Annotated in this window: 52 protein-coding genes and 3 pseudogenes (1 of these 55 running past the window's edge); 26 read left to right on the top strand and 29 right to left on the bottom strand. The window is 61.4% G+C overall.

Features of this window, described 5'->3' with window-relative positions:
* From QZ564_RS07630 to QZ564_RS07620, 3 genes are all read right to left on the bottom strand, one after another.
* On the bottom strand, positions 1–363 hold the start of the coding sequence (locus tag QZ564_RS07630; RefSeq protein WP_297107242.1) for a hypothetical protein. It extends 648 nt beyond the left edge of the window; the window shows 363 of its 1,011 coding nt (coding positions 1–363); the start codon lies at positions 361–363; its stop codon lies beyond the left edge, outside the window.
* A gap of 94 nt (positions 364–457) precedes the next feature.
* Positions 458–1,732, bottom strand: coding sequence for a Vi polysaccharide biosynthesis UDP-N-acetylglucosamine C-6 dehydrogenase TviB (gene tviB / locus QZ564_RS07625; RefSeq protein WP_297107239.1), 1,275 nt, complete (start codon positions 1,730–1,732; stop codon positions 458–460).
* Between the two features lie 81 nt (positions 1,733–1,813).
* Positions 1,814–3,292 carry a hypothetical protein gene (locus tag QZ564_RS07620; RefSeq protein ID WP_297107236.1) on the bottom strand — a complete coding sequence of 493 codons (1,479 nt, stop codon included), beginning with the start codon at positions 3,290–3,292 and terminating at the stop codon, positions 1,814–1,816.
* A gap of 78 nt (positions 3,293–3,370) precedes the next feature.
* Between QZ564_RS07620 and QZ564_RS07615 the strand changes: the two genes are divergently transcribed.
* The 7 genes from QZ564_RS07615 to QZ564_RS07585 are packed head-to-tail and all read left to right on the top strand — an operon-like array spanning position 3,371 to position 10,462.
* Positions 3,371–4,120, top strand: coding sequence for an acylneuraminate cytidylyltransferase family protein (locus tag QZ564_RS07615; protein WP_297107233.1), 750 nt, complete (start codon positions 3,371–3,373; stop codon positions 4,118–4,120).
* A gap of 7 nt (positions 4,121–4,127) precedes the next feature.
* Complete coding sequence (locus QZ564_RS07610; RefSeq protein WP_297107230.1) at positions 4,128–4,952, top strand: NAD(P)-dependent oxidoreductase; 825 nt, start codon at positions 4,128–4,130, stop codon at positions 4,950–4,952.
* The gene (gene neuC, locus QZ564_RS07605; RefSeq protein WP_297107227.1) at positions 4,945–6,165 is read left to right on the top strand and encodes a UDP-N-acetylglucosamine 2-epimerase; all 1,221 of its coding nucleotides are present in this window, start codon (positions 4,945–4,947) and stop codon (positions 6,163–6,165) included. The genes QZ564_RS07610 and neuC overlap by 8 nt, the downstream gene beginning before the upstream one ends.
* Positions 6,162–7,217 (top strand): nucleotidyltransferase family protein, encoded by a 1,056-nt coding sequence (locus QZ564_RS07600; RefSeq protein ID WP_297107224.1) that lies wholly within the window; start codon positions 6,162–6,164, stop codon positions 7,215–7,217. Before neuC ends, QZ564_RS07600 begins: the two co-directional genes overlap by 4 nt.
* Before the next feature lies 1 nt (position 7,218).
* Positions 7,219–8,220: a GDP-mannose 4,6-dehydratase gene (locus QZ564_RS07595; protein WP_297107221.1), complete on the top strand. Its 1,002-nt coding sequence runs from the start codon at positions 7,219–7,221 to the stop codon at positions 8,218–8,220.
* The gene (locus QZ564_RS07590) at positions 8,217–9,782 is read left to right on the top strand and encodes a hypothetical protein (RefSeq protein ID WP_297107218.1); all 1,566 of its coding nucleotides are present in this window, start codon (positions 8,217–8,219) and stop codon (positions 9,780–9,782) included. The genes QZ564_RS07595 and QZ564_RS07590 overlap by 4 nt, the downstream gene beginning before the upstream one ends.
* The gene (locus QZ564_RS07585; protein WP_297107217.1) at positions 9,782–10,462 is read left to right on the top strand and encodes a hypothetical protein; all 681 of its coding nucleotides are present in this window, start codon (positions 9,782–9,784) and stop codon (positions 10,460–10,462) included. The genes QZ564_RS07590 and QZ564_RS07585 overlap by 1 nt, the downstream gene beginning before the upstream one ends.
* A gap of 38 nt (positions 10,463–10,500) precedes the next feature.
* Here QZ564_RS07585 and QZ564_RS07580 read toward each other — a convergent pair.
* From QZ564_RS07580 to QZ564_RS07515, 14 genes and pseudogenes are all read right to left on the bottom strand, one after another.
* Positions 10,501–11,441: pseudogene (locus QZ564_RS07580) on the bottom strand (IS630 family transposase).
* Positions 11,442–11,527: 86 nt separating this feature from the next.
* On the bottom strand, positions 11,528–12,196 hold the full coding sequence (locus QZ564_RS07575) for a methyltransferase domain-containing protein (protein WP_297107214.1): 669 nt from the start codon (positions 12,194–12,196) through the stop codon (positions 11,528–11,530).
* Entirely contained in the window at positions 12,193–13,719 is a 1,527-nt protein-coding gene (locus QZ564_RS07570; protein WP_297107211.1) for a hypothetical protein, read from the bottom strand. Before QZ564_RS07570 ends, QZ564_RS07575 begins: the two co-directional genes overlap by 4 nt.
* 59 nt (positions 13,720–13,778) lie before the next feature.
* A complete protein-coding gene (locus QZ564_RS07565; RefSeq protein ID WP_297107207.1) occupies positions 13,779–14,699 on the bottom strand; it encodes a class I SAM-dependent methyltransferase in 921 nt (306 codons plus the stop codon).
* Positions 14,696–15,370, bottom strand: coding sequence for a class I SAM-dependent methyltransferase (locus QZ564_RS07560; protein WP_297107205.1), 675 nt, complete (start codon positions 15,368–15,370; stop codon positions 14,696–14,698). The genes QZ564_RS07565 and QZ564_RS07560 overlap by 4 nt, the downstream gene beginning before the upstream one ends.
* Before the next feature lies 1 nt (position 15,371).
* A complete protein-coding gene (locus QZ564_RS07555; protein ID WP_297107203.1) occupies positions 15,372–16,352 on the bottom strand; it encodes a glycosyltransferase in 981 nt (326 codons plus the stop codon).
* Positions 16,349–17,548: a hypothetical protein gene (locus QZ564_RS07550; protein ID WP_297107201.1), complete on the bottom strand. Its 1,200-nt coding sequence runs from the start codon at positions 17,546–17,548 to the stop codon at positions 16,349–16,351. Before QZ564_RS07550 ends, QZ564_RS07555 begins: the two co-directional genes overlap by 4 nt.
* A gap of 23 nt (positions 17,549–17,571) precedes the next feature.
* On the bottom strand, positions 17,572–18,558 hold the full coding sequence (locus QZ564_RS07545; protein ID WP_297107198.1) for an N-acetylneuraminate synthase family protein: 987 nt from the start codon (positions 18,556–18,558) through the stop codon (positions 17,572–17,574).
* Positions 18,559–18,639: 81 nt separating this feature from the next.
* Positions 18,640–19,212, bottom strand: coding sequence for a class I SAM-dependent methyltransferase (locus QZ564_RS07540; protein ID WP_297107194.1), 573 nt, complete (start codon positions 19,210–19,212; stop codon positions 18,640–18,642).
* A 75-nt stretch (positions 19,213–19,287) separates the two neighbouring features.
* Positions 19,288–20,205 carry a glycosyltransferase gene (locus QZ564_RS07535; protein WP_297107190.1) on the bottom strand — a complete coding sequence of 306 codons (918 nt, stop codon included), beginning with the start codon at positions 20,203–20,205 and terminating at the stop codon, positions 19,288–19,290.
* A gap of 197 nt (positions 20,206–20,402) precedes the next feature.
* Positions 20,403–21,563: a glycosyltransferase family 4 protein gene (locus tag QZ564_RS07530; RefSeq protein ID WP_297107187.1), complete on the bottom strand. Its 1,161-nt coding sequence runs from the start codon at positions 21,561–21,563 to the stop codon at positions 20,403–20,405.
* Between the two features lie 41 nt (positions 21,564–21,604).
* Positions 21,605–22,561 carry an NAD-dependent epimerase/dehydratase family protein gene (locus QZ564_RS07525; protein WP_297107184.1) on the bottom strand — a complete coding sequence of 319 codons (957 nt, stop codon included), beginning with the start codon at positions 22,559–22,561 and terminating at the stop codon, positions 21,605–21,607.
* Between the two features lie 15 nt (positions 22,562–22,576).
* A complete protein-coding gene (locus tag QZ564_RS07520) occupies positions 22,577–23,641 on the bottom strand; it encodes a hypothetical protein (RefSeq protein ID WP_297107181.1) in 1,065 nt (354 codons plus the stop codon).
* Positions 23,619–24,653 (bottom strand): NAD-dependent epimerase, encoded by a 1,035-nt coding sequence (locus tag QZ564_RS07515; RefSeq protein WP_297107178.1) that lies wholly within the window; start codon positions 24,651–24,653, stop codon positions 23,619–23,621. Before QZ564_RS07515 ends, QZ564_RS07520 begins: the two co-directional genes overlap by 23 nt.
* Before the next feature lie 815 nt (positions 24,654–25,468).
* On the opposite strand from QZ564_RS07515, the gene QZ564_RS07510 reads away from it, so the two are divergent.
* The 5 genes from QZ564_RS07510 to rfbA all read left to right on the top strand — a co-directional run bounded on the left by QZ564_RS07510 (position 25,469) and on the right by rfbA (position 30,384).
* The gene (locus QZ564_RS07510) at positions 25,469–26,812 is read left to right on the top strand and encodes a UDP-glucose/GDP-mannose dehydrogenase family protein (protein ID WP_297107175.1); all 1,344 of its coding nucleotides are present in this window, start codon (positions 25,469–25,471) and stop codon (positions 26,810–26,812) included.
* 147 nt (positions 26,813–26,959) lie between these two features.
* Positions 26,960–27,526, top strand: a complete 567-nt coding sequence (rfbC, locus tag QZ564_RS07505) for a dTDP-4-dehydrorhamnose 3,5-epimerase (RefSeq protein WP_297107172.1) — start codon at positions 26,960–26,962, stop codon at positions 27,524–27,526.
* Position 27,527: 1 nt separating this feature from the next.
* Positions 27,528–28,595 (top strand): dTDP-glucose 4,6-dehydratase, encoded by a 1,068-nt coding sequence (gene rfbB / locus QZ564_RS07500; RefSeq protein WP_297107169.1) that lies wholly within the window; start codon positions 27,528–27,530, stop codon positions 28,593–28,595.
* Complete coding sequence (gene rfbD, locus QZ564_RS07495; RefSeq protein ID WP_297107166.1) at positions 28,595–29,521, top strand: dTDP-4-dehydrorhamnose reductase; 927 nt, start codon at positions 28,595–28,597, stop codon at positions 29,519–29,521. The genes rfbB and rfbD overlap by 1 nt, the downstream gene beginning before the upstream one ends.
* Positions 29,518–30,384 carry a glucose-1-phosphate thymidylyltransferase RfbA gene (gene rfbA / locus QZ564_RS07490; RefSeq protein WP_297107163.1) on the top strand — a complete coding sequence of 289 codons (867 nt, stop codon included), beginning with the start codon at positions 29,518–29,520 and terminating at the stop codon, positions 30,382–30,384. The genes rfbD and rfbA overlap by 4 nt, the downstream gene beginning before the upstream one ends.
* Positions 30,385–30,649: 265 nt before the next feature.
* On the opposite strand, the pseudogene QZ564_RS07485 reads toward rfbA, so the two are convergent.
* Together QZ564_RS07485 and QZ564_RS07480 are read right to left on the bottom strand one after the other, a co-directional pair.
* Positions 30,650–30,934: pseudogene (locus QZ564_RS07485) on the bottom strand (ectoine/hydroxyectoine ABC transporter ATP-binding protein EhuA); the annotation flags it as partial.
* 60 nt (positions 30,935–30,994) lie between these two features.
* The gene (locus QZ564_RS07480) at positions 30,995–31,642 is read right to left on the bottom strand and encodes a DUF1028 domain-containing protein (RefSeq protein WP_297107160.1); all 648 of its coding nucleotides are present in this window, start codon (positions 31,640–31,642) and stop codon (positions 30,995–30,997) included.
* Between the two features lie 163 nt (positions 31,643–31,805).
* Here QZ564_RS07480 and QZ564_RS07475 point away from each other — a divergent pair, with 163 nt between their 5' ends.
* The 12 genes from QZ564_RS07475 to QZ564_RS07420 all read left to right on the top strand — a co-directional run bounded on the left by QZ564_RS07475 (position 31,806) and on the right by QZ564_RS07420 (position 44,904).
* Positions 31,806–33,338, top strand: a complete 1,533-nt coding sequence (locus QZ564_RS07475; RefSeq protein ID WP_297107270.1) for an ABC transporter substrate-binding protein — start codon at positions 31,806–31,808, stop codon at positions 33,336–33,338.
* A gap of 120 nt (positions 33,339–33,458) precedes the next feature.
* Positions 33,459–34,406: an ABC transporter permease gene (locus tag QZ564_RS07470; protein WP_297107157.1), complete on the top strand. Its 948-nt coding sequence runs from the start codon at positions 33,459–33,461 to the stop codon at positions 34,404–34,406.
* Positions 34,403–36,187, top strand: a complete 1,785-nt coding sequence (locus tag QZ564_RS07465) for a dipeptide/oligopeptide/nickel ABC transporter permease/ATP-binding protein (RefSeq protein ID WP_297107154.1) — start codon at positions 34,403–34,405, stop codon at positions 36,185–36,187. The genes QZ564_RS07470 and QZ564_RS07465 overlap by 4 nt, the downstream gene beginning before the upstream one ends.
* Positions 36,184–36,990 carry an ATP-binding cassette domain-containing protein gene (locus QZ564_RS07460; protein ID WP_297107151.1) on the top strand — a complete coding sequence of 269 codons (807 nt, stop codon included), beginning with the start codon at positions 36,184–36,186 and terminating at the stop codon, positions 36,988–36,990. The genes QZ564_RS07465 and QZ564_RS07460 overlap by 4 nt, the downstream gene beginning before the upstream one ends.
* Positions 36,987–37,805 carry a GntR family transcriptional regulator gene (locus QZ564_RS07455; protein WP_297107148.1) on the top strand — a complete coding sequence of 273 codons (819 nt, stop codon included), beginning with the start codon at positions 36,987–36,989 and terminating at the stop codon, positions 37,803–37,805. The genes QZ564_RS07460 and QZ564_RS07455 overlap by 4 nt, the downstream gene beginning before the upstream one ends.
* Before the next feature lie 63 nt (positions 37,806–37,868).
* Positions 37,869–38,882, top strand: coding sequence for a substrate-binding domain-containing protein (locus QZ564_RS07450; RefSeq protein WP_297107145.1), 1,014 nt, complete (start codon positions 37,869–37,871; stop codon positions 38,880–38,882).
* Positions 38,883–39,320: 438 nt separating this feature from the next.
* Positions 39,321–40,472, top strand: coding sequence for an extracellular solute-binding protein (locus QZ564_RS07445; protein ID WP_297107142.1), 1,152 nt, complete (start codon positions 39,321–39,323; stop codon positions 40,470–40,472).
* Positions 40,473–40,504: 32 nt separating this feature from the next.
* On the top strand, positions 40,505–41,353 hold the full coding sequence (locus QZ564_RS07440; RefSeq protein WP_297107267.1) for an ABC transporter permease subunit: 849 nt from the start codon (positions 40,505–40,507) through the stop codon (positions 41,351–41,353).
* A 1-nt stretch (position 41,354) separates the two neighbouring features.
* Positions 41,355–42,209, top strand: coding sequence for an ABC transporter permease subunit (locus tag QZ564_RS07435; protein WP_297107139.1), 855 nt, complete (start codon positions 41,355–41,357; stop codon positions 42,207–42,209).
* A gap of 10 nt (positions 42,210–42,219) precedes the next feature.
* A complete protein-coding gene (locus QZ564_RS07430; protein ID WP_297107136.1) occupies positions 42,220–43,254 on the top strand; it encodes an ABC transporter ATP-binding protein in 1,035 nt (344 codons plus the stop codon).
* Position 43,255: 1 nt separating this feature from the next.
* The gene (locus QZ564_RS07425; RefSeq protein WP_297107134.1) at positions 43,256–44,092 is read left to right on the top strand and encodes a glycerophosphodiester phosphodiesterase family protein; all 837 of its coding nucleotides are present in this window, start codon (positions 43,256–43,258) and stop codon (positions 44,090–44,092) included.
* Positions 44,089–44,904, top strand: coding sequence for an inositol monophosphatase family protein (locus QZ564_RS07420; protein ID WP_297107131.1), 816 nt, complete (start codon positions 44,089–44,091; stop codon positions 44,902–44,904). Before QZ564_RS07425 ends, QZ564_RS07420 begins: the two co-directional genes overlap by 4 nt.
* A 12-nt stretch (positions 44,905–44,916) precedes the next feature.
* Here the strand turns inward: QZ564_RS07420 and QZ564_RS07415 are convergent, their stop codons facing one another.
* The 9 genes from QZ564_RS07415 to QZ564_RS07375 form a co-directional block, all read right to left on the bottom strand.
* Positions 44,917–45,708, bottom strand: a complete 792-nt coding sequence (locus tag QZ564_RS07415; protein ID WP_297107264.1) for an SDR family oxidoreductase — start codon at positions 45,706–45,708, stop codon at positions 44,917–44,919.
* Positions 45,705–46,466: a precorrin-4 C(11)-methyltransferase gene (cobM, locus tag QZ564_RS07410; protein ID WP_297107126.1), complete on the bottom strand. Its 762-nt coding sequence runs from the start codon at positions 46,464–46,466 to the stop codon at positions 45,705–45,707. Before cobM ends, QZ564_RS07415 begins: the two co-directional genes overlap by 4 nt.
* A complete protein-coding gene (cbiE, locus tag QZ564_RS07405) occupies positions 46,463–47,674 on the bottom strand; it encodes a precorrin-6y C5,15-methyltransferase (decarboxylating) subunit CbiE (protein ID WP_297107123.1) in 1,212 nt (403 codons plus the stop codon). Before cbiE ends, cobM begins: the two co-directional genes overlap by 4 nt.
* Positions 47,671–48,426: a precorrin-3B C(17)-methyltransferase gene (locus QZ564_RS07400; RefSeq protein ID WP_297107120.1), complete on the bottom strand. Its 756-nt coding sequence runs from the start codon at positions 48,424–48,426 to the stop codon at positions 47,671–47,673. The genes cbiE and QZ564_RS07400 overlap by 4 nt, the downstream gene beginning before the upstream one ends.
* Positions 48,423–49,148: a precorrin-2 C(20)-methyltransferase gene (locus QZ564_RS07395; RefSeq protein ID WP_297107117.1), complete on the bottom strand. Its 726-nt coding sequence runs from the start codon at positions 49,146–49,148 to the stop codon at positions 48,423–48,425. The genes QZ564_RS07400 and QZ564_RS07395 overlap by 4 nt, the downstream gene beginning before the upstream one ends.
* Positions 49,145–49,777 carry a precorrin-8X methylmutase gene (locus QZ564_RS07390; RefSeq protein ID WP_297107114.1) on the bottom strand — a complete coding sequence of 211 codons (633 nt, stop codon included), beginning with the start codon at positions 49,775–49,777 and terminating at the stop codon, positions 49,145–49,147. The genes QZ564_RS07395 and QZ564_RS07390 overlap by 4 nt, the downstream gene beginning before the upstream one ends.
* Entirely contained in the window at positions 49,774–50,943 is a 1,170-nt protein-coding gene (gene cobG, locus QZ564_RS07385) for a precorrin-3B synthase (RefSeq protein ID WP_297107111.1), read from the bottom strand. The genes QZ564_RS07390 and cobG overlap by 4 nt, the downstream gene beginning before the upstream one ends.
* A 33-nt stretch (positions 50,944–50,976) precedes the next feature.
* Entirely contained in the window at positions 50,977–51,705 is a 729-nt protein-coding gene (gene cobF, locus QZ564_RS07380) for a precorrin-6A synthase (deacetylating) (RefSeq protein ID WP_297107108.1), read from the bottom strand.
* A gap of 65 nt (positions 51,706–51,770) precedes the next feature.
* Positions 51,771–52,238, bottom strand: a complete 468-nt coding sequence (locus QZ564_RS07375; RefSeq protein WP_297107105.1) for an Lrp/AsnC ligand binding domain-containing protein — start codon at positions 52,236–52,238, stop codon at positions 51,771–51,773.
* 122 nt (positions 52,239–52,360) lie between these two features.
* Here QZ564_RS07375 and putA point away from each other — a divergent pair, with 122 nt between their 5' ends.
* Complete coding sequence (putA, locus tag QZ564_RS07370; RefSeq protein WP_297107102.1) at positions 52,361–55,732, top strand: bifunctional proline dehydrogenase/L-glutamate gamma-semialdehyde dehydrogenase PutA; 3,372 nt, start codon at positions 52,361–52,363, stop codon at positions 55,730–55,732.
* A 55-nt stretch (positions 55,733–55,787) separates the two neighbouring features.
* Here the strand turns inward: putA and QZ564_RS07365 are convergent, their stop codons facing one another.
* A complete protein-coding gene (locus QZ564_RS07365) occupies positions 55,788–56,654 on the bottom strand; it encodes an AraC family transcriptional regulator (protein ID WP_297107099.1) in 867 nt (288 codons plus the stop codon).
* A 103-nt stretch (positions 56,655–56,757) separates the two neighbouring features.
* Here QZ564_RS07365 and QZ564_RS07360 point away from each other — a divergent pair.
* Positions 56,758–57,671, top strand: a pseudogene (locus QZ564_RS07360) (alpha-glucosidase/alpha-galactosidase); the annotation flags it as partial.

The following is a 57,671-nucleotide window of genomic DNA, read 5'->3' as shown; positions in this document are numbered from 1 at the left end:
CGGCAGCCCAAGCATCTCAATCGGCTGCTGCCAAACCAGAATGGCGAGGGCAAGACCCTGTATCGCAAACCTCGTGCCGGCCTTGAGCTCCAGGATATCGTCTGCGAGGCCAAGGGCGGCGATCGCCAATGCCAAGACGGTCAGCACCAGCATCGGCTGTCCGAGCGCCGTCACGGCGAAGCCGCTGGCCAATGCGCTTGCCGTCACGAAGCCTACGCCGCCTCCCGTGGGCGTGGGCCTGACATGCGAGGATCGATCGTTGACCGCTTGAACCAGTTTCAGGTTCCCGGCAAACCTCAAGATGAGCGCAGTAATGGCAATGGTCCAGAGAGCCGATACCACGCAGATGACAACAATAATCACCAACACACCTGTATGGATGAATTCGGCAGGTTTCTCGGGGTCGAACGCGTGGACAGAGTCTTGTGCCAAACCGAAGGGAGACTATCTGCCGGATTCAAAGTCGCAGATCGCTAGCCGAAGCGGCCAGCACATATTTGAGGTCATACAGCAGATGCTGCGGCTTTCCCAGCGAACGAATCTGGTCTGGCCCCATGCGCGAAAATTCCTGGTGGGCGACCGCGATGATGATGGCATCATACTGTCCGGGCTGCGGCGCCGTTATCGGCGCGATGCCCAGTTCGGCCTCCGCCTCTATCGGGTCGACCCAGGGATCGAAGATGTCGACCTCCAGCTGATACTGGCGAAGCTCATCGGCCACGTCCACAACGCGGGTGTTGCGAATGTCGGGACAGTTCTCCTTGAAGGCAAGACCCAGTACCAGTACTCGAGCGCCACTGACTTCGATCCCGCGTTGCAGCATGGCCTTAACCAGTCGTGCGGCTACATAGGCCCCCATTCCGTCATTGAGCCGACGTCCCGCAAGGATAATCTCGGGATGATAGCCGATGGCCTGCGCCTTGTGTGTGAGGTAATAGGGATCTACCCCGATGCAATGGCCCCCCACCAGGCCGGGACGGAAGGACACGAAGTTCCATTTGGTCTCTGCGGCCCGCAGCACGGCTTCCGTATCGATGTCGAGGCGATTGAAGATGAGCGCCAGTTCATTGATCAGGGCGATGTTGACGTCGCGCTGGGTATTCTCAATGACCTTGGCGGCTTCCGCTATCTTGATACTGCCGGCCTTGTGCGTCCCAGCGGTAACGATCTGGCGGTAGAGCGCATCCACGATCTCCGTCACCTCCGGCGTCGAGCCGGACGTCACCTTGATGACTTCCGTCAGGCGGTGCTTCTTGTCGCCGGGATTGATGCGCTCGGGGCTGTAGCCGGCAAAGAAATCCACATTGAAGCGCAGGCCAGAGGTGCGTTCGAGGATCGGGATGCACTCTTCCTCGGTAGCGCCTGGGTAGACCGTCGATTCGTAAATCACCAGATCGCCGGGCTTGAGCGCCCGCCCCACCGTTTCGCTGGCCTTCTGCAGGGCCGTCAGATCCGGGCGCTTGTGATCATCGATAGGGGTGGGGACGGTGATGATGAAACACGTGCAATCAGCCAGATCGGCGGAATCACTAGAGAACTGCAGGTAGCTGCTTTGAGCCAGCTGGGCGGGAGTGCATTCAAGGGTCACGTCCCGGCCCGTGCGCAACTGCGATATGCGGTGGCCATTGATGTCAAAACCGATGGTCGGGCGGTGCTTTCCAAACTCCACCGCAAGCGGTAGGCCTACATAGCCGAGACCGACAATGGCCAGTTTGAGCGTCTCGAGGTTCATGTTGTCCGCGTCTCTTGATCTCTTGCGTGCGCTGGGTGGCCTAGACTGGCCGTGCAGTCAATGGGTCGGGTTAGTCCGCTTCTAGCGCGGGGTCAGTTTTGGCCCGACTGCGCCGAGCAACACGCGCGCCATCGAGCGATTTTCCTCGATGTGTCGAAGGTAGCCTGGAACTGGAGACCGGCAGAAGGCTGCCAGGCAGGCCAAACTCACGAGGGCGCAAAAGAACGGATAGTTGAAGAAGCTGTTGAAGGGCCAGGACAGGAAGGCCGTTGTGGTTATGAACAGGCCCAGTAGTGCGAGCGGAATTGCGCCGCCGTGTTTGGCCAACCAGATCGAGGCAATCGTTGCGGCTAAAAGCAAGCCGACAAGGACCGTAAGGAAAACGAGCCCATAGTTCACCAGCATGTCGAGATAGCCGATGTGAGATGAGCGCCCCAACGATTCAATGCACGTGTAGCCGCAGCCAAGAAACTTCTCGTGTATCGGAAGCGAGCGGAAGGTCGAAATGCCAAAATCCAACAGGCCCAGCCGTGCTTCGGAGCCTCCCTCTTCGATACGGAAGGCCCCCTGTGCCAGTTGGGCCATGACGGCCTCGTTTTCAGCGACCGTTGGCGAACCTGTCGAGGTCACCTCGATCGACGGAGCGTCGCCGCTGGGGATGTCGGTTCCCAGATAGTTGAGTTCGCGCGCTTTCAGATAGAGCAGGGCGGGGTAGAGCAAGACGCCGGTGGGAGCCGCTACTAAAACGGCCTTCCAGCGCAACTGCCTGAACACAAGGAGCAAGGCAAAGCCGGTGGCACCACCCAGCATCGCCATGCGACTGCCACTGGCAATGACCCCCAGCATCATGATCGCCATGACCACCTGGTTCAGTGGGTCGCCGCTCCAGCTCGGTTGGTCCGGGAGGGCAGACGAACGCGCCGCGACAAAAAGCAGGGCCGCGGCGCAGAAGCAGCCAAAATTTGTGGGATCCCCAAGCAGGCCGTGGGCGCGGGCCAGGTAGGACGGACTGGGCTCGATAATGCCCAGTCCTGCCGCGGGCCAAACCCAAATGATGAGCGTGGGTAACGCGACAACAACGCCCAACAGCCTTGCCACCAGGGTCGCCTCGCTAAGGAAGCGGTCCATAGTCAGCGCCTCGACCACGGCCGCAAGCAGCCAATAGACCGCTACCGAGTTGGCAATCAGGTAGACGCCATCCTTGAAACCCCGCTCGCCGGCCAGCGCGTCCGCAAAAAACAGGTAGCCCGCGCCCAGATAAAGCAGGATGGATATTGGATGGAAATGAAAGCGAATGGGAAGCCGGGCCACGCCACAATAAAGTCCGGCCAGGCCAAGCAAAGCAATGGTCACGTTGTGAAAGGGCCGGGTGGCCTCAAGTCCTACCTCCTTGTATTTGACGGATAGTGCCAGCAGCAACACGACAGCCAATAACCGCAACACGTAATGGCTATTGATGAACCTCGGTCTAGAACGCTGTTTTGACGTCTGCTCCGTCATGACTTGAAGAGGCTCCTTTCGGGGATTCTTGCGCTGCACCTTAATCGAGCTGGCGGCCAAAGGAAGGCCTTGCGAGCAACAGTCCGGTATGATTTTACAGTTTTGACCGACGGATTCACCGTCGCCAGAAAGATCGAGATGACAGTGTTATCTGCACAGGGAGTCGAGGGCGCGCGGCTCTGCGTTGTCGGCGCACGTGGCGGCAGCCAGGGCGTACCCGGAAAGAACATCAGAAATCTGCGGGGCAAGCCGGTCATTGCGTGGACCATAGAGCGCGCGCTGGCTTCGGGCCTGTTTGATGCCGTGGTTGTCAGCACCGATTCCGACGATATCGCCGCCGCAGCGCTGCAGGCAGGGGCGCTGGTGCCATTCAGGCGTCCGGCCGATCTGGCGACATCGTCGGCGGGAAAATTTCAGGTCTGGCAGCACGCGTTATCTGCTTCCGAGGAAGCCCTCGGGCGAACCTTTGGCACATTCGTCGATATCGATTGCACCAATCCCCTGCTTGAGATCTCCGATTATGTCGGAGCCGTTAGCCTGTTTGACGCAAACCGCACTGCGGTCGATGCCGTGATGACAGTGGGTCCGGCGCGCCGGAATCCCTATTTCAACCTGGTTGAGCCGGACGCATCGGGCGCGTTGAGGATGTCGAAGTCAAGAGGCCCTACGGTGCTGGCGCGCCAGGCGGCTCCGCCCGTCTATGAGCATGTTGCAGGGGTCTATGTGCTGAAGCCGGATTATCTGCGCACCAGCAACCACCTGCTTGAAGGCGTCGTCATCGGCTACGAGGTGTCGGCCGAGAAGACCTTTGACATCGACAACGAGCTGGATTTTCAGATCATAGAGTTTCTGCTCGAACGGCGCCTGCGGGCCGATGGCGGGGACTGACGCACCGATGCGTGTCATCGTGACCGGCGCCTCGGGGATCGTCGGCGGCAGTGTCCTGGCGACCGGGCGACGCGCTGGCCATGTGATGGTGGGCGCCAGCCGCAGTCGCGCTGGCGCCGATATGATCAAGGTTGGTGACTATCGGGACGTGCCGGACGGCGACGTCCTGGTCCATCTTGCGCAGCCAGCCGACCGCAACAGCGTCGACAGCGCGACGCCCGAGGCGGCGCTGGCCCTATTCGAGGCGCTGTGCGCGCGACCCTGGCGCCGCATCGTCTACGCCTCCAGTACGGCAGTCTACGGCCAGTTGGCGGGGAAGATTAGTGAGGACCGGTCTCCCGGCGGCGCCGACGCGTACAGCCAGGTCAAGCTGGCCAGCGAAAACGTCTGCCTGCGCCGCGGCGGCGTCGTGCTCCGTCTCTCCAACGTCCTGTCCGACCCGCCCGCCGCCAACACCGTGTGCAGCGATATCCTGGGTCAGATCACCCGTCACGGGCCTTTGTTGGTTCGCAGTGCAGGCGCCCAGCTTGATCTCTTATGTGCATCTGACGCGGGTCGCGGGTTCGTTTCGGCCGTGGTGGGAGAAGCTGTCGGCGTCTTTAATCTGGCCTATGGTCAATCTGTTAGTGTAAGGCAGGTCGCGCAAGCAGCTCTCGCGGGAGCGGGGCGACCGGATCGTCAAATTCTCAGCCGGATTGACGCTTCTCCGAGCCCCGAATTCAGCCTCGATATCTCCAGGTCGAGACACGAACTGGGTTGGACTCCCCAAATAGATCCGCTGACGATGATAGCTGCAATGGCAAGGCAAAGGATTGCGCCCTCCGATGACTAAACGAAAAATCGCCGTCTTCACCGGAAATCGCGCCGAATACGGTCTGCAATACCCCATTCTGCGTGCAATAGAGGCACATCCTGATCTCAGTTATTTGCTGATCGTTTCCGGAGCGCATCTCGATCCGGAATTTGGCTCGACCCGACAGGAAATCGAGCGGGATGGCTTCCGCATCGACGAGGAAATTATCATCGAGATGGGTGAGACCTCCAAGGTCGCAACGGCCGTAGCCATCGGCAGCGGCGTGCTTTCGATCAGCCGCGCGCTGAAACGTATCAATCCCGACATAATGGTAGTCTATGCTGACCGCTTCGAGGGGTTTGCCGCAGTGATCGCGGCCACGCAGATGAACATTCCAACCGCCCACATCGAGGGTGGTGACATCACCGAGGGCGGCGCGCTGGATGATTCTGTCCGCCACGCCATGACCAAGCTGGCCCATCTCCACTTTACCACCAACGATCAAGCAGCGACCCGCGTCATGGCCATGGGCGAAGAGCCCTGGCGCGTACACAATGTTGGTTTCCCGGCCATTGACTTGATCGAGGAGGGACGCTTCGCCAGCGAGCGGGACGTGCAGCAGCGTCTCGATCTGGACCTGTCGCGGCCGGTCGTGCTGTTCACCCAGCACTCCATAACTACTGAATTCGAAGCTTCAGCCGGCCAGATTGCGCCGGTGCTCGAAGCTATGGGCCGCCTGGCCTCGAATGGCGTCCAGGTCGTGCTGACCTATCCCAATAATGATGTGGGCGGACGCACCATCGTGGACGCACTTGAAGCTTTCATGCTGCAGCGCCCTGCCAATGTGCAGTTGCACCGGTCGCTAGGTCGCAGTCTCTATCACGGCGTGCTCGCCCTGGCGCGCAACCCCCAGATTCGTGTCGCATGCGTGGGCAATTCGTCGTCCGGCATCAAGGAAACGCCGGCCTTTGGTTGTCCGACTGTCAACATTGGCTCGCGCCAGCAGGGCAGGCTGCGCGGCGACAATGTGATCGATGCCGACTATGACGCCGATCAGGTGTTCGAGGCGGTCAACAAGTGCCTGTTCGACGATCAGTTCAGGCAGCGGAGCCGCGACGGCGACAATCCCTACTTCAAGGGTGGTGCAGGCAAGTGCGTCGCAAAGGTGCTCGCCGAAGTCTCGCTCGACCAGAGCCTTATTCGCAAGCGGATGATGTTGGAAGGGCGCAGCCAGGATGGCTGGTTTCGATGAGTGAGCGGGCGCTTGGACCGGAAGCCTCCCTGCTCGACGCGGTAACGGCGATAGAGCAGAGCCGGCGCCGGTTGGCTGTTATCGTCGACGGTCAGCAGCATGTGCTAGGCACGATCACCGATGGGGATGTGCGTCGGGCCTTATTGCGGGGCGCAACTATGAACGTCGCGGCCAAAATGCTCATGAACGCCACTCCTGTCGTGGTCAGGCCTGGTTGGCGGGAGCAAGACATTGTCCGCGCCCTCAAGGAGCGCAACGTCTTGGCAGCACCGGTGGTGGATGGCGAAGGGCGCTTTTTGCGCATCGTGCACCTGACAGATCTGGGTTACCAGGACGATATGGCGTTTCACGAAACGCCGATCAAAACCGCAGTGATCATGGCTGGTGGCGAGGGCCGGAGGCTCCGCCCGCTGACCGAGACCATCCCGAAGCCCATGGTGGAGGTGGGGGAGATGCCCGTGTTGGAGCGGCAGGTGCGCCGCCTCAAGAGCTCGGGCATCGAGCGCATCCTGATGTCGGTCAACTACCTCAGCGAACAGATCGAACGCCATTTCGGCGATGGCGCCGCCTTCGGTGTTTCCATCGAATATCTGCGCGAGACCACGCCGCTTGGCACTGCGGGGCCGCTCTCGCTTGTCGAAGTTGGGGGAAGCATGATTGTCATGAACGGCGATCTCGTCACCAGTTGCGATTTCGGGTCACTGGCGCAGTTTCACGCCCAAGAAGGCGCCGCGCTCACCGTTGCCACGGTCGATCATATCGTGAAGATTCCTTTCGGCGTGCTGTCGACGCGCCTGGATGGCCAGGTGACCGCAATCGAGGAGAAACCCTCGCAGCGCTTTTTGTGCAACGCCGGCATCTACGTCCTGTCGGAAGAGGCAGTCAGCAGGGTGCCAACGAGGAACTTCTACAATATGACCGACTTGATGGAAGAATGTATTGCAGCGAATCTGAAAGTGATCGCGTATCCATTACACGAATTCTGGAGCGATATAGGCACTCTCGACGATCTTGAGCGGGTGCGGGCGCTTTTTGGACAGAAAGAAAACTGACATGCCCAAAGACTTTTCCGGCTCGACTGTTCTAATTACAGGCGCGGATGGCTTCATCGGAAGCCATCTCACCGAGTTGCTGGTAAGCCGCGGCGCCAAGGTAACGGCCTTGGTGCTCTATAATTCTTGGAATGAGATTGGCTGGCTGAAGGACATACCTTCGCAGATTTTACGGGAGGTCGATCTGCAGGTGGGCGATATTCGCGACGCCGAGCGGATCCGGGCGCTGGCGGCAGGGAAACAGTACGTATTCCATCTGTCGAGCCTGATCGCCATTCCCTATAGCTACCTGGCTCCGCGCTCCTATGTCGATACAAACATCATTGGCGCCACCAACGTACTTGAGGCCTGCCGCGCCAGTGACTCCCTCGATCGTCTTGTTCACGTTTCGACTTCGGAAGTCTACGGCACAGCGCAATTCGTGCCGATTAGCGAAGAGCATCCTCTGGTCGGTCAGTCGCCCTACTCGGCCTCCAAGATTGCGGCTGACAAGATGGCGGAATCCTATCACCTGAGCTTTGAACTGCCGCTGGTGATCGCTCGCCCGTTCAACACCTATGGCCCGCGCCAAAGCGCACGCGCCGTTATCCCCACGATCGCCAGCCAGATCGCTGCAGGCAAGACACGGCTCTCAATGGGGTCGGTTACGCCCAGCCGCGATTTCAACTATGCTTCGGACACCGCCCTTGGCATGTGCGCCCTGGCCCTGTCCGATGCGGCCATGGGTGAGACGATCAATATCGGTTCAGGCGAAGAGCATACGATCGCCAAAGTCGTTGAGATCTTGTCCGGCATTGCAGGTGTGCAAGTGCACATTGAGCAGGATCCCGAGCGAATCCGGCCGGCAAAAAGCGAGGTGGACCGGCTCCTGTGCGACAACAGCAAGATTACCGGCATGACCGATTGGAGGCCGCAAGTATCCTTCGCCGACGGACTTGCGCGAACCTATGAGTGGATCTGCCGCAACCTGCAACACTTCGATGTTGATCGCTACAGCCGATGAGAATTCTGTTCTGCGCTCAGAGTGAGAGCCTCAAGGTCTTCGAAAGCGTTCGGAACGAACTGCAGCAGCTCGGCCAGTGCGACGCCGCAGGCTTTATTGTTTCGGACCGCTGGGCATTCGCCAAGTACACCCGTGACAACCCCGGCTTCGCCTCGCAAGGACACAGCCTGCTCAAGGAATGGGAAGTCACCGCCAAGACCGCGGCGCCACCCGACGCGGACTGGCTAGCGAGCAAGGAAGCCCAGTTGGGCGGTGATGCGGGCCTGTTCGGCGCGCTCGTTGCGGACCGCCGGCTCTGGATGGGCCCGGACTGCACATTCACCCAGGATTACCGCCGCCGGTTTGGCGACGACGCCATGCTCTCGATACTGGCCGAGGGCGTTCGGCGCGTGGAGGCGCTGTTCGATGAGCTGCGCCCCGAAGCCCTTGTGGGGTTTATCTGCGTGACTTTCCTCGACTACCTGGCCTACCTGGTGGCTCGCTCGCGCAAGCTCGCCGTGCTCAACCTTCGCCCCACAAGGATCAGCGACCGCGTCAGCTTTGCCACGCGTCTCAATGATCCTGCGCCGGAATTTCTTGAGGCCATGCAAGATGAAATTGCCATGGCACCGCATCGCGAGGCGGCCAGGGCGCATATTCAGCGGGTGCGCGAGGTCCATGGCCGCTACGAGGGCGTGGTCAGGGCCTCGGACAAGCCCGCGCTCAAGCTCAACCGGGCGCGACGGTCTCCGCTCGCGGCGCTGCGGGCCACCATCGCCAACCATCGGGATTACCGGCGAACCCTGAGTCATTCCGACAACCATGTGGTGAATCCCACTACGATGCTGCTACATTCGGCCGTGATCAACCCGATGCGGGCGCGTCTATCGCGGCGATCGCTGGCGGCGGCCTACTTCCCGGAGACCAAGCTCGCTTCTACCCGCTACACTTTCTTCCCGCTCCATACCGAGCCAGAAGTGTCGCTGCTGGTCTACGGCAGGCCCTATGTCAACCAGATCGAAGTGATCCGCGCTTTGGCTATGTGCCTACCGGCCGACCAAATTCTGCTGGTCAAGGAACATCCCTGGATGGTGGGGAAGCGTTCCATGGACTACTACCGGTCGTTGCTCAATATTCCGCGCGTGCGGCTCGTCAAGCCGTCGCTGGACGCCCGGCTGCTTATCCAGAATGCCGCGATGGTGGCGGTGATTACCGGTTCGATTGCGTTGGAGGCAGCCATTATTGGCCGGCCAGTGCTCACCTTCGGCGACTGTCCTTATAATGCATTGCCGCCCACTATGGTGCGGCGGGTGACAGATCCGCGCAATCTGGTTGCCGACGCCAAGGATCTTCTCCGCAGCTATGGCCGGGACGACGCAGCGCTCGAGCGCTATGTCGCCGCTTCCTTTGCCAACTCGGAGAGCATCCAGCTCTATTCGACTCTGCTGGCCAAGGCGAACGTTCATACCGAACGATCGTCGGATTTCGAAGGCGAAGCGAAGACGCTGGCACATTACCTGTTGCGGTTCTATTCCCAAATTGCTGCGCCTGCCGCGACGCGATCCATCGACGGAGTGTGGTGATGGCCGACCTACCCCGGTTTCTGCAAGACCACCGCTTTCGCCTGCCGCGGCTATGGTCCAACGATGTCCTGCGCAAGCTCGGTCCGCTATTTGAGGGCGACATGATCAATGTCAGCGGCTGGCTCGATGAGGACAAGCAGGGCGGGCACTACCGCGACTATTTCCCCAATGTGCGCCGGTATGACGTATCCAACTACGGTGGTGAGCGCGGCGAAGGTGTGCCAGGTGAAGTCCGCCTAGACCTGGAGGCGGACCTCCCGCAGACGCTGCACCAAGCCTACGACGTGGTACTCAACCATACCACGCTCGAGCACGTATTTGACGTTTTTGCCGCGACCAGAAATCTGTGCGCCATGTCGCGCGATACGGTCGTGGTGGTCGTGCCGTTTCTGCAGGAACAGCACACCACCGAGAGCTTCTCCGACTTCTGGCGGTTCACACCGCTCGGGCTCGAACGACTCTTTCGCCACCATGGCCTCGAGCCGGTTCTGACTACGTCCAACCACGGCCGCGGCGAAGCGATCTATCACCTGTGCGTCGCCACCCGCAGCCCGGAACGCTGGCGCCAGCGGCTGGCGGGAACGCCATGGGATCCCGCGAATGGCGGCCGCAACAGCTTCGACCTGACCCTGCGCGAAGGCATGGGAAAACTGGCGCGGCGCTTCATCAAGTCAAAATAGGCTTCTGCAGCCCCCCGCTTTGCTAGAGCGTTTCACGTTTAGGTGGCTCCATATCCTGCGTTTGCGATGTAGTTTTGGCATTTTGCGGGAGCGATTGTCTGGACGAGTTTGCCGATCTGTTGCCAGGTATCGTCAACGGATCGGCGCTGGGCTATGCGCATCCAGTGCTTGATCTTGGCGAAGGCCTGCTCGATTGGATTGAGGTCGGGGGAGTAGGCAGGCAGATACCAAAGTCTTGCGCCACGAGCACGTATGGCGCGGCCGATCTCGATGGATTTGTGGCTGCCCCAATTGTCCATCACAACAATGTCGCCGGGGCCGATCGTGTCGAGCAGTTGCTGGGCGACCCTGGCGCGGAAGCTGACCCCGTTGATCGGACCATCGAAGACACAGGGAGCGACGACCCCATCGCAGCGCAGGGCCGCCACGAAGGTCATGGTTCGCCATTGGCCCTGGGGGGCGTAGCCGCGCAACCACCGCCCTTTGCGCTCCAGCCGCGGAGCGGGGCCATGTTGGTCTTGATCCACGTCTCGTCGATGAACACCAGTCGCTGGGGATCGAGATGGGGCTGGATGGACTTCCAGCGTTTGCGCCGCCGGGCGACGGCTGCATGGCCTTGCTCAAACGCGAACGGGACTTTTTTTAAGGCTCAGCCCCTCGCGCTTCATGAACATCCACACCGCATTATGGGACACCTTCACCCCACGCGCCGCCAGCTCATCCTTCAGACAATGCAGCGTCAGGTGTGGGGTTTGCGCGATCCGCTCCAGAATGAAAGCGCGGGATCCGCCAGAACCGGTCGGCGATGTCCGCCCATTTGGCCGAGCGCTACCGAGCCCGTCAGCCGATAGCGCCGACTCCACTTGATGGCCGACGACACCGAAACATCAAATCGGCTCGCTGCCGTTCGACAGCTATCCCCGGCCAACACCGCCGCCACAACACGCTCTCGAAGATCACGCGAAAGAGGTCCCGTCATCGATGCTGGCCTCCAATCCAGCATCAACTTGAATTACAGATCAACCAAAACGGGAATCCCCCGAGTGAGCTTCACAATGAAACGCTCTAGGCGACGGGTTTGGTGAAACGAATGAAATAGCCCATGGCGAAATTGGCGTCGCGCGGCGCAGGACGCCGCTGCACGAGGCCGGTATAGAGCACGATGGCGCGCGCCAGCCATTTCGCCCATCGCGCATGGCCCAGCGTCGCCAGAGCACTGACGGACGGGCTCCAAACCATAGGCTCGATTACCACCTCCTCAGCGCCGATGGAATGCAGCAGGTCGTCCCAATAGAGACCGGTATGGCGATGGAAGTCCTGTGGCGATCCATGCACTGGAAAGAGGAAAGGCACGAATATGTGTGCCCTTCCGTGTGGACGCAGGATGCGGAACGTCTCGTGGACCACGTGCACGTCGTTGATCAGGTGCTCCAGTGTGTTGAACGAGACGATGGTGTCGTAGCTGTTGTCGGCGATCGGGAACGTCTCGTTTGCATTGGCAAGGATCGTGGGCTCAAGCGCCGGATCGATGTTGAGCGAAGCGACCGTGTCATAGCCAGTGATCAATTCGCGATACTGCGCTTTTCTGCCACCGCCTATGTCAAGGCTGTCGCCAGCCAGCTTTATGTCGGTCAGGATTTCGATTTCGAACGCCCGAATAAAGGATTTGGTGCGCACCGAGGCTACCAGTGCCTTGGCCCTGCTCCAGGTTCTGGGGCGTGGTTCAACGATCATCGTGGGTCTCTCCGGGCGCGCAGCAGTCGCGCGGCTCGTTGTAGCATCTCTTGGCGATGGTGGGGTTCGACAGCGGTGAACGTCCCCACGATAATAAAGGCGGTACCGGCCAGCACACCGACCGCAAGCGCGGACACCAGGCCGCCTTCGCCCCAGTATGCATAGGCCACGACCACGGACAGGCCGGCCAGCACAGCCGGTGCGATCGACAATAGATTGGCTTGGTAGAATGGGGCGCCGGACTCGACCGACCGACTGAACAACGTCGCGAGCAAAATACCTCGTGCGAGGTTGGAAAGGCAGAAGCAGACCGCCACGCTGAGCGGCGGGGGAGCGTCAAGACTGAGCGCCAGTAGAATGCCCGCGACCAGGCCCACCATGCCTGTGATCAACTCGATATAGGCCACACGCCAATGGTGGCCCATCGCCACCAAGGCGCCACGCGCTGTTGTGCCTGGAATGGACAGCAGTCCGCTGAGCGAGGCGATCAGGAGGACGTGGTACATGGCTTCCAGGGTTTGCGGAGTGGTCTCGGGGCCGAGCCACAACTCCAGGATGACTTTGCCTAGCGCGGCAGCGGCTACGAGGATCGCTCCCGCGGTCAGGGCGGAGTAGCGCGAGGTCAGCATCACCGTTTGGGACAGACGCCGGTCATCATGACCCACCAGTTGGCTAGCAATCGGCGACAGAAAGGCGGATGCCGAAGCCGCGAAGGCCATCAGGCTAAAGGCCAGAACCGTTGGCAGGGTATATTCGGCAACCAGGCGTGGGGCAAAGAACACGGCCAACACCAGCCCGCCGCCATTCAGGACGACGGCACTGGCCAGGGTCCCCAGCATAACCGCCGAAGACAACGAGACGAGCTCCAGTATGGACGATCGGGACACCTGCGACAGCGAGAATCTCCAGCCTGGCAGCACGCTTCGGCCCAGGCGATATTCGATTAGCGCAGCGCCAAGGATAGGCAGGATCGTCAGCAGTACATAGACCCAGACTGGCGGATCGAAAAAGTAGAGGCAGCCCACGACAGCGACCATCTTGACCACCAGCGCCCCGAGTTCGATCGCGAAGTAGCTGGCGAACCGGTGCGCGCTGGACAGCATGCCATAGCCGATGCGCAGCGGCATCTGCAGCGCAATGGCCCCGATCGTTAGGGCAAACAGCACCCCGGCCGTGTCCTTTTGTTCCGTGGGAATGGCAAAGGCGGAGGGAAGCATCAGCAGCGCCACCGGTACCAACAGCAAGCCAACCGCTGCCGAGCAAAGTAACACCAGCAGGCACGAGGCACATAGACGATAGGCGAGGCTCAAGTTGTTGGCCGCCAGCAGGCCGGGCAGTCGGCGCGACAAGCTCGACGGAATGCCCAGTTCCGCCAGACCGGCATAGGTTGCTACTTGGCTGGCCAGTAGGATCAACCCCATGCCATCCAAGCCGTATTCGCGAACGGCAATGGCTGTCGTCCCCAGCGAGACCACCATCGAGGCAAGCTTGAAGGTCCAGGCCGACCCGGCATTGACCAACATCTGGCGTTTGCCCGGCAAGCGGGGCGCGGAGGCAATACGTTTCTCACTCATTGCGTCAGTCAGCCTCGAACCGGCGTGCCTGCGCCGGCGGGCGGGGTCTGTGGCTGCACGAACAGGTGGGTGCTGTCACCCTTCGCATAGACCGAACGCAGCATGCGTCGCAACCCCAGGATCGGATCGACAGCCAATACCCGGACGAGGGGCACCTCTCGGAAACCAGCACGCCGGGCCAGCAGTTGCAGTGACTTCGGTACAAAACCCTGCAAGTGCTCGAATGGCGCCAGCGTATGGGCCCGCGTGCCGTCATATGGCCATGTCGACCACAGGGTCGAGCCTTCAAAGCTGCGTTCGAGATTGGGCACGGTGATGCGTAAGACGGTGTCTGCGTGGCAGTATTGGTGCAGGTTGCTCAGCGCTGTGAAAGGGTCGTCCACATGTTCGAGAACCTGTTCGATGTTGATGGCATCGAAATGTCGTCCCTCAAGATCAGCCAACGTGTTGACCAGTTCGAAATCAGCATTGCCCTCCTTCAAGCGCGTTGTACTGGGCTCAAATCCGGTAACCGCAAATCCGGCATCCTTGGCCGCTCGTGCCCACCGGCCAAAGCCTGAGCCATAGTCGAGCAAGGTCGGGTGGTCGACTCCGTCCTTCTTCCCGACCAGTCGGAACAGCCGGGCTAACTGAATACGAGAGCGTGGCGTGGGCTCCAGAGACACACCCTTGGCCGCATGCCTTCGTGCGGTAGCGTCGTACATTTCCGACAATTGCTCCCAACCGGGCTGGTCCCGGTACCAGAAATGGCCACAGTTGGTGCAATGCATAACGACGAGCTCAATAGTGTCCAGCCAGTCGTCCATTGCTCCCGCATAGGTGTTGCGGCTGAAGTCGAGAAAGCTCTGGCGCTGGGATGCGTTAGCCTCCCGGTAAATGCGCGAGCCGCCAGCCTCGGCGCAGGCTGGGCATTGTTCAACGCGTTTCATGATCTGACGTCCGAACAGGCGAAGAACAACTTGTGCCGAAAAAAGGGTCGTGGCCAGCGCTTATAGAGAAAGCCGTCCTTGAAGGACAGTTCTTCCAGTGTGCCGAAGTGCTTGCCTAGCCGACTGCGCAGCCTGTTGTGATTGTAGAGGGTGATATGGGTCGGATCGTCCCTCAGCCGCTTCCACTTGCCGTGCACGAAGGCATTGAAGAAGTCATAGAAGCGCTTGATCGGATAGTTGGGCGTGGAGATCAGCACGACGCCCGTCGGCGCGAGGACTCTCGTCACCTCGGCAAGAAGGGAATCGATGGTTCCGGCGGGCACATGCTCGACGACTTCCATGAGGTTGATGACATCAAAGCTCTGGTCCGGGTAGGGGAGCGCGCTGCCGGGGGCCATATAGCGGACGCTGGTCCAGCCTATGGCATGACAGCGTTCGACGCGCTTGTGCGATACCTCGACGCCGTCGATGTGGTCGAGCGCCAGTCCCTTGGACTTGAGATACTCGAAGAACTTTCCGTCCCCGCATCCCACGTCGAGAAAGCGGATATCGGCGGCCTTCCAGCCGCGATCGGCGACGAGCCGGTCATACGCGGCTCGCCAGGTGGGCGGGATGGAGGTGTTGAAGGTCTTCTGGTCCGCGTAGCGCTCGAAGTCGGGTTCGGCTGTCATGTTAAGCCTCCGCTACGGCACGAAACGTGTCGGCATAGGCGCGGGTCGCCCGTCCGATGTGATAATACTCTCGGTTCTGGCGCACCCGCTCCTGGAGGTCTGCCAGCATGGTCCGTGCCGTGGCCACGCTGCCCACAAGATCGGCTAGGTCGAGAGCGACGCCGTTTTCCCCCACAATCTCCGCGCTCGACCCGATATCGGGATTGTAGAGCACTGGCAGGCCGGAACACACAGCCTCGAAGATGGCGTTTGGACAGGGGTCCTTGATGGCGGGGTGCAGCATCATGTGTGCCTGCGCATAGTGCCGGGCCATAGTCGCTCCGTCGCAAGTACCCATGAGGCGTACGTTTCCCGAATTCAACCCCTTCGGCCAGGCGCCGAAGTGCATCACCTCAACATCGGGCAGCAACGAAATCGCCAGTATCACGTCGTGACGTTTCGTCTGCCGGGGGGATGCTGTGGCAGAAACGATCCGCAGCGGGCCGGTGGGTGCGACAGGTGGTGCCTGGTTCCAGAACAGTTCGCTCGCGCCGTTGTGGATCACGACGTGATTCACCCCCCGATAGCCGGCCTTCTGAAAGACACTGCGCTGATACTCGCTCTGGAAAATGACCTGGTCGGCCAGGCCGAGCAACCTCAGGGTGGCTATGTCTTCCAGCGCCCCGTAGATCAGGTTGCGCGGGCCGAGACGGAAGGCATGACGGTAGAGGTTGACCGCGCGAACCACGACCTTCCGCTGGTCGAGCACTTTCATTTTCGTGACTTCGGAAATCCGAAGACGGCGCTTATCCGAACCCGGCCCGAGCCCCAATTGATTCATGAACATGATATCGACAGTATCGGTGGGTGAACCGGTCAATACCCACTCACCTTTTTCGGAGAGATGTGCCGCCAGCGCGCGAGTGAAGTTGTTCGCGCCACCCCAGGGTCTGTCGACATGTCGATAGGTAAAATGGATCCGCTTTGCGTCGGTGCTGGTCACAAATGGGCTCCTGATCCAGCTGCGGCAGGTGCCGCAATGTTCGTGGCGAGTTGGCCGGCGGTCTTGCGCAAGGACGGATGCCAGCCGATGCCGGGAAAATCGATGAAACCCCATTGGGTGGTGAGCATGGGATCAAAGGCGCATTCTATTCGCGCCAGCAACAACATACGGAAATAGCTGTCCCAGAGGTTTGCCTGTCCCCAACCGCGATGCGTCCGGCTCCAGTGGGTAATTACGCGATCATTCTTGGGACGACACACGCTGATGCCAGCGCGCAGGCGCTCATTGAACAAGGCCCAATTGCGGGCAGACGCCAGGCGGCCGGCAAAGCGGTGCAGGTTGGTTAGGCGCGGCCGCACATGGAGACTCTCGCAGAAACCGCCGTTGACCTGCTGTTCCGACCGGATCGTCGCCTCCGTACCGCGGAGCAGGGCACCTGTCGCGGCGTCCGGCACCCTTCCATCCGCCGTGAGGATGAACACGGCGTCGTAGTCGAAGCATCCGCCGCCACCCGGATAGGGTGCATAGTGACCTTGATAGTCCGCTACCGCCCGCACGGCCGACCGGGCTTCCGATTGCCGTGGATTGGCCACGTCGAGATATTCCATGATCTCGTACTGGTGGTAGCCGTTCTGGAAGTGCAGGTGCGTCGGTCCCGTATCTGGCCCCCAGAACCCAAACCGATTCATGTTCTGTTCGTGCAACTGCCACCACTGTGCCAAGTCGGACTTGTTGTCTGCGCCGAGGAATTGCTCGGCGTACAGCATGAAAATCGCCAGAAACATGGCCTGATTCCCCGACTGCGGCTTGCCCGCGAGGCACCCCAACTGCTCCAATTCGGCAGCAAGGTTCGTAGGGACCTGTTCGGCCACCAATGCCGCGATACGCCTGTCGTTCGCGGCACCCAGTATGGCCAGGGCGCTGAGGGTCAGCGTTAGCAACTGACGGTAGCCCTTGTCGGATGGCGGCGCATTGTCCTCTCCGCGCCTGGCCACCACGGCCCCGACCAGCGCTTCGACGAAAGCGTCCCTGCTCTGCAGCAGTACAGGGCGCCGGCGTGTTAGCCATAGCGCAAACACCCCGAAGCAGCGCGCATAGGCCGTAGGCTCAGCGTCCTCGAACAGCCGGAAGTCCGCTTCTCCCACGCGACAGCCGTCGACGAATGCATCAAATCGGGAAGTCGCTGCGCCGTTCATACCAACCCTTTCCTCGGCTCCGCCTAGAAATCCGCCACGTGTTCGGGGTTGACATGTACGTCGGCCGGCAACGCCTGCGCGGCACGTTTGCCGATTACGCTTTCATATTGCTCCGCGAGGATCTTGCCCGTTCCCGGACGCTTGACCCAGATATTATCGCGGGTGAAGGCCTCGCCTGCGGCGATCGGAGCGGTGGTCACCACCGTGGCATAGGCAAACTCGATCACCGGCTTTTCTTCGGGCAATATGGATTTGCTCCCGCCCATGGCCTCCCAAACCGCGCGCGAACCTTGCACGAGGTCGGCCAGTTCGTCGGGTTCAATGGAAATACCGGTATCCGGGCCCGGCCACGATCGCGAGATAGTGAAATGCTTCTCGAGGATGCAGGCGCCCAGCGCGACTGCACCCAAGGCAGTCCAGATGCCCATTGAATGGTCCGACGAGCCGATCGGAATACCCGGAAACGCCTGCTGCAGGTCGGTGATTGCGTTCAGCCGGACCTGATCGTAGGGGGTGGGGTACATGCTGGTGCAATGCAGCAGGGCGTAAGGGACGCGATGGTTCTCCAGGATCGCGACCGTCTTGCGGACCGATTGGATGTCATTCATGCCGGTCGAGACAATCATCGGCTTGCCCATGGCGGCCACATGGTTGAGCAACGGGTGATTGTTGCACTCTCCCGAGCCAATCTTGAATGCGCCCACGCCGAACTCGTTGAGCCGGTCGGCCGCTTCCCGCGAAAACGGCGTAGACAGGTAAATGATGCCCTTTTCAGCGCAGTAGTCCTTGACCTGTGCTTCTTCGGACGCCGTCAGCTCACAGCGCTTGATGATATCCCACAACCGTTCTGTGGATATGGCGCCCGGCGTCATATCGGTCGGGATCATCTCTTTCTCGGTAATGTGGCACTGAAACTTCACCACCTCGGCGCCGACGGCAACGGCTGCGTCCACCAACTGGATCGCCTTGTCGATCTTGCCTTCATGATTGATGCCCACTTCGGCCAGCACCAGCGGCGGATGCTCCGGCCCGACCGGGCGGTCGTTGATGTAGAATGTGCTCATTTCATCGTCCTGGAGGTAGGTTTCGGACTAAATTCGGGTAAAGACGCCATAGAGGCAGTACTGGCGCATGAACCTGCTGAGGTTGGGTAGGTTCACCGGCGCATGCAGCACGACACGACTGGTAAAGCCGGCCTGGGCGAGGCGCTCAACGAGTGCTGCCTCGCTGTAGAAGACCTTGTGGTCGCTATCGCTAGCATAGCCCTTCTCACCGGGCACGCCACAGATAAGTGTACCTCCGGGCGCCAGTATTCGATGAGCCTCGGCCAGCAGGGCCGTCGGATTGGTGATGTGCTCGAGGACGTTGTCCAGGATGGCGCCCTGGAAGGTGCCATCGGCAAAGGGCAGGCTGTCGGGCTGCATGGGCCGTGCATCGAGGCCGCGCGCGAGGCAGTCTTGCACGTTGAGCGGGTTGATATCCACGCCGACCGTGTCTGGCCTAAAGCTGAGCATGTCCCCGATGCCGCAGCCGATATCAAGAACGGTACCACTGAGGTGGTGGCTGAGCATAGGATAGAGCCAATACCGACGATACATGTATCCCAAGCTGCTCCGGCCTTTGAGATAGTTGTGGTAAGTCTCAAAGTCGGCGTGTTCGGTCAATGGCTCGATTCCCTCAATGCGACGGCTGCCGACCTATGCCACAAGCGCTACCCGACATTCAACCGACAAGAAACTTTACGCCGACGAGGGGGGGCTGAGGCGTGACGAGCTGCTTTGTCGGAGTATGCTGAGAAAGGCAGCCGCATTGGGATGCTGTCGGTGGTGAGCAGGTAGCAGGGTCTGGCGCCCGCCGCTCGACGGCGCCAATTTCCGGGACAACCTGATCGCTTGCCCTATCGCGTCGGGCAGGTCATCATCGGTGCTGAATAGTATACCGTTAACGCCTGGTTCTATCAGCTCCCGGTTGCCGTCGACATCGCGCGCGACCACGGGAATGCCGAGATGAAGCGCCTCAAGGGCGGCACGAGCGGTGCCTTCCGAAAGCGATGGCATGACCAGGCAGTCGACACCGGCCAGCACCTTGAAGGGGTTGGCGAGGGCGCCATGCATGACGACGCGTTCGCCTAGCCCAAGCCGTTCGATCTCGGCCCGACATTGCTGGCGCAGGGGGCCATCGCCGATGATATGCAACAGGCAGTCACCGTCCAGCTCGGGGGCGGTCAGGGCACGAATGAGCTCGAGCGGCTGTTTGCGCTCGGTAAGGCTCCCCAGGAAAGCGAGCGAAGCGGGCGCATGAAGATCGGGGGGCTGCCGGAACGGCTCGACCGGACCCTCATCGATGAAATTCCCTATGATTGGGACATCCCTTCCCGTCATCTGCCGGATCTGCCTTGCCATCGGAGTATTCATGGCAACCACAGCGTGCATCCACCGCAGGCCGATCAAGTGGGCATAGCCAAGTGGTCCTCCGACCGGCCCATAGTCCAGCCGGTAGTTCATGGGCAGGTTTCCGCGTACACTGGACAGGGTCGCGGCGCAGTCCCCGCAAAGAGCGTTGAACACGTCGGCGGAGAGGCAAAACGAAATCGAACCCACCGCGCCTTGGGAGGCCGCCCGCTTCAGCATTTTCCGGTAGGCGAGGAACTGCTGCATGCGGGAGCCTGACCGCTCAGCCAAAACGACGGTTCTCACCTTGGGGTCGATCGGGGCCTCGGCACCGGGCCCTCGCTTGATGGCACACAGCGTGACAGCTTGATCCGCGGCAAGTGCATTGGCGAGGGCAACGGCGCCCTTGACCGGACCGGCCGGAGAAAAGGACGGCACCAGGATGAAGACATTCACAAAATGCGTCACGGTCGGGATGCCTCAAGAATGGCGGCCGCCCGGCGCTCCCAAGTGTGATGCTGACGATAGTCGTTGTGGGCCTGTAGCCCAATAGCGTCGCGAAGGCCCACATCTGCCCTAACCCTGCCAAGCGCTTCAATCCACGCCCCGGTATCGTCCGGGGCAACAAGCAGCGCGTTTTGCCCGTGGCGAAGCACCTCGGAAAGTACCGGGAGATCGGACGAAAGAATAGCGTTTCCGCTCGCCATGTACTCGAACATCTTCATTGGCGACATCCACCGGGCCGTATCCTGCCCCTCGACGCCTATTGAGACTGAACGTTGATACGGCATCAGCAGCGCATCGCAGGCCAGCATGGCCTTCTGAGCTCGGCGATGCGGCACATAACCCACATAATGCAAATTCTGGGGGTGGGCGCGCGCCCGGTGACTGGCAAGGTCGGCTTCGTTCCCCCCGAACACCAGGAAGGGAACGTCCCCGTGGGCAGCGGCCATCGCCTCGATGACTTCAAGCCCGCGTCCGGCATAGAGGTGTCCAAAATACCCGGCTACGAACGGCGCCGGTGGTAACCCGGCCTGTTGCAGCAGTTCGGCGCGGGCGAGTTGCCGCTTGTCTTGTGATAGGCGGACGATCCCCGAAGGCGCAGCGTCATGCAGGATCAGCGCATCCTTGAGCCGAAGCTGGTGATGCTGTTCAAGAATAGTTTTGAGCATCGCCGAGATCAGGATGGTACGAACAAACGGCCGTGTCAGGATGAAATGCTCCAAACGCCTCAGGCGACCGAGACCCAATTGGTGAGTCTCGTAGAAGTGGGGGATGCCCGCCAGCGCCAAGCCATAGGATGCATAGAGGTTCCGCGACAGAATGGTCGGTCTAGCTGCGCGCGACGCAATGGCGCGCATCAACCCTATCGCTGCCAGCGCTCCGATAGCACCGCGCACCGGAAGGGCAACGGTGCTCAGGCGGACGTTGGTGAACGCCACATTGTAGGTTTCGAGGACTTGGGCGCGCGCGGCGGCGGGCGATCCGGAGCCGCGTCGGGCCAGCAATTCGACCCGGGCGCCATTCTGGGAAAATCCCTCACATTGCTGGACGACATGCACTGCGTTGGCTGTGCGTGAGGGCAGCGTCGACGGAGAGATATAAAGAACGTGGAGGTCAGTCACCGGTGGGCCTGGCTATATGAGCGTTGATGGTGGAATGGCCGTCATGTTCTGTCCTTCAGGCCCAGATAATCCCTGCCGGCCGCCGCCAGCGCCTCGGCGGCGTTTTGCGGGGCGGACCACCCTAGCAGTCTGGAGGATTTTTCGGTGTCGATCCACAGCGAGTCCGTCAACTGGCGCACCATCGTTCGCTTGCCAAACAGGGCAGCCGCCAGGTGCAACAATTGCGGCGGCAAAGGGACCAGCCTGGGCCGTAGGCTCATACCGCACCAAATATGCTGTAGAATTTCTGGCGTTGAAACATCCTGCTGATCCGAAACGACAAAGGTTTGGCCGGCGGCTGCCGGATGGACGGAACAAAGTTCGAGAAAGTGGACAAGATTCGTGAGTGCAATCAGGCTTCGCCGATTGCGCACCGACGCCAGGGGAAGGGGTATGCCTGTCGCGGCCAATTTCAGGAGCAATCTGAAATTTCCGGGGGCATCCGGTCCATAAACTAGCGGTGGACGAACAATGCACAATTCCATACCCGAAGTGCTCAGCAACGCGCGCAGTCCGTGTTCAGCCTCGCATTTTGACTGCCCGTAATATGTATTGGGTGCTTCCGGACTGGCTTCCGTGATCGCCGCTCTTCTGCCAAGGCTTCCATGCACTCCGATTGTGCTGACGAAGACAAAGCGTCTGGCGCCCGCAGCCTGGGCAGCCGCCGCAAGATCGAGCGTTGCGCGGGTGTTGACGCGGCGGAACGCCTCCAGGTCGGCCGAGCGGCCGAGCTTGCCGTGGGCTGCGCCGGCAAGATGAATGACCACCTCGCAGCCGTCTACCGCGCGGGGGAGCTTCTCGGCGTCCAACAAATCCAAACGCAAGGCGTCAATACCCGGCCCCGGCTCGGCACCGATGCGCACGACGCCACGCGCCTGGGCACCATGGTCCTGCAGGGCCCTGCAGACCGCCCTGCCAACAAAGCCGTTGGCACCGGTTACCAGATAACGTGCGCTCACGAACCACGCCCCCTGTCAGTAGCTCTCAAATGCAATTGGGTGGGGCAGCCCCAGCACGTGGCGCGCCCAGCTCAGGGCTGAATAGGCATATCGTGTTTCGATGTCCAAGGACAAAAAGGGTTCGGCAAAGAACGACTCCGGGACAGCAGGAGCGGTGCGGTCCACCACGCACACCCTCGATGAGTGGTAGAGGCGGCTGTCGAGCAGTAGCCGGTTGGTCGAGATCAGCTTCCGCCCGGCGAACAGGGCATCAAAACACCGAGTGGTTAGGCCAGTTTGCCGCACATGTTCGATATCAACGGAAGCGCGTGACGAGCGCACGATCCTTTCGACGTCCTCAATCGGTAGTGGCACCAGGGAGAAACGGCCGCTTGGCGAACGCCGGACATAGTCGCTGAACATGAACTTGAGTGCGTAGAGCAACGGGCTCGGGAAATAGCCGAAGACGTAGCCGGGATGTGCCGGCCCCACGGCGCGTTCCAGGCGAGACAGCACTGCGGCGCGGTCCGAATGGATCGTGCCTACAAAGCTCCAGTCATACTGATAGTCACCGGCCGGCTCCGCATGCGTTTCTGAAATGGAAGGAAAAAGCGGTCGGTATTCCCATCCTCCGCGGCTGCTATCCCGCGGGTCGAATGTTGATACGGCATCGAACAGCGGCGCAATCCGGCCGCCGCTTCGCGCGTTCTTCACCGCGTCCCACAGATAAAGCGAGAAGCGGGCCCTTGGGAAACGTGCACGCATGGCCAGCACGGCGGCTCGCGACAAGGCTTCACCCTTCACCACAACGACGTGCTCGAAGCTGTTGACAGGCTCGGCCGTGATTTTGGAGAGGAAGTGAGGTGTCGACAGCTGGCTGGTGAGGCGGGAGAAATAGCGAAGTGCGGCCTTGAATGCGGTGTTATGGCTGGGTCGGTCGTCCCACCAAACGGTCGCATATCCAAGTTGCCCGAAGGCAGCCATCATTCGGGCGGGGTAAGAGAAGAACTTAGGGCAAATCAGCAGGATACGCGGCGCGTCTACCTTTGCCGTGCCTGCCGCGGTGCTTACGGACGCTTCAGTAATTTGTGTCGGCCCCATAATAGGATTTGTACCACTCCACAAAGCGCCGCACACCCTCGATCACTGGCGTTACTGGCTTATAGCCCAGCTGACCCTCGAGTTCGCTCGTATCGGAATAGGTCGACGGGACATCGCCGGGTTGCAGCGGCAGATACTCACGCTTGGCGACCTTGCCTAGTGCGGCCTCGATCGCATCCACGTAGGCGGTAAGCGCGACTGGGTTGTTGTTGCCGATATTGTAGATTCGGTAGGGCGCGTCGCTCGTGGCCGGATCGGGCCGGACGCTGTCCCAGGTCGGATTAGGCTGCGCGATCGCATCCGATGCCCGGATCACGCCTTCGACGATATCATCGACATAGGTGAAGTCCCTGACGTGATTGCCGTTATTGAACAACTGGATCGGGCGGTCTTCAAGGATGTTCTTAGTGAATTTGAACAACGCCATGTCAGGCCGGCCCCATGGGCCATAGACGGTAAAGAAGCGCAGCGCCGTGGTCGGCAGGCGGAACAGATGGCTGTAGCTGTGTGCCATCAGTTCATTGGCGCGCTTGGTCGCAGCGTAGAACTGCAGGGGATGGTCTACGCCGTGGTGCTCGGAAAAAGGCATATTGGTGTTGGCACCATATACGCTTGATGTCGAAGCATAGGTCAGGTGAGCAACATTGTTGTGCCGACACGCTTCGAGTAGGTTGACGAAAGCGATCAGGTTAGATTCCACGTAGGCATGGGGATTTTCCAGACTGTAGCGAACGCCGGCCTGGGCCGCCAGATGGATGACCCGATCGAACCGGTTGTGCTCGAAAACCCTATCCAGCACCGGTCTGTCTGCCATGTTGCCGCGCACGAATGCATAGCGCTTGTCGGACTGGGTCGCGAGATCAGCCAGTGTCGCCAGCCGCCGCTCCTTGAGCGCTGGGTCGTAGTAGTCGTTAACCACATCGAGCCCGACGACCTCATCGCCTCTCTGAAGCAACCTCCGTGCTAGATGGAAGCCGATGAACCCCGCAGAGCCCGTAACCAAGACTTTCATGAGCGAGCCTTTGCGAAATGGAATCGGCACAGTGAGGAGGTCTTACGCTGGAATAGATTGGTTCGCCACCCCAATGCAGTCACCGGCATCGTGCCAAACGGCAAGCATGTTCGCCTTCGCCTTAGCAATCGCGTCGGTCGCGGCTGGGCGGCCGTCGTGCACTTGATCGATTCCATCGGGCGGAAGAGATCCATTCCAAGATGCCCCTGGGCGGCGGCAGATATCCGGCGGCAACACTGCTTTCATCGGCAAGGTCGCCGGCGATCCGCTGGGCGACGTGTTCGAAGCTAATCTCGATGCCATCGACGTCCAGTATAATACCAGCCGCCTCCAGAATGGTGCTCTAGCCATCCGCTCGATAACCTTTCTTTCCCTCGATGATCTTTCTTACCGAAGAAGGCGAGCACTCCATGAGAGTCTATTTGGGTGCCTGCCATCAGCTGACCGAGCAGGATAGAAGACCCGATGAGATCGGCGGAACCGTCATCATCTATCTGGCGAGCATGCTTTGGGTGCCGGTGGACGCGAGAACGATGCGACGCCCCCGCCCCATAGACCCAGCGCACCTGAGGGCATGTTAGGGCGCGGCCGCCCTGGCCTCGGGCAAGCGAGGGCTGGAGAGGCAGGGTATTGGATTTGCAGACTAATCGGTCCGAGTCCGTCCCGTTCAAACCCGCGCACCGGTGTTTACTGTGAATGCAGGCGAGGGTTACATATCCTTACCTAGTCTAGTCCTGACTTTGATGGTTCTCTGGGCTGGCCAGAGAGTGGCCGTCCGGTCAAGGGCCATGCCAGGCATATAGGAGAATGACCAGTTGAAAATTGCCATTGTTGGATCAGGCTATGTCGGCCTCGTCACCGGCGTCTGCCTCGCCGATTTCGGTCACGAGGTCATTTGCATCGACAAGGAGCAGACCAAGATTGCGGCTTTGGAGCAAGGCATTGTACCGATCTACGAGCCGGGTCTCTCCGAGCTGGTCAACTCCAACGTCGCGGCCGGGCGGCTTTCGTTCACGACGATCCTGCCCTCAGCTGTGGCCAAGGCCGATGTCGTTTTCATCGCTGTGGGTACGCCCAGCAGGCGCGGAGATGGCCATGCCGACCTGAGCTACGTTTATGCGGTGACCCGCGAAGTCGCGGAGGCTGTATCTGGCTTCACCGTTGTCGTCACCAAATCCACGGTACCCGTCGGCACGGGCGACGAGGTTTCGCGCATTATCAAGACAGTCAATCCTGATGCCGATGTTGCGGTGGTCTCAAATCCGGAATTCCTGCGTGAGGGTGCGGCCATCGATGATTTTAAACGTCCGGACCGAATTGTTATTGGCATGGACGATGAGCGGGCCCGTGAGGTTATGACCGAGGTCTATCGACCGCTTTCTCTCAACCAGGCGCCACTCCTGTTCACCGATCGTCGGACATCCGAGCTGATCAAGTACGCGGCAAACGCCTTCCTTGCGATGAAGATAACCTTCATCAACGAGGTGGCGGATCTGTGCGAGGCCGCCGGGGCCAATGTGCAAGAAGTGGCGCGGGGCATCGGTCTCGATGGCCGGATCGGCTCGAAATTCCTTCACGCAGGGCCGGGCTATGGCGGTTCATGCTTCCCCAAGGACACGACGGCATTGGTCAAAATCGGGCAGGATTTCGGCAGTCCCATGCGGCTCGTTGAAACGACTGTTTCGGTCAACGACCAGCGCAAACGGGCCATGTCCCGCAAGGTGATTGCTGCCTGTGGTGGGGATGTGCGCGGCAAGACCATCGGCATTCTGGGCCTGACCTTCAAACCCAATACCGATGACATGCGGGAGGCGCCCTCGCTCGACATTATCCGCGGTTTGCAGGACCGGGGAGCGCAGGTAGTCGCATTCGACCCGCAGGGCATGAAGGCGGCCCGCGAAATGGTGGAAAACGTTCGTTTTGCCGACAGTGCCTATGGCGTTGCCGAAGGTGCAGACGCCGTGGTGCTAGTCACCGAGTGGAACGAGTTCCGTTCGCTGGATCTGGGACGCCTACGTGCGGCGATGAAGACGCCGGCCGTTGTCGATTTGCGCAATGTCTACCGCCCGCATGAGATGCGTCGCCACGGCTTCACCTACGCCAGCATAGGCCGCACAGATTTCGGGGTAGACGATCGCATTTCCGACGCTGCGGAATGACGGACAGGAGACGTGACCCCTCGGTCATGATCCTCGCCAATCTTGGCGTGCGGCGACTACGGTTCGCAAGAACAGTCAAATGGACGAAGGGGACCCCAATGGGGCGATCTCATCGTCTGGAACCACGGTTTGATGTAGGTTTTGACTATGATACTTAAGAAGACCGACCTAGAGGGAGTCTTTGAGGTATTACCGTTCCGGCACGGTGATGACCGCGGGTATTTTTCCGAAACATTCAGGGACGATTGGTTCAGGGCCCATATCGGCTCGCACCGTTTCGTACAGGAGAACCAGTCCCTCAGCCGGGCCGCCGGCGTGGTGCGCGGGCTGCATTTCCAGTCCGAACCGTCGGCTCAGGGAAAGCTGGTGCGATGCGTGGCCGGGGCCATATTTGACGTGGGTGTCGACATCAGGGTCGGATCACCGAATTTTGGCAGATGGGTCGGGGTGGTTCTAAGCGCCGAGGCCGGCAACCAGCTCTGGGTGCCGCCGGGCTTCCTGCACGGCTTCTGCACGCTCGTGCCTGATTGCCTGGTGTCGTACAAGGTCACGGCCTACTACGATCGCGCGTGCGACAAGGGTGTGCGTTGGGACGACCAGGACATCGCCATCACCTGGCCAGATCTCGCGGATCCAGCGCATCTTTCACCCAAGGACAGGCATCAGCCAGCCCTGCGCGACCTGCCGCCCTATTTTAACTATGAGGGAAGCTGATATGCGCGTTCTGGTGACCGGTGGCGCAGGTTTCATCGGCTCGGCACTCGTCCGCTACCTGGTTGCGGAACAGGGGTACGAAGTCCTCAATGTCGACAAGCTGACCTATGCAGGCAACCTCGCTTCGCTCAAGGCCATAGATAACCATGCCGGCTACCGCTTTCTGAAGGCGGACATCTGCGACCGGAAAACGATGGCCGAGGCCTTTGCCAGCTTTCGGCCAGACAGGGTGATGCACCTGGCCGCTGAAAGTCACGTTGATCGCTCGATCACCGGCGCACAGGATTTTGTTGAGACCAACGTCATGGGCACGTTCAGCCTGCTCGAGACGGCGCGCCACTATTTTGCCGGTCTTGACGCTGCGTCCCGAGAGCGGTTCCGGTTCCTGCATGTGTCGACCGACGAAGTCTATGGCTCGCTGGGTGATGATGGGCTCTTCCGGGAAGACACGCCCTACGATCCGAGTTCGCCCTATTCGGCCTCCAAGGCGGCATCGGACCACTTGGCCAAGGCCTGGCAAAGAACATACCAGCTGCCTGTTGTGGTCTCGAATTGCTCGAACAATTACGGCCCATATCACTTCCCCGAAAAGCTCATTCCCCTAACCATTCTCAACGCCCTGGCCGGCCGGGAACTTCCGGTCTATGGCCGGGGCGAGAACATCCGAGACTGGCTCTATGTCGAAGATCACGCTCGTGCACTTGATGCGATTATCGCGCGTGGACGGATCGGCGAGACCTATAATGTAGGTGGCCGAAACGAGCGGCGGAACATCGACGTGGTGCGCCGCATCTGCGAGGTGCTGGATCAACGGGTACCGGTTTCTGGCTCCCGGCAGGAGCTGATCCGCTTCGTCACCGATCGACCGGGGCATGATGCGCGCTACGCCATCGACGCGACCAAGCTCGAAGACGAGCTGGGCTGGCGGGCGCTCGAGACCTTTGATACTGGCATCGAGAAGACCGTCGACTGGTACCTGCAGAACGCCTGGTGGTGGGAGCCGCTGCGCCAAAGCTATGATGGCCAGCGCCTGGGCATCTTGCCGACAGCAGAAGCGAAGGCCGGCTGATGCGTCTGGTCGTTACTGGCAAAACGGGACAGGTAGCCACAGCGCTCGTTGAACGCGGGGCGGATCAGGGCGTTGAGGTCGCGCTGGTGGGGCGGCCGGAACTCGACCTCTTGGTTCCCGAAGCCGGGCTGGAGGCGATAGCCGACCTGCGTCCCGACGTTATCGTCTCGGCGGCTGCCTATACTGCAGTGGACAAGGCCGAAGCGGACGAAGCTTCGGCCGTTGCCGTCAATGCCACGGCCCCTGGCGCGATTGCCCGCCTGGCCGATCGGCTGGGTGTTCCGCTCATCCACTTGTCGACCGACTATGTCTTTGATGGGCGCAAGGACGCGCCCTATGTGGAAACGGACCAGACCAATCCACTGGGTGTTTACGGGCAGACCAAGCTTGCGGGCGAAAAGGCAGTGGCCGCGGCGACGGCCAATCACGCCATCCTGCGCACCGCGTGGGTCTATTCGCCGTTCGGAAACAATTTCCTCAAGACCATGCTGCGGCTGGCCGAGCAGCGACCGGCACTGGGGGTTGTGGACGATCAGATCGGCAATCCGACCTCGGCCCTCGACATAGCTGATGCGGTGATACGTGTGGCAGGAAACCTTGTGTCGCGGCCGGACGACGCCCAACTGCGGGGGATTTTCCACATGGCAGGTCATGGTGACGCCAGCTGGGCGGATTTGGCGAGCGAGATCTTCGCCGTTTCGGCGACGCTGGGCGGTCCTTCGACGCTGGTCAACCGCATCGGTACGCCTGACTACCCGACCCCTGCGCCGCGCCCGGCCAATACCCGGCTTTCATCGGCAAAGCTGCAGGCGGTCCACGGCGTGGCCATGCCGGACTGGCGGTCGTCCACTCGTTCAACGCTTGCCCGCCTGCTGGGTAAAAGCGTCCGGGCCACTAATTCCATTCATCCGGAGCAGACGTCATGAAGGGCATTATTCTGGCAGGCGGCAGCGGTACGCGGCTGTATCCGATCACTATGGCCGTCTCAAAGCAGCTCATGCCTGTCTATGACAAGCCGATGATCTATTATCCGCTCACCACCCTCATGCTGGCGGGCATGACCGAGATACTAATCATCACCACGCCCCATGACAGTGAGGGTTTCCGTCGCCTGCTGGGCGATGGGTCGCAGTGGGGTATTTCCCTTTCCTTCGCCACGCAAGCCCATCCCAATGGACTGGCGGAGGCCTTTGTCATCGGCGCCGATTTTGTTTCCGGCGGGCCATCCGCGCTGATCCTGGGGGACAACATCTTCCACGGCCATGGCCTTCCCGAACTGATGCGCCGGAGCGCCTCACGGGCCACGGGGGCCAGCGTCTTTGCCTACCATGTCACCGATCCGGAGCGCTACGGCGTGGTCGAATTCGACCAGAGCAATCACGCCATCAGCATCGAGGAAAAGCCGGCCAAGCCGCGTTCCAACTGGGCGGTGACTGGGCTCTATTTCTACGACGAGCAGGTTGTAGACATCGCTGCAAATCTGAAGCCATCGGCGCGGGGCGAACTGGAGATCACCGACGTCAACCGCATCTATCTCGAAAAGAGTCAACTTTCCGTGGAATTGATGGGTCGGGGCTATGCCTGGCTAGATACAGGGACACCCGATAGCCTACTCGACGCGGCGCAATTTGTTGCCACCCTGGAAAAGCGCCAGGGATTCAAGATTGCCTCGCCCGAAGAGGTGGCGTACCGCATGGGCTTTATCGGGGAGCGGCAACTGGAGAGCCTCGCCGAAGCACTTAAGAAAAACGCCTATGGCCATTACCTTTCGAGTGTGCTGAAGGGCTGACGAGTGTAGCCATAAGCTGCGCGCGCGCGCTTTCTTGGCGGGGGTGCAAGCGAAGTCTCATCCTCGATGGTCATTGCGGCGATAGCATTCTCCAGCCGCAGGCTAGACTGGAGCAACTTCGCTGGTAAGTCGTGCAATGACTCGGCGACTGAAATAAACTCCTATCTGTCGATGCCGATCAGGGGCGCCTCGTCTTGTAGCGGCTTAAAGAACGCCGATGAATGTCACGCATGGATAGTAGAAAAACTGGGTCTCGCTCGTCTGAAACGATCGACCGTACTGACTCCCTTGTCCGCTCTTCATTGGGATCGGTGAAGAGTTCGTACGGTGCCCCTTCCTCGCGCATGCGACCCTGATCGAAGAAGCAGACGCGGTCCGAGATTTCGCGGGCAATGCGCATTTCGTGGGTCACCAGCAGCATGGTCAAATCATGTTCATGCGCCAGCTTGCCGATGACATTGAGCACCTCGCCGACAAGCTCCGGGTCCAGCGCCGATGTCGATTCGTCAAACAGCAGGATATTGGGGCGCATGGCCAGCGCCCGGGCAATACCACAGCGGCTCGCCGTTGACCCTCACCGCCCCGCCATTGGTGCCTTCGAGGCACCGATTCAGGATCGGCCGGGAACCTGGCGGAAGAAATCTGCATAGCCGCCGGAGGTCGTTTCGGCATGAAGGGCGCGCAGATCGAGCATAACATTGTCGGACCGGTCGATGCGGAGGTCGACGAGCGGATAGCGTTCGTCCTGAAAAACCTTGAGCGCGGCCGAGCCCACACCGCGGCTGTCGCCGCCCGCATCGGCGCCGGCTTCCAGCGTCGCCAGCAGGCGATCCGAAAGCCTTCCCAGCTTGCGCGCGTCTTCGAAAGCCTTAGCCATGCGGTCGAGCACCTGTTCATTGGCAATCAGATTTCCAGCCACGGCAAAGTCCTGGCCCTGCCTGTGGCCCGCTACTCCCTGGCAAGCTTCACCGGTCCAGGCAGTCGTGGCCCCAGACCGATCTACAATGATGAACTGGCGCTTCTCGGGCGTCGGGTCGCGCGCCAGAGCCTCCGCAAGCGCCACATCCAACGTCGTGCCAGACTGCAGCAGGTCCAGGGCGTCATAGGCCAGATAAGGGTTTGTCATGGCCTGTGTGGCAACGGCGCCGACCCCCGCCAACCCATGTGGCACCAGTGCGCCAACTGCGGCGCCGGCGGTCGCCGTGGCCACGCCAAGGGCGCCCGTAGTCGGGTCCCGCGCCACAATGGAAAACGTCATGGGCTCTACCTCTCTGCAAATTTATTAGCATAAATTGACCTAGAGGCAAATTTATGATGATAAATAGTGCAAGTCCTTGTCTCATGGCGTGGAGCTTGCGGCAAGGGTAGGGAACGCAAGGAGAAACCACATGAACCGCAAATGGATGGGATTGGCCCCCTTAATGGTCGCCACGGCCCTGGCGCTTTCTGGCCCGACAGCGGCGCAGACACCGCCCAATGTGCTGGTCGTCGGCCAGATCGCCGAACCGGCATCGCTCGACCCCCACGTCTCCACCGCAGCCAATGATTTCCGCATCGCGGTCAATCTTTATGACGGGCTGGTGCGCAACAAATCCGGCACGCTGGAGATCGAGCCTGCGCTCGCCACGGATTGGACGATTTCAGATGACGGTCTGGAGTACACCTTCAATCTGCGCGAGGGCGTCACCTTCCACGATGGGACCCCCTTCAACGCCGAGGCGGTCAAGTTCAACTTCGACCGCATGCTGGACGAGACCCATCCCTTCGCGGACACTGGTCCGTTTCCGCTCTCTTTCTTCTTCTCCTCTGTGGAAAATGTGGAGGTCGTGGACGACCTGACGGTCAAATTTACGCTCAACGAACCTTTCGCCCCCTTCATGTCCAACCTCGCCTCTCCGACCGGCCTCATCGTCTCGCCGGCAGCTGTTGAGCAATATGGCTCGGATTACGGTCGCAACCCGGTCGGCACGGGCCCCTTCAAGTTCGAAGAGTGGCAGTCCAACACGCGCGTCGTTGCCTCGCGCAACCAGGACTATTGGGATGGCGAACCGCCGCTTGAGGCTGTCATTTTCCGTCCCATTACCGACGCCAATACCCGTGTTGCCGAAATGCTCTCTGGTGGCATCGACGTGCTTCTGGAAACACCGCCGGACAATGTCGCCCAGTTCCGCGACGACGCCAATTACCAGGTGGTTGAGGCCGTTGGTCCGCATGTCTGGTATGTCATGCTCAATGCCAAAGAAGGCCCCTTCACCGACGTCCGCGTCCGCCAGGCAGTGAACTATGCGGTCAACAAGGAAAGCCTCGTCAACGATGTGCTGCAGGGTACGGCTGAGGTCTCCGCCGGCCCGATTCCGCCGGCCTTCAACTGGGCATACAACGAAGAAGTCGATCCCTATCCCTATGATCCCGAAATGGCGCGGCAGCTTCTTGCCGAGGCCGGGGCAGACGGGGCGTCCCTGACCTTCCTCGTCACCGAAGGCGGCTCGGGCATGCTCGATCCCGTCCCCATGGGCACGGCAATTCAGGCTGATCTCGCAGCTGTGGGGCTGGATGTCGAAATCCAGACTTATGAATGGAACACTTTCCTTTCCGAAGTGAACCCCGGCCTTGAAGGCAAGGCCGACATGGCCGAAATGGCCTGGATGACTTCCGATCCGGACACTCTGCCCTTCCTGACTTTGCGCACGGCGGCCTGGCCGGAGGAAGGTGGCTTCAACTCGTCCTATTATTCTAATCCCGAGGTTGACGAATTGCTCGACCAGGCGCGGATCGCCACTGATCAGGCGGAACGTGCCGATCTCTACAAGCAGGTGCAGGAGGTGGTGAATGAGGATGCCCCCTGGCTCTTCGTAGCCAATTGGAAGCAGAACGCGGTCGTCACCAGCGCCGTCGAAGCGTTCCAATTGCAACCGGATTTCGGCCTGGTTCTGCGCGAGGTAAGCAAGCCATAGGTTTGCTGCGAGGGACTCCTCACCCTTCCCGGCCCGAGGCCGATCTACCCTCTCCCCTTGTGGGAGAGGGTGCCCGGGAGGGCGGATGAGGGCTATCTTTCACTGGAGGGAGGACCAGATATGACCGCCTATATCGGCAAGCGCCTCCTGGCCGCCGTTCCGGTTATCCTCGGACTTTCAATCATCGTCTTCCTGGTGATGAAGCTCATCCCCGGGGACCCGGCCCAGGCGCTGCTGGGCTCCTATGCCACCCCGGAAAACGTCGAGCGCATCAATCGGGCCTTGGGTCTCGATCGCTCCTGGCCCGAGCAATATGTCATCTGGATCGGCAATCTTCTCCAAGGCGACTTCGGCCGCTCCTACATTCTCAACCGCCCGGTGATCGATGAGGTGCTGGAGCGCTTCGGCGCCACCCTCATTCTGGCAGGCGCGTCTCTGATCATCTGTTCGGTGCTCGGCATTCTTGCTGGCATCGTCTCGGCGGTCCGCCAGTTCGGCTGGACCGACCGCATCGTCACCTTCTTTGTGCTGATCGGCATTTCGATGCCGGCTTTCTTTCTGGGGCTGGTGCTCATCCTGCTCTTTGCAGTGCAGTGGCGCCTGCTCCCAGCCTCAGGCATGTATGCTGTTTATGGGGGCGGAGATCTGCCTGACCTGTTGCGGCATCTGATCCTGCCCGCCGGCACATTGGCTATTGTGGCTACAGGCGTGGTCGCTCGCCTGACCCGCGCCGCCATGCTCGAAGTGCTGCGACAGGATTTCATACGCACTGCCCGCGCCAAGGGATTGAGCGAGAACGCGGTAATCTACCGTCATGCGTTCCGGGCCGCGCTGGTTTCCATCATTCCGGTCATCGGCATCCAGGCAGGCTTCGTGCTGGGCGGTGCCGTCTATATCGAAACGGTGTTCCAGTGGCCGGGTCTGGGGCAGATGCTGGTCAAGGCGGTCTCTACCCGCGACCTGCTGCTGGTGCAGGGCGGGGTGCTGGTTGCCGCCACGCTCTATGTGTTGGTCAATCTCTTGGCCGACGTTGCCCAGGCCCTGCTCGATCCGAGGCTCAAGGCATGACAGACATGGCCCTTTCCGCACCCGCACCCCGCAAACGGCGCAGCAACTGGCAATTGCTGATGGCCAATCGCCTTGCGGCGGCGGGTCTGTTCATCTTCGGCTTTATCGTGGTTCTGGCCGTGCTGGCACCGGCCCTGCCGCTGCCCAACCCCGACATCACCGACCAACCCAACCGCCTGCTGCCGCCCTTCGCCGACGGACACCTGCTCGGCACCGATCATCTGGGGCGCGATATCCTTTCCCGATTGATCTGGGGTACTCAGGTCTCGTTGATCGTGGGTGTCAGTGCCACGGCGCTGGCAGCCATTTTCGGCTCGCTGATCGGCCTCGTCGCCGGCTATGCCCGCGGCGCCACCGACAGTGTGCTGATGCGCTTTGTCGATATGCTCATGGCTTTCCCCTATATCCTTCTCGCTATCGCCATCGTGGCGGCGCTGGGGCCGGGCCTGCTCAACGCGCTCTACGCCATCGCCATCGTCAACATCCCCTTCTTTGCCCGCAATATCCGCGGTGTCACGGTGTCAATCCGCAACCGGGAATTCGTCGATGCGGCGCGACTTTCTGGCAAGAGCCATCCAGCGATCCTGTTTACTGAAGTCCTGCCCAATGTGCTGCCGGTCATCGTGATTACGATGTCGACCACAGTGGGCTGGATGATCCTGGAAACCGCCGGACTTTCTTTTCTGGGATTGGGCGCGCAGCCGCCAACCTCGGATTTGGGGTCCATGCTCGGCCAGGCGCGGGCCCAGCTCTTTACCGCGCCGCACGCCTCGATCATTCCAGGTATCATGATCTTTGTCCTGGTGATGAGCATCAACCTGTTGGGTGACGGCATCAGGGACGTACTCGATCCGCGCCTGCGCTCTGGGGCGCTGGACCGGCCCATGCCGGTGACCAAGATTGACCGCAAGACCAAGCCCGCCAATGAGATCGAGGACGCGCCGGCGCTGGTCGTCGAGAACCTCTCGACCGGATTCGACGACGGCAGGAGCATTGCGCCGGCGGTGCGCGACATCAGTTTCCGCCTGCGCAAGGGTGAGTGCCTTGGCCTGATCGGCGAGAGCGGTTCAGGCAAATCCGTCACCGCGCTGTCGCTCATGGGGCTGGTCGCCTCACCGCCGGGCGTGATCACCGCCGGCGGCGTCTATATCGAGGGCAGGGAAGTCCTGGGATTGCCCGAGCACGCTTTGATCGCCCTACGGGGCGCTCGTGTGGCCTATGTTTTCCAGGACCCTTTGACCACGCTCCATCCCCTGTTCCGGGTCGGTGAGCAGATTGCCGAAGCCATTCTGGTGCACGAAAGTGTCGGCAGAACCCATGCCAATCGTCGCGCCGTCGAATTGATGGAAACCGTCGGCATTCGCGATGCCGGCAGTCGCGCCAATGCCTATCCGCATGAACTCTCGGGAGGACAGCGCCAGCGCATCGGCATTGCCATGGCTTTGGCAAATGACCCCGATATCATCATCGCCGACGAACCAACCACCGCCCTCGACGTCACTGTCCAGGCCAAAATCCTTGAACTGCTTCACGATCTGCGCCGCCAACGCGGCCTGGCGCTGCTGCTCATCACCCACGATTTCGGGGTGGTGGCCCAAGTCTGCGACCGTGTGGCGGTGATGAAGGACGGCGAGATCGTCGAGCAGGGCGAAACCAGCAAGGTGCTGCGCAATCCGCAGCACGACTATACGAAGCGTCTCATCGCCTGTGTGCCCGAACTGGGCGAAGGCCAGGCCTTCCTAGACCGCGTCCGGCCACTTTTCGAGGGAGCAGGCGCATGACCGACAACGCTGTCGAAATCCGCGATCTGGTAAAGACCTATGGCGGTGGTCGCAGCCTGTTCGGGCGCAAGGCCGGGGAGATTCATGCCGCCAAGGGCATCTCGCTCGATGTCAAGCGCGGCGAAACCCTCGGCATTGTCGGGGAGAGTGGCTCGGGCAAGTCCACCCTGGCGCGCATTCTGGTGGGCCTCGAGGCCCCGACATCTGGCACCATGCAGATCGATGGCAAGCCCTGGGAAGAGTTGGCCGCGGCTGGTTCCCGCGCCTTCGGGCGGACCATCCAATATGTGTTTCAGGATCCTGTGGCCTCGCTCAACCCGCGCAAGACCATCGGCGACATTCTGGATGTCCCACTGCGCCTGCTCTGCGGTTATGATGCCGGCAAGCGTGCCAGCCGCAAGAAAGAGTTGGTCGACGCCGTGCAGATGCCGCTCGACACCCTCGAACGGTTTCCACACGAGTTCTCCGGCGGGCAGGCGCAACGCATTGCCATTGCCCGAGCACTTGCCGCCGAAGCCCGCATCCTTGTGCTGGACGAGCCGGTCAGCGCGCTCGATGTTTCCGTGCAGGCGCAGGTCTTGCTGCTCCTTCAGAGTCTGCGCGACGAACTCGACCTCAGCTATCTCTTTATCAGCCATGACCTTGCGGTCGTCGAATCGATTTCCGACCGCGTCGCGGTCATGTATCTGGGGGAGGTGGTGGAGTTGAACCATGCAGCCAAACTCTTCGCCGCACCGCAGCATGACTATACACGCGCCCTGATCGCCAGTGCGCCGCGTCTGGATACTTCAGGAATGGCATGAGCGAGCAGGACTCAATCGAACACCCCGTCTCGGAGCAGGCCCCGCGGCGCAAGCGCGCGGACGAAATCGTTGATGCAATCAAGCGAATGATCGTTGAACACGGTCTGGGTCCGGGCGATCGATTGCCGCAGGAGCGCGAACTGCTGGCGCAGTTCTCGGCCAGCAAGGGCACGGTTCGCGAAGCGCTTAAAGCGCTGGAGGTGCAAGGTCTTATCTCCGTCCGAACAGGCCCCGGTGGGGGCGCGTTCATAGAGCGCATGTCCGAAGGGCGAGCGATGAGTCTGCTCTCTAACTTTCTCTTCGCCAAGAAGCTGACGATCGCGCATATCTACGAGATGCGAAAGGTGCTTGAGCCCCTGGTTGCGGCCAGCGCCACACCGCATATCGACGCCGCCGGCGTCAAAAGGCTGGAGGCCATCATCTCCATCTATGACCATGAGCCCGCCGACGCCACCGAGCGTTGGAACCAGCGCATGGCCGAACTCGATTTCCACGGCGTGGTCGCCGAGTATTCAGACAATCCGATATTGGCGTTCACCTCCCGCTTTCTGCAGCGCCTGCTCAAAGATCTCGCCATTGCCCAGGACATCTATGTGCAGCCAGAGCCGGTTCTGCGCGAAAGCGGCATTCGGCACCAGCGCGATCTGATCGCCGCCATGATGCGGCGTGATGCTCAGGCCGCCGCGGCCATATTGGCCGAGCACATGGCGGAGGCTGAACAGCACATGCTGTTGCTGCAGGCCCGGCTCGAAGACCGCTTCCTCAGCGAAACTATAGAGCCCCGCAAGCGCCGCAGCCGGCGCTCGGCGTCGTGACCCAGGCTTGACGACGACCAATTTCGCTTCACTATCGGCGCCGTCCTGTGGCAGGGCTGCAATATGAGCGAGTTGAAACCCCCATCCTTTGTCAGCGCGCAGATGGTCGCGGACCGCGCCGGTGTATCGCGCTCAGCCGTTTCGCGCACCTTCACCGAAGGCGCGAGCGTGTCTGAGGCAACGCGTCGCAAGGTCATGGAAGCGGCCAACGCGCTGGGTTACCACGTCAATCACCTCGCCCGTGGTCTGCGGGAGCGCAGCAATATCGTCTGTCTCGTGGTGGCCGACATGACCACACCGATCCGCGCACGCATGGTCGACATTCTCACCCGCAAGCTCCAGGCGTCGGGCAAGATCACGATGGTCATCAATACCGAGACCGATACCGAGAGCGTATCCGCCGCCCTACGACAAACCCTCAACTATCGCGCCGATGCCACCGTCGTTCTCTCGGGTACGCCGCCCGCCTCACTGATAGAAACCTGCATTGCCAATGGTCAGCAGGTCGTTCTGATCAATCGCGACGAACGGCTCCAGGGGTCGAGCAATCTTGGCGTCGACAACGCGATGGCCGGGCGCGAGGCGCTGTATCTCCTGCGCCGCGCCGGGTGCCAACGGCTGGGTCTGATCACCTCCAATGCGGGCACTGCGAGCCTTGTTGAGCGCGAAGAGGTGTTCGTCCAGGCCGCCAGGGACGCCGGCCTGAATGTAACCGTAACCCAGGCTGGCCCCACCAGCTACCAGTCAGGCCAGGAAGCGGCGCGACGGGTCTTCGGGCGCTCGGCATCTCCGGATGGCGTGTTTTGCGTCACCGATCTTTTGGCCTTGGGGTTCATGGACGTGGCGCGCCAGGAATTTGGCCTCAAAGTGCCGGACGATCTTTGCGTCATCGGCTTTGACGACATCGAGCAGGCCAGCTGGTCGTCTTATCAGCTGACCACCTTCCGGCAACCCCTCGATCCCATGGCGGACGAAGTCGTCGACCTGCTGTTGCAGCCCGAGCGAGCCGTCTCCGAACGAAGACTGATCGAGCCGATTCCCATCTGGCGCAGGTCAGTTCGTCCCGCCTCCGCCTGACCGATTGAGAGCCGGTCGGACCGGCGGGCCCTGCGGCTAAACATCTGAAAGAAACGCCATTCTGGATCGCTGGTCGAGGATGTGCACGACCTTTTGCAACGCTTTCGGTAAAGTATTGCACATGTGTGCAGTTACCTTGTGTCATCAAAGCGTTATGTAACGCGGTTACTCAGGCAACTAACAAGGCGAAAAAATGCACTTGTGTGCAAGCGCTATTGGGTGTTGTCTTGATAGGGCGATGGTTCATCGCGGCAGGCACGGCCCGACATCAGAATTGGGACTGCCTACCGCCGGCCAGTGCTGAGAGGGAGGAGGCCCATGAGGCGGGCAACCGGTGCCGATCCGGTTCGCCAAAGCGGTATGCGCCGCGACGCTGCCTCCGCAATCGGTGACGTAAAGCGCGGTGGCCGCCCCGGTCGCCATGATGGGAGAAAGAACATGAAACGTCGTGACTTCATGATTTCCGCAGCGGGTGTGGTGGCCGGTTCGGCCCTGTTGCCCCGCATGTCCTTCGCCGCTGAAGGCGTGATCGACTGGTACACCAGCTCGGACACCAACATCCTCGATTTCTGGGCCAATACGGTCAAGCCGGCCTTCGAGGCCGCCAATCCCGGCATCTCGATCAATCTGGTCGATGCGGGCGACGGCGCCGGCATTATCGCCATCGGTGAACGCGCCATGGCTGCCAAAGAGCAGGGCGCAGACCCGCAGGCCGATTTCTTCGAGTCCGGCGATGCCCTGTTGCCGTCCGGTGCCATCGAGGCTGGTGTCTACGCCAACATCAAGGAAGCCGGCCTGTCCAACTACGCCAAGGTCAATCCGCTGGCGATCGAAAGTGACTATTCGCTGCCCTATCGCGGTTCGCAGGTTCTCCTGGCCTATGACAGCACCAAGCTCAGCGCGGCCGACGCCCCCAAGAACTGGGATGACCTGGTCACCTGGATCAAGGCCAATCCCGGCCAGTTCGTCTATAACCGTCCTGACAAGGGCGGTTCGGGCGGCAATTTCGTGCGTCGCGCCATTCACCAGGCCAATGGCCTCGATCCGGCGGTCTTCACCGTCGACAACTACACCGAGGAATTCGGCAATGAGGCGCTGACCAAGGCCTGGGACATCCTCAGCGACATCGCGCCCTCGCTTTATGACAATGGCGCCTATTCGTCGGGCAATACGCAGTCGATCCAGCTGCTCTCGCAGGGCGTTGTGACCATGACCCCGGTCTGGTCCGACCAGGTCCTGCAGGCGATCAGCCAGGGCGTCCTGCCCGAGAATACCGGCCTGGTGCAGCTTCAGGATCTGGCCCTCGCCGGTGGCTTCACTCGCTCCATCGTCATCGAGAACGGTGTCAATCGCGACGCCTCGCTCAAGCTGGCCGATTTCATCCTGTCCGAAGAAATCCAGAGCGCAATCCTGACCGAACTCGGCGGCTTCCCCGGCGTGAGCTGGGACTACGTCTCGCCCGAACTGCGCGAGCGCTTCGCCGATATCGTGCCAACATCTATCCCGACCTTCCCGGGCGGTGACTGGGCCGGCGCCATCAATGATGGCTGGTACCGTAACGTGGCACCGAACGTCGACCGCAACTCGTGACCGACGCAGCTCCGGCGGCACCTCGACCGCTTATCGACAGCAATGACAGCAGGAGGCCTCATGGCCTCCTGCTCGTCGCCATCCCGGTCTTCCTGGTCGCCTGGCTGGTGATCTGGCCGATCATCAACGCCATTGGCCGCACCCTGTGGCGCCCCGATGCAACCGGTGCCCTGGGTTTCAACCTCAACAGCTATGTCTTCTTCTTCTCCGATCAGTACTCGATCAACAATCTGACGATCACCCTGTGGACGACGCTGGTCTGCGCCATCGTGCTCCTGGCGATCTGCCTGCCCATTTCGCTCTATCTGCGATTTTCGCACGGCAAGTTGCCCGCCTATGTGCAGGCCATGGCGATTTTCCCGATGTTCGTGCCCTCGATCATCCTGGCCTATGCCTTCATCCGCGTACTCGGCCCCAATGGCATGGTCGATATCCTGCTCAATTCGGTCGGCCTGCCCAAGATCCGCACGCCCTATCTGACCCCCTGGGGTCCGGTCATCGGGCTGGTGTGGGACAATATCCCGCTGACCGTGCTGATCCTGCTCTCGGGTCTGGGCAATGTCGCCAACCAGGCGATCGAGGCGGCGCGCGATGTCGGTGCCAATCGCTTCCAGGTGTTCTGGCACATCATTCTGCCGCGCATCTCCAATTCGGTGCTGGTGGCCATTTCCTTTGCGGTGCTGGGCATTTTCTCGTCCTTCACGCTGCCCTATCTGCTGGGGCCTGCTTCGCCCGAAATGATGGGCCCGTTCATGAACCGCACCTTCCGCGAGGTGAACGACCCGCTCAACGCGATCACGCAGGCGGTCATCACCTTCTGTTTCTGTATTGCCTTCGGGCTATTTTATGTGCGCTCGGTCGCACGCAATCAGGGGAAGTGAGATGGAACGGCTTGCTCCCACCACCATTGCGACCCGGCGCCCACCCCTGGTGCGGATTCCGACCGACTGGACCGGCATTGTCTTTGCCGTGCTGCTCTCTGCCGCGGTGATCGTGCCGCTGCTGGTGGTTGGCGTCTGGGCCTTCACCGAGGTCTGGCGCTATCCCAATGTCATCCCGCAGCAATTCGGCCTGCGGTTCTGGAACCAGACCCTGACACGGGCAGACGTATGGGCGGCGCTGACCCTCAGCCTGCAATTGTCCACCGTCGTGACACTACTTTCGGCGGCCATCTGCCTGCCGGCCGCCTATGCCTTTGCCCGCCTCAGCTTTCCGGGGCGCAATGTGCTGTTCTTCTCGTTCCTGGCCGGCCATGCCTTCCCCAAATTCGGCCTGCTGATCGCCATTGCCGCGATCTTCTTGCAGTTGAACCTTATCGGCACCTTCTGGGGCGTGGTGTTGATCCAGCTCGTGGGCACGCTGCTGTTCATGATCTGGATCCCCGTGGCCGCATTCCAGTCGGTGGACCGGCGCATGGAAGAAGCAGCCCGCGACGTAGGGGCCGGACCCTTCCGGGTGTTCTGGTCGATCACCCTGCCGCAGGCCGGCCCGACCATCGCGGCGGCCGTGCTGCTCAGTTTTGTCGGCACCTTCTATGAAACCGAAGGCGCTTGGCTGATCGGCGCGCCGGGCATTCGCACCATGCCCGTGCTGATGATCTCCTTCATCAACAACCAGATGGTCATCCAGTATGGTGCCGTACTCTCGGTGATGCTGTGGGTGCCGTCCTTCATCGCTCTCATGTTCGCCCGCCGCGTCATTGGCGGTGGCGCCTTCGCCCGCGGTTTTGGCGGCTAGGGAAACAAGTATGTCCGTTCTGAAAATTACCGACGTCTCCAAGATCTTCGCCGGCCCGACCGTCGCGGTGGACAATTTCTCGCTCGAAGTGGCGAACGGCGAGCTGGTCTGCCTGCTCGGCCCGTCCGGCTCGGGCAAGTCGACCTTGCTGCGCATGGTCGGCGGCTTCGAACGGCCCACCTCGGGTCAGATGACCATTGATGGCGACGATATCACCCAGCTGCCGCCCGAGCGGCGCCCGACCGGCATGGTGTTCCAGAGCCATGCGCTCTGGACCCATATGAACGTGTTCAAGAACCTGGCCTTCGGTCTCAAGCTGCGTGGCCTGCCGCAGGACCAGATCCGGCACAAGGTCGAAGATGTTCTCGAACTGGTTGGCCTCGCCGGCTATGGCGCGCGCGGCGTCAACCAGCTTTCGGGCGGGCAACAGCAGCGCGTCGCGCTGGCCCGGTCTCTTGTGCTTGAGCCCAAGATCCTGCTGCTCGACGAACCCTTCGCCAGCCTCGACCAGCATTTGCGCGAACGGCTGCGCGAAGAAGTGCGGGATATTCAGCAGCGCCTCAAGATCACCACCCTGTTCGTTACCCACGGACAGGATGAGGCGCTGGCCATGGCCGATCGCATTGTCGTCATGCGCGACGGAAGGACCGAGCAGATCGACCGCCCGGACGTCGTTTATCGCGACCCCCAGACGCCCTTTGTCGCCGGTTTCATCGGGACCATGAACCTGATCGATGGCGAAGTGACCAAGGGCCGGTTTACCCGGGCTGGTTTGGCGCTCGACATCCCCATTCCCGACGGCCCCGCAACCCTGGCCATTCGCCCCGAGGCGCTGGACCTGGAAGCCTCGGGTACAGGCGTCGCACAGGTGCACAGGGTGACCGATTACGGCACACACGGCCTGGTCGATCTCGACCTTGGCGATGGCACCCGTCTCAAAGCCATGGTTGCGCATCCGGACCTGTTCAGCGCCGGGCAGAAGGTCAATCTCAAGCCACAGGCCATGGCGGCCTATCGTGACAATGCACGCGTCTATCGGAGCTGAAATGGTCCATCCGGTGCTGGTCGAGCGGGGTGCACACCGCACCTGGCTGAAATGGCATCGCGCGCGTCGCAAGGCCACCGACCCAGTGTTTACCGGCGCACGCATTCTCGAGGGCATGCGGTTGGGCGCCAGCGTCGAGGTTGATCTGGTGATACATGCCGATCATGGCTGCGCCGTGCTGCACAATTTCGCGCTGGAGAAAGAGACGACGGGCACCGGGCTGGTGCGCGAGACACCATCGGATGTCCTGCGCGGCCTTCATTTGCGAGGCAATGATGGCGCCGTCCTGCCAGACCGGGTGATGCTGCTCGAAGACCTCTGCGCCCTGCTGGTTGAGCAGCCGCCGCGACAGGGCGCGTTGCTGCAGCTCGATTTCAAGGAGGAGCTGGCGGCGCTGGACGGCCGCACCATCGCCAATTTTGCCAAGAGTGTCGGCCCTGTCGCCGATGCCTTCATCCTCTCCGGCGGCGATATCGGTGCCATAAGGGCGCTGTCCCATGCCATCCCTGCACTCAGGACCGGATACGACCCCTGCTATGGGGAATCCCTGGCGCGCCTCAAGGCGACTGGCGACTTTGCTGCCTTCATTGGCGAAGCGCTGATCGCTGCGCCGCAGGCAGACATGATCTACCTGGCATTTGAACTGGTGCTTGCCGCTGAGAATGCCGGGTTCGACATCGTCGCGCCCATTCACGCAGCCGGAAAAACGATCGACGCCTGGACCATTCGCCAGGTCACCCCGGCCAGCCTCGAACAGGTCGAGCGCCTGCTGGCGCTCAAGGTTGACCAGATCACAACCGACGATCCGGAGGGGCTGCACGCGGCCCTTGCACCATGAGCATTAATTACGACAGCATACTTGAAGCGATGATTGCCGCTGCCCGCGAGGCAGGAGCGCTGACCCAGGCCCATTTCAAGCGCTTTCGCGAGCTTGAAATCGGCATCAAGGGGCCCGGAGACTTCGTGTCCGACGCCGACCGCGAGTCAGAGCAACTGATCCGCAAGCGCCTTCTGGCCATCGATCCGACCTGGAGCCTGACCGGAGAGGAGTTCGCGCCGGTGGACGGGTCCGATCCCCAACACCGCTGGCTGGTCGACCCGATCGATGGCACCACCAACTTCCTCAACGGCCAGCACTATACCATCACCATCGCTCTCAGGCGCGGCAATGTGACCGTGTGCGGGCTGGTCTATAATCCGGTCGCAGACGAGATGTTCTTCGCCCGTAAAGGTGGCGGCGCCTTTCTCAATGGCGAGCGGCTGCAGGTCAGCCGCTCTACCGATATTGCCATGATGTGCGTGGGCACCGGTCTTCCCACACCAAACCTGTCGCTCCATCCCGGCGCCTATCAGCGGCTCGACGCCATTCGCGCGCCCATCGGCGCTGTGCGGATCGTCGGCAGCGCTGCCAATAGCTGCGCCTGGGTCGCCTGCGGGCGGCTGACCGGATATTTCGAGGAAACCGGTTTTGTTGACACGGCCGCCGGTATCCTGCTCGTCGAGGAGGCCGGAGGCGTGGTGACCGATTGGTGGGGCAGGGGCCCAGAGGTCTTTGAGCGCACCGGCTGCCTTGTGGTCGCCAATGCGGCGACCCATGCCTATTTGCTCGATCAGCTCAAGAGCGTGCCCAGGAAAGACCCTAAGGCCTGACGCCAGACGGCATCAGGGCATCAGCATGCCGCCATTGACCTCGATGGTCTGGCCGATGATGTAGCCCGAGAGGCTCTGGCACGCCAGGAACAGATAGGCCCCGACACAGTCCTCGGCCACGCCCAGCCGCCCCTGCGGGATCGTTCCCAATTGGGCCTTGAGCAGGTCCGGTGTTGAATAGCGCTCCTGGAACGGCGTCTCGATGACGCCTGGCGCTACCGCGTTGACCCGAACGCCAAAGGCGATGAACTCCTTGGCCATGCCACGCGTCACATTGGCGACGAAGGCCTTTGACGAACCATAAAGGCCGGCACCGCCACTGGCACCATTTCGGGCGGCGATCGAGGTGGTGTTGATGACAAAGCCGCCGCCCGCTGCCTTCATATGTGGCAGCGCGGCCCGCGTGGCGGCGAGCACCGAGCGGCCATTAAGGTCCATGACCGCGTCATAGTGCTCGTCGGTCATCTCCGCATAAGGCAGGCGCGCCACCATGCCCCCGGCATTGTTGATCAGACCGTCCAGCCGGCCAAACACGGCCGCCGTTTCTTCAACGGCCCGCGCAATTTCGCCTGATTTCGACGCGTCGGCGCGGACCAGGTGGGCTTTTCCGCCGGCGGTCTCGACCGCTTCGGCTACCGATTTAGCTGCGGACTCGCTGGAATTGTAGTGCACGCCAACCATGGCGCCTTGCGCGCCGAATGCCTTGGCCAGCGCGGCGCCGATACCGGTTGAGGCGCCGGTGATGAGCACGGCCTTGCCCTTGAGTTCGGAAAGAATGAGATTTTCCAATGCCTTGCCTCCTATAGTCCGTCGCGGCCGCGAAAGCGGCGCTGGTAATCGGGATCGTAAAGTGAACTTTCGCGAAAGTCTTGAGCGCCCAGCCCATTACCAACGAAGATGATCGCCGTGCGCTCAATTGCGGGGTCGAACGAGGCCTGGATGGTGCCCAGGCTACCCAAAATGAACGTCTCATTGGGCCAACTGGCACGAGCAACAATGGCGACCGGACAGTCGGCGCCGTAGTGCGGGAGCAGTTCGTGGACGACGCGGTCGAGCGCGTGAATTGCCAGGTGGATGGCCAGTGTCGCACCACTTGCGGCGAAGGCGGCGAGTGTCTCCCCCTCGGGCATGGGGGAGGCACGACCGCCCAAGCGGGTGAGCACGACGGACTGATTGACGCCAGGGATGGTGAGTTCCCGCCCCAGCGCCGCCGCCGCCGCCGCGAAGGCGGGGACACCCGGGGTCAGTGTATAGGGGATGCCACACCGGTCGAGGCGGCGCATCTGTTCCGCCACGGCGCTCCAGATGGAGAGGTCGCCGGAGTGGAGGCGCGCGACATCTTCTCCAGCATCATGCGCCCTGACATATTCAGCCTCAATCTCGTCCAGAGACATCGGGGCGGTGTCGATGAGGCGCGTACCGGGACTGCACCAATCGAGCATTTCCTGCGGTACGATGGACCCGGCATAGAGGCAGACAGGGCAGCGGGCCAATAGGTCTCGACCGCGCACCGTAATCAGGTCGGCCGCCCCGGGGCCCGCACCGATGAAATGCACAGTCATGGCTTGCTCCAGCGCCACTGGGTGATCGGCATCGCCGGACGCCAGCCTCGCATGGTGCCAAGCGGCGCGGCGTGCGCCACCGAAAGCCGCACGAGGTCGCCCCCAAGTTCGGTATGGAGCGCCAGCAGTGTTTGCTCCATTTCGAGGCTGACCGCATTGGCCACAAGGCGGCCGCCTGGACGCAAAACTGACCGGGCCGCGTCCAGAACGCCCGGATCAGTACCGCCACCGCCCACAAAGATCGCGTGAGGCGCTTCCAGACCCGCCAGCGCCGGTGGCGCCAGGCCGCTCACAACACGCAGTTCGGGGACGCCCAGCTTGCGGGCATTGCGACCGACCCGTGCTGCGCGCTCGGGATCGGCTTCGATCGCTATGGTGCGCAGGCTCGGGTCAGATAGCATCCATTCGATCCCGACCGATCCCGATCCAGCACCGATATCCCAAAGCAGCTCATTGCGGCGAGGGGCCAGGGCGGCCAGCGTAAGGGCCCGGATATCGCGCTTGGTGATCTGCCCGTCATGCTCGAACAAGTCATCCTCCAGACCCGGCGTCAGCGGCAGCACCCGCGCGCCGGGAAGAGGGGCAACGGTGATCGCACACACATTGAGCGGGTTGATGTCGGTCAGGGTGAACCCATCCGCCATCTGCGATCGGATATGTTCGTCAGGACCACCCAGCGCTTCCATAACCGTTATGATCGAACGGCCAAACCCGGCCTCCACCAGCAATGCGGCCAGGGCTCCGGGCCCATGTTCATCCGAGGTCAACGCCAGGATCCGGGCGGCCGGGTGCAGATAGGGTCGCACCAGATCGATTGGCCGTCCATGCACGGAGAGGCAGACGACCTCCTGAATGGGCCAGCCCAGCCGCGCCGCCGCAAGGCTGAACGCGGACGGTTGCGGGATGACCACCAACTGGGCTGGGTCAATGTGCCGACTGAGGGTCGCTCCGACGCCATAGTGGAATGGATCGCCTGAGGCGAGTACGCAGACCCTGCGTCCGCGCAATGACATAATGGCCTCGATCGAGTCCGAGAACGGACTTTGCCATGCCCGCGCTTCTCCTGAAACGATCGGGTCCACCAAAGCCAGATGCCGCTCCCCACCAAACACGATCTCGGCTTCGGCAACCGCCGCTCTCGCAGCAAGTGAAAGGCCATCGAGGCCATCCTCACCGAGGCCTATGATTGAAAGCCAGGGCCCGCTCACGGGTTGGCACTCCGCGGCGAATAGACCAGCGGGTCCATGCCGGGCCGATCGATGATCCGCGTTTCGGCCGTTCCGATAATCACGCAGGTGGCCATGTCGGCGCTTTGCTGATCGGCTTCGCCCAGTGGTGCAACGGTGAAGCGCTCGTCGGGGCGACCCACGGCCCGCCCAAAAATGACTGGAGTTGAAACCGGCAGACTTTCACGCAGGATTTTGAAGGCCGTGGCCAATTGCCAGGGCCGGGCCCGCGAAACTGGATTGTAGAGCGCGATCACGAAGCCTGCCTCGGCGACCGCGCGCAAGCGGCGCTCGATCAGCTCCCAAGGCTTGAGGTTGTCCGACAGCGACATCGCACAGAAATCGTGCCCGAGAGGGGCTCCAGCGCGCGCCGCCACAGCCAGCATGGCAGTGACCCCGGGCAGGACGGTGACGTCGAGACGACGCCAGGTCTCCGGGCCGGTCTCGATCGCTTCGCAGACCGCGGCCGCCATGGCAAAGACGCCGGGGTCGCCGCCTGACACCACACAGACTGAAGCGCCCTTTGCCGCAGCATCCAGAGCTGCGCGAGCCCGGTCGATTTCCTCCCGGTTGTCCGACGCGATCCGCCCCTGGTCGGGGCGCAGGCTCAGGCGGTCCAGATAGGGGCCATAACCGAAGAAGAGCTCGCCATCGCCAATGGCATCCAACACCTGCGGCGTTGTCTGGCCCGGATTGCCTGGCCCGGTACCAATGATGACGAGCTTGCCGGTCATGGCCGAGTGCTCCAGCCAGGCACCAGCACCAAGGAAAAATAGGGGGCAACGTCATCGCTCTTGTCAGTGAGAGGGATCGAGCGGCCACTCGCCGTCGTGCCGCGCTCGACATAGACCGCCTGGTGCAATCTCCCGGCGTCAGCGAGGGCGGCGCGCACCTTAGGCAGGTTGCGGCCCAGTTTCATGATGACTGCACCCTGGGTATTGCCCAGCCGCCGGGCGATCTCGTCCCGGTCGAGGGTGCCAGGAAGCACGGTCAGGATATCGTCGCCCTGCACGAGCGGGAGTCCAGCTGCAGACCAGCAGCCAGACATGGCGGTAATCCCAGGAATGACCTCGGTATCATAGTGAGGAGCAAGTCGCAGATGCAGGTGCATATAGCTCCCATAGAACAGGGGGTCGCCTTCGCTCAGAACGGCGACGGCCCGTCCGGCATCCAGATGGGCAGCAATCCGGTCCGCGGCCTCGGCATAAAAAGCTTCGATCTGGGTCTTGTAACCATTCTCGCGCCGATCGATCTCGGTGGTCACCGGATATTCGAGGGGTTCCTCGATCTGTTCGGGTCGGAAATGAGTGGCCGCAATGGCCCGGGCGTTGCTGGCATTGCCGCGTTTGGCGAAATAGGCCACCACATCGGCAGTTTCGATTGCCCGCACCGCCTTGATGGTCAGCAGGTCCGGATCCCCGGGGCCCGTGCCGACACCGAACAGCTTCCCGCTCATAGTCCCGGCCTCGCCAGGGCGTTGAGACAGGCGGCGGTGATGGCACTGCCACCCAGGCGCCCGCGCACAATGGCATAGGGCACACCATAGGAGTTTTCCGCCAGGGCGTCCTTGGATTCGGCCGCGCCCACGAAGCCGACCGGCATGCCCAGGATCGCGGCCGGCCTTGGTGCCCCGTCCCGGAGCATTTCAAGCAAATGAAACAGCGCCGTGGGTGCATTGCCAATAGCCACCACAGCGCCCTCGAGATGCTCGTCCCAAAGATGCAGGGCGGCTGCTGAACGCGTATTACCGATACGGTCGGCCAGAACGGGTGTGCGCGGATCGCGCAGGGTGCAGATCACGGCATTGTCTGCCGGTAACCTGGCGGCCGTGACGCCGCGCGCCACCATTTCGGCATCGCACAGTATGGGGGCACCGGCGTTGAGCGCGATCCGGGCGGCCGATACGAAACCTGGACTGAACGTGAAGTGCTGCGCTGCCTCGACCATTCCAGCGGCATGGATCATGCGAACAGCAAGTTCGGCCTCTTCCTCGGAAAAGCGCGCCAGGTCGGCTTCGGCTCGGATGATGGAAAAGGACTGGCGATAGATGCTGTCACCATCCTTGATGTAGTCATATCGGGTCATCGTCCGTCCTGAAAGGGAACGGCACCGGCAAGAAGCGCGGCCTCGTCCAGCAATTGTTGAGGCGTATCGCCTGCCCGACCGTCGATGACAAGGCCAATCCCGTCGGTGCGCCCGACCAATGTCACACGGGCAGGTCCGGGGTGGGCGCACCCCTTGCTGCATCCGGATACGTGCAAATGCTGCTCCGTCACGCCCTGTTCTGCCAGGCGCAGCGCGATCTGGCGTGCGGCGATCAGACCTGAGGCGCACCCCTGGCTGCCGCTGCAGGCGCTGATACGCCGGCGCGGGTCGTCGGCACGCGTGACAAACCCAAGGTCGTCCGCCTGCTGGAGCAGGGCGGCTGACATGCCGTCAACGAGCAGGACATGATCCGGGGCAAGGCGAAGGCAGTCCAGACCCTCGGCTGCCATTGCGGTGGCGAGGCCGACCAGGCTGTCTGCCTCGATCTGGCCAAAAGGCAGGGCAAACGCCCCACAATGACCGGTGCGCAAGGTAATCTCGCCGGGCCAGGCGACTGGGGCTGTGTGTTTTCCTGGTTTCGTCACGGGCGCGGGGAACAGATCCGTCGCCCGTGCATCCGGACCGATTGCCGCCAGCGCGCCCAGAACGGCCATCGTGGTCGAAAAAGCCGCCGCTTCGTCCACTGCCTGCGGCTTCGCCCCGCCCAATGTCATAAGCCAGGTTTGCGGCGTCTGGGCCGTGAGGCGAATGTCCGCTTTGATATCTGCCAGGGATACTTGACCATTGCCATCGACCACGACGCTGACCTTGGGGCCGAGCCGGTCGGCCAGAGGCTCTGCTGCAACGCGAATGCGTTCAGCAAGGCCTCTGGGGTCCATTGCTTCGGATGGATCAAGGCCAGCGAGTGGCGAGACATCCACGACCAGGCCCGACTCTATAGCCACGAGCGCTGCCACGGCCTCCGCGAATTGGGGCGCGGAGCGAGGTGTAAGCCCCCGAACCTGAAGATTGCCGCGCGCGGTGACCTCCACAAGGCCATTTCCGTGCCGTTCCGCCAGTCGCGCGATCTCCATGAATTGCGACAGCGAGAGTACTCGGCCCAGCACCCGCACGCGCGCCAGCAAGCCATCGCCCGTCAACATCGGGGCATGGAGCGTTGGGCAGGTGCCGCGCCGGGCCGGGTCAGCTATGGGTGCCGATATCATGGCGCAATTCTTACCAGCCCCGGCGGTCCGGCACTACCGTTGCTTGCGCAGGAGATAGGTGTCCATGATCCAGCCATGGCGTTCGCGGGCCTGTGTTCTTGCCTCAACGATGCGCTCGCAGACATCCCCCAGTCGTCCCGCGATGAGGATTTCATCGGCTGTCCCGAGATAGGCTCCCCAGTAGATCTGAAGGTCCGGGTCGGCGTGCCGGAAGGCCATCTGGCCGTCCAGCATCACCACGGTGTCGGTTTCCACCGGGCCCAGCTTGCGGCCAGGGGTAATCATCACCGGCTCGCCGATGCGGTTGAGCGGAATGCGGTGAGCGGCGGTGAGGGCCTGTACGGCCGAGATACCTGGCACAACCTCGACGCCGAAAGGTGCGGACACGCCCTCAAGAATGCGAAGCGTCGAGTCATAGAGCCCCGGGTCGCCCCAGACGAGGAAAGCGCCCGTACCGTTTTGGGGGATATCGGCGATCAGCTTGGCGTAGATATCGCTCAGCGCGCGATGCCAATCGGCGACGCCTTGCTCATAGTCCGGGTTTTGCACGTCTCGACGCGGCACCGAATAGCTGATCTGACGCAGGTCGGAACGTTGTACGAAGCGCGCGATGATATCCCGCCTGATACCGGCGAGGTCGGATTTGTGGGTGCCCTTGTCCGGAACAAACAGGACATCGGCGCGGTTCAGGGCATCTATGGCGGCCACAGTCAGATGTTCGGCGCTGCCCGTTCCGATTCCGACCACAAGAACGGTTTTCATAACAGTCCCCCAGACCGCTGATAATGCCGGAATGGCAGAGGGTTGGTCCGCTTGCAAGGCCGATGCTACTCGACGTCGTCCTTGACCGCTTCCATCGACACATGGGTCGAGGTGTGCGCCACATGCGGGAGAGAGGAAATCTTCTCTCCCAGTACTTCGCGATAAGCGGCGATATCCTTAGTGCGTACCTTGAGTAGATAGTCAAAGCTCGAAGCGATCATATGCGCCTGCTCCACCTCGGGCAGGGCGCGGACGGCCATGTTGAAAGCTTCCAGCGCCGCCTTTCGCGTGTCGCTGAGCCGTACCTCGACAAAGGCGACATGTGGCAAGCCCAGTCGCGTGGGGTCGATGACGGCGCGATAGCCCAGAATGTAGCCATCCTGTTCCAACCGCTTGATGCGTGCCTGGCAGGGCGTCTTTGACAGATGCACCCGTCGGCTCAACTCGGCGACGCTGATCCTGCCGTTGCGGGCGAGCTCATCGATGATACGTCGATCGGTGTGGTCCAATGGGCTATCGTGTAGTGAATTCATAGGCGTACCTGTCCAGATTCTGTGCATTTTTCCGGCAAAGAGCCTATTCGTCCGTACCACAAAAGGCGAAATGCCTGCAATGCATCTGGCATCATGGTCTGCATTCACTGGGACCAGTCCTCATGTCCGATTTCTCGCCGCGCCAGCTGCTTCGTTCTCGTCTCTACGCCGACGAGACCAAGCTCGTTCAGGAACTGATTGCCGAGACTGGCCTGGAGCCGGCCGATCGAAAGGCCGTATCGCTCAAGGCCGTCGAACTGGTTCAGGCTGTGCGCCAGAGCACAAGGCCAGGTCTGATGGAGAGCTTTCTGGCCGAATATGGTCTCGACAGCGATGAGGGGCTGGCACTGATGGCGCTGGCCGAAGCGCTGTTGCGGGTTCCCGACAGCGAGACCATCGATGCGCTTATCCACGACAAGATCGGCGGCGGCGACTGGGCCCGGCATTTCGGGGGATCGGAAAGCCCGCTGGTGAACTTCTCGTCCTGGGCGCTAAACCTGACTGCCGAAGTGCTGGGCAATCCCGAGGTCGCGCAGCAGTCTGCACTTCAACGGGTGGTGGCGAGGCTGGGCGAACCGGTCATCCGGACCGCGGTGAGCCAGGCGATGCGGCTGATGGGCCGCCAGTTTGTCTTTGGACGGACCATCGACGAGGCGATCGCCCGCGCCAAGAAGCCGGAGGCAGAGGGGTACCGCTACTCCTATGACATGCTCGGGGAGGCGGCGCGCACTGCGGCGGACGCAAAACGCTATTGCGCCGCTTATCTCAACGCCATCAACGCACTGGCTCCGCAATGCATTCACGGTTCGGTGCGCGACAATCCCGGCATCTCGGTCAAGCTCAGCGCGTTGCACCCCCGCTATGAGTATGCCCAGCGCGACCGGGTGCTCAATGAACTCGTCGAAACCACCCGGGAACTCGCCCGCGCGGCAGCCGGGGCAAACATGGGGTTCAACATTGATGCCGAAGAGGCGGACCGGCTGGACCTCTCCCTCGACGTGATCGAAGCAGTGCTCGAGACGCCCGAATTGGCAGGGTGGGACGGTTTCGGCGTTGTGGTGCAGGCCTATGGCCGGCGGGTCCTGCCCCTGGTCGACTGGCTGGAGCAGACGGCGGCGCGGCTGGACCGGCGCATCATGGTGCGACTGGTCAAGGGTGCTTACTGGGACGCCGAGATCAAGCGGGCCCAGGTGCTGGGCTTGCCCGGCTTTCCGGTATTTACGCGCAAGGCGGCGACCGATGTCAGCTATATTGCTGCGGCGCGCCGCCTGTTTGCAGCCAGGCACATCTATCCCCAATTCGCCACGCACAACGCCCACACGGCCGCGTCCGTTCTGCATCTGGCCGAGGCGGCAGGGCGGTCGAGCGAGACCTACGAATTCCAGCGCCTGCATGGCATGGGCGAGCAATTGCATGATGTGTTGCGCCAGAAGAGCGGTACGGCAACGCGCATCTATGCGCCTGTCGGAGCCCATCGCGACTTGTTGGCCTATCTCGTGCGGCGTCTGCTGGAAAACGGCGCCAACGGGTCCTTTGTCCATCAGATCGCCGATGACGACATTCCTGCCGAGAGGGTAGCGGAAGACCCGATCGAAAAGCTGTTGCATCTGGGCGAAGATGTCCCGAACCCGGCCATCGCCCACCCCTCAGCGATTTTTGGCAGCCGGCGCAATTCCTCGGGCCTGGACCTGACCGACCCGGTTGCCCTGGGGGCGATGGAGGCGGCCCGAGAGGCATTTTCCAGCGTCCAGTGGACGGCTCGCTGCCTTGGCGCGATGACTATTGATGATGAACAAGGGACTTCAATCGCCAACCCCTCGGAGCATTGCGACACAGTGGGCAAGGTCACCGAGGCGACCGGCGAGCAGGTGGAGCAGGCAATCAGCGCCGCTTCGAACTCCCAATGGGCAGAGGTCTCCGTCGAGGAACGGGCAGCCTTGTTGCGCACCGTCGCAGACCTTTACGAAGCCAATGCCCCCGAAATCTTCGCCATCCTGGCCCGCGAGGCCGGCAAGACCTGGGCCGATGCAGTCGCCGAATTGCGCGAGGCCGTCGATTTCTTGCGCTATTATGCCGATGAAGCGCCAAAGTTGGGCGCAGGGCCAAGAGGGCCGTTCGTCTGCATATCGCCCTGGAACTTCCCATTGGCCATATTCACCGGCCAGATTGCAGCGGCACTGGTGGCAGGCAACCCTGTGCTGGCAAAGCCGGCACCGCAGACGCCACTGGTCGCCTATCGTGCCGTGCAATTGATGCATGAGGCAGGGATCCCAATGGATGCAGTACAACTCTTGCCCGGGGGCCCCAAGGTCGGCCAGTTGCTGACCTCAAGCGCACATATCGCCGGGGTAGCCTTCACCGGATCGCTGCCGACTGCGCGACGGATCGAGCAGGCCATGGTTGAGCACGGGCCCGCCAACGCTCCTTTGATCGCGGAGACCGGCGGCCTCAATGCCATGGTGGTGGACACTACGGCACTGCCGGAACAGGCCGTGCGTGACATCATCGCGTCAGCATTCCAGTCAGCCGGTCAGCGCTGCTCGGCTCTTCGCATCCTCTACATCCAGGAGGAGGCCTACGACCGGACCATGGAGATGCTTAAGGGTGCCATGGATGAGTTGCGCGTCGGCAATCCCTGGTTTTTGACAACCGATATTGGCCCAGTGATCGATCACGCTGCCCGGGACAAGATCGCGGCTTATGTGTCAGAGCGCGAGGATCGGGTGCTCCATCGGCTGGGTGCAACTGCTGGAGGGACCTTCTTCGCCCCTGTCGTGCTGAAAGTGTCGGGTATCGAGGAGATACCAGAGGAAATTTTCGGCCCGGTGTTGCATGTGGCAACATTTGGCAGCGAACAGCTTCCAGGGGTCATCGCCGCCATCAACGCATCGGGTTATGGCCTGACATTTGGCGTACATACTCGAATATCGTCTCGGGTGAAGTGGTTGGAACGAAACGTCCACGCCGGCAACATCTACGTCAATCGCAACCAGATCGGTGCGGTGGTCGGAAGCCAGCCGTTTGGTGGCGAGGGCCTATCAGGCACGGGCCCGAAGGCAGGCGGTCCTCATTATCTGCCGCGATTTACCCAATGTGGCGCCACGCTGCAGACCGCCACGCTCGACCTACCCGGCCCAACGGGGGAAACCAACCGGCTTCACACCGCGCCGCGTGGTACACTGCTCTGCCTTGGCCCTCGGGCCGAAGACTATGCTGCCCAGATCGCCATGGCCGAAAGGACTGGCTGTCTGTTCGAACGCGCCGCCCTTGAGTTCGACAGGCTACAGGCCGGCGAAGGTTTCGACGCGGTTGCCTGGTTTGGAGATCAGCCGTCCCTTCGCTCGATTCGTCAGGCTTTGAGCGGCCGGAAAGGGCCCCTGCTGCCGATCGTCACCGGCCCGCATGAACTGAGCCGCCTGCAGGTGGAACGGCACGTCTGCATCGATACTACAGCCGCAGGCGGCAATGCCTCGCTTATCGCGACCGCCGGCTAATCCTAGATCGTTGCTTCGGATCAGGCACGCGCCGAATTGGTGGGTGGAGAGGTGATCAGCGTGCCTCGAATCGGGTTGCCCGGTATTCCAGCGGTGCCGCGCTGCGGTGTTTGCGGAAGACCTTGGCAAAGTAGTTGCTGTTCGCAAAGCCCGTCATTTGCGCGATCTCCACCACGCTCATCTCGGTCGCCAATAGCAGGCGCTCGGCTCGCGCGAGGCGGCGCGACAACACATAGTCCGATGGCGACTGCCCGACGCAGGTACTAAACCGGCGCACGAAGTGCGCACGGCTCATCTCTGCCACCCCGGCGAGCCGCTCGACATGCAACGATGCGCCCAGATTGCCTTCAATATAGGCGACCACGCGTTCGATGGCGGCGGGTAATGATGTGTCGTCCGGTGACCGGGTGCCAAATACCCCATCATGCAGGATGGTCATTACCTCGTAGCCAAGAACCGAAACCTGCCCCGGCGTGGGGTCCGTAGCCGTCATGGCCTTCAGGGTGGTTCCGGCAAGTCGGTCGATCTGAACGCTTTCCAAATTCAGTACAGGGCCTGTGGCATCCAGGATTTCGCGCGCCAGACGCAAAGCCTCGCGGCCATTCAGCAGCAGCCAGAAATACTCCCAGTGACCGCCACGCTCCAGGAAGTAGCGATGAGCGTGCGGCATGGTCACGAGCATAGTTGTGCCCGGGACGAGGCGGTGCTGCACACCGGCATAGTCCAATCGTCCTTCCCCCAATGTCGTATGCTGAATGACCAGGAATGGTGCGGTTCCGCGCTTCATGCCGTCCCAGGAATAGACCTCGTTCCGGCGCTGTTCATAGCCCGCGCTCACGGTCATGCAGTGAAGCGGGGCGGCGCTTCGCGGCAACACCAGGCGGCGAATGTCGAAGCCATGTTCCAGTAGATCGGTGAGCACAAAATTACCCTGGTTCGCACAAGCTTGCTCTACAACATTCCTGCGCCCCGCGCTACTTGTTGCCTACGGACTGTGAGCGCCCCAGCGGCGCCGGGAGAGGAAAATGTCATTCAAAGTCACCGTCATCGGCGCCGGCTCGGTCGGTTTTACCAAGACCCTGATTTCGGACCTTCTCAAGGTGCCGGAGTTCGCTGGCTGCGAGTTTGCGCTGACCGACATCAATCCGCAGAACCTGGATATGGTCCGCCAGATCATCGAGACGATCGTGTCGGTGAACAAGCTGCCGGCCAAGGTGACGGCAACGACTGATCGTCGCGAGGCCATTTCCGGGGCTCGCTACATCATGAGCTGCGTCCGCGTTGGCGGGCTGGAGGCTTTTGCCACCGACATCTCCATCCCTCTCAAATATGGGGTGGATCAATGCGTGGGCGATACCATCTGCGCTGGTGGCATTCTTTATGGCCAGCGCAACATTCCGGTGATCCTCGATTTCTGCAAGGATATCCGCGAGGTCGCCGAGCCCGGAGCATTGTTCCTCAACTATGCCAATCCCATGGCCATGAACACCTGGGCCGCCGAGATGTATGGCGGGGTCAATGTTGTGGGCCTTTGCCACGGCGTGCAGCATGGCGCCCATCAGATTGCTCAGGTTCTGGGGGTCGACGACAGCGAGCTTGACTATGTCTGCTCGGGCATCAACCACCAGACCTGGTATATCGACATCCGCGCCAAGGGCCGGAAGATCGAAAGCGACGAATTGATCGCCGCCTTCGAGAAGCACCCCGTCTATTCCAAGCAGGAAAAGGTGCGCATCGACGTGCTCAAGCGCTTCGGGGTCTATTCGACCGAAAGCAATGGGCACCTGAGCGAATATCTGCCCTGGTATCGCAAGCGCCCCGAGGAGATCGGTCGCTGGATCGACATGAGCGACTGGATCCATGGCGAAACCGGCGGCTATCTGCGCTATTCCACCGAACGCCGGAACTGGTTCGAAACCGATTTCCCCATGTTCAAGGA

This window comes from uncultured Devosia sp. (assembly GCF_913055165.1).
In the GTDB taxonomy this organism is placed as follows: domain Bacteria; phylum Pseudomonadota; class Alphaproteobacteria; order Rhizobiales; family Devosiaceae; genus Devosia.
Note: the sequence above shows the minus strand (reverse complement) of the source record. Positions and strands in the feature narration are given on the sequence as shown.

Excerpts from the sequence above, each read along its gene's own strand:
- tviB (WP_297107239.1), bottom strand. The coding sequence starts at position 1,732 with ATGAACCTCGAGACGCTCAAACTGGCCATTGTCGGTCTCGGCTATGTA.
- QZ564_RS07615 (WP_297107233.1), top strand. The coding sequence starts at position 3,371 with ATGACAGTGTTATCTGCACAGGGAGTCGAGGGCGCGCGGCTCTGCGTT.
- QZ564_RS07610 (WP_297107230.1), top strand. The coding sequence starts at position 4,128 with ATGCGTGTCATCGTGACCGGCGCCTCGGGGATCGTCGGCGGCAGTGTC.
- neuC (WP_297107227.1), top strand. The coding sequence starts at position 4,945 with ATGACTAAACGAAAAATCGCCGTCTTCACCGGAAATCGCGCCGAATAC.
- QZ564_RS07600 (WP_297107224.1), top strand. The coding sequence starts at position 6,162 with ATGAGTGAGCGGGCGCTTGGACCGGAAGCCTCCCTGCTCGACGCGGTA.
- QZ564_RS07595 (WP_297107221.1), top strand. The coding sequence starts at position 7,219 with ATGCCCAAAGACTTTTCCGGCTCGACTGTTCTAATTACAGGCGCGGAT.
- QZ564_RS07590 (WP_297107218.1), top strand. The coding sequence starts at position 8,217 with ATGAGAATTCTGTTCTGCGCTCAGAGTGAGAGCCTCAAGGTCTTCGAA.
- QZ564_RS07585 (WP_297107217.1), top strand. The coding sequence starts at position 9,782 with ATGGCCGACCTACCCCGGTTTCTGCAAGACCACCGCTTTCGCCTGCCG.
- QZ564_RS07575 (WP_297107214.1), bottom strand. The coding sequence starts at position 12,196 with ATGATCGTTGAACCACGCCCCAGAACCTGGAGCAGGGCCAAGGCACTG.
- QZ564_RS07570 (WP_297107211.1), bottom strand. The coding sequence starts at position 13,719 with ATGTTGGTCAATGCCGGGTCGGCCTGGACCTTCAAGCTTGCCTCGATG.
- QZ564_RS07565 (WP_297107207.1), bottom strand. The coding sequence starts at position 14,699 with ATGAAACGCGTTGAACAATGCCCAGCCTGCGCCGAGGCTGGCGGCTCG.
- QZ564_RS07560 (WP_297107205.1), bottom strand. The coding sequence starts at position 15,370 with ATGACAGCCGAACCCGACTTCGAGCGCTACGCGGACCAGAAGACCTTC.
- QZ564_RS07550 (WP_297107201.1), bottom strand. The coding sequence starts at position 17,548 with ATGAACGGCGCAGCGACTTCCCGATTTGATGCATTCGTCGACGGCTGT.
- QZ564_RS07535 (WP_297107190.1), bottom strand. The coding sequence starts at position 20,205 with ATGCAGCAGTTCCTCGCCTACCGGAAAATGCTGAAGCGGGCGGCCTCC.
- QZ564_RS07520 (WP_297107181.1), bottom strand. The coding sequence starts at position 23,641 with ATGGGGCCGACACAAATTACTGAAGCGTCCGTAAGCACCGCGGCAGGC.
- QZ564_RS07515 (WP_297107178.1), bottom strand. The coding sequence starts at position 24,653 with ATGAAAGTCTTGGTTACGGGCTCTGCGGGGTTCATCGGCTTCCATCTA.
- rfbC (WP_297107172.1), top strand. The coding sequence starts at position 26,960 with ATGATACTTAAGAAGACCGACCTAGAGGGAGTCTTTGAGGTATTACCG.
- rfbB (WP_297107169.1), top strand. The coding sequence starts at position 27,528 with ATGCGCGTTCTGGTGACCGGTGGCGCAGGTTTCATCGGCTCGGCACTC.
- rfbD (WP_297107166.1), top strand. The coding sequence starts at position 28,595 with ATGCGTCTGGTCGTTACTGGCAAAACGGGACAGGTAGCCACAGCGCTC.
- rfbA (WP_297107163.1), top strand. The coding sequence starts at position 29,518 with ATGAAGGGCATTATTCTGGCAGGCGGCAGCGGTACGCGGCTGTATCCG.
- QZ564_RS07480 (WP_297107160.1), bottom strand. The coding sequence starts at position 31,642 with ATGACGTTTTCCATTGTGGCGCGGGACCCGACTACGGGCGCCCTTGGC.
- QZ564_RS07475 (WP_297107270.1), top strand. The coding sequence starts at position 31,806 with ATGGTCGCCACGGCCCTGGCGCTTTCTGGCCCGACAGCGGCGCAGACA.
- QZ564_RS07470 (WP_297107157.1), top strand. The coding sequence starts at position 33,459 with ATGACCGCCTATATCGGCAAGCGCCTCCTGGCCGCCGTTCCGGTTATC.
- QZ564_RS07465 (WP_297107154.1), top strand. The coding sequence starts at position 34,403 with ATGACAGACATGGCCCTTTCCGCACCCGCACCCCGCAAACGGCGCAGC.
- QZ564_RS07460 (WP_297107151.1), top strand. The coding sequence starts at position 36,184 with ATGACCGACAACGCTGTCGAAATCCGCGATCTGGTAAAGACCTATGGC.
- QZ564_RS07455 (WP_297107148.1), top strand. The coding sequence starts at position 36,987 with ATGAGCGAGCAGGACTCAATCGAACACCCCGTCTCGGAGCAGGCCCCG.
- QZ564_RS07450 (WP_297107145.1), top strand. The coding sequence starts at position 37,869 with ATGAGCGAGTTGAAACCCCCATCCTTTGTCAGCGCGCAGATGGTCGCG.
- QZ564_RS07445 (WP_297107142.1), top strand. The coding sequence starts at position 39,321 with ATGAAACGTCGTGACTTCATGATTTCCGCAGCGGGTGTGGTGGCCGGT.
- QZ564_RS07435 (WP_297107139.1), top strand. The coding sequence starts at position 41,355 with ATGGAACGGCTTGCTCCCACCACCATTGCGACCCGGCGCCCACCCCTG.
- QZ564_RS07430 (WP_297107136.1), top strand. The coding sequence starts at position 42,220 with ATGTCCGTTCTGAAAATTACCGACGTCTCCAAGATCTTCGCCGGCCCG.
- QZ564_RS07425 (WP_297107134.1), top strand. The coding sequence starts at position 43,256 with ATGGTCCATCCGGTGCTGGTCGAGCGGGGTGCACACCGCACCTGGCTG.
- QZ564_RS07420 (WP_297107131.1), top strand. The coding sequence starts at position 44,089 with ATGAGCATTAATTACGACAGCATACTTGAAGCGATGATTGCCGCTGCC.
- cobM (WP_297107126.1), bottom strand. The coding sequence starts at position 46,466 with ATGACTGTGCATTTCATCGGTGCGGGCCCCGGGGCGGCCGACCTGATT.
- QZ564_RS07400 (WP_297107120.1), bottom strand. The coding sequence starts at position 48,426 with ATGACCGGCAAGCTCGTCATCATTGGTACCGGGCCAGGCAATCCGGGC.
- QZ564_RS07395 (WP_297107117.1), bottom strand. The coding sequence starts at position 49,148 with ATGAGCGGGAAGCTGTTCGGTGTCGGCACGGGCCCCGGGGATCCGGAC.
- QZ564_RS07390 (WP_297107114.1), bottom strand. The coding sequence starts at position 49,777 with ATGACCCGATATGACTACATCAAGGATGGTGACAGCATCTATCGCCAG.
- cobG (WP_297107111.1), bottom strand. The coding sequence starts at position 50,943 with ATGATATCGGCACCCATAGCTGACCCGGCCCGGCGCGGCACCTGCCCA.
- cobF (WP_297107108.1), bottom strand. The coding sequence starts at position 51,705 with ATGAAAACCGTTCTTGTGGTCGGAATCGGAACGGGCAGCGCCGAACAT.
- QZ564_RS07375 (WP_297107105.1), bottom strand. The coding sequence starts at position 52,238 with ATGAATTCACTACACGATAGCCCATTGGACCACACCGATCGACGTATC.
- putA (WP_297107102.1), top strand. The coding sequence starts at position 52,361 with ATGTCCGATTTCTCGCCGCGCCAGCTGCTTCGTTCTCGTCTCTACGCC.